Here is a 45574-nt window from a genome sequence, read left to right as displayed (position 1 = left end):
ACGGGGGTGCCGACGACGATGTCGGCGCTGCCGGAGAGTCGAGCGAGGAAGGCGACGAAGGCGGCGTGGACGAGCATGAAGAGCGTGACGCGCCGGTTGCCGGCGAACTGCAGGAGTTCGCGATGCAGTGGGGCTTCGAGGCGCTGGACGAGCTGGCCGCTGCGATGGTCGGCGACGGCGGGACGGGGATGATCGAGCGGCAGGTTGTGGACGGCCGGCAGATCGCGCAACGCCGCGGTCCAGTAGGCGAGGTCGCGCGCGTGCGTTTCCGAGCGCGCGTCGGCGGACGCCGTGGACGCCGATGTCGCGTGGCCGGCGTCCGAGCTGCCGCGCGCCGCGCTCCAGCCCGATTCCGGCTCCGACAGGCGTGCGCGATCGAGCGTTCCGTCGAGCGCGAGAGGCAGCGCGGGCAGCACGACGATCACGTCGGGCACGAGCTCGGCGGGCAACGCGGCGCTTGCGTCGCGAATCAAATCGGGTACCGACAGGACGGCGCTCGCGCGCGGCGTGACGTAGGCGACACGCTCGTGACCGGTGTCGTCGTCGGTGCGCCGGACGATCGCGATCGCGTCGCCGACGCCGTCGCGCGTCGACAGCCAGGCTTCGACGCGCCGCGCGCCGCTCCAGGAACCGTAGCCGCGCTTCGGCGCGCTGGCGCGTCCGAGATATTCGACGATGCCGTCGGCGCGCCAGCGCGCGAGGTCGCCGGTGTCGCGCGGACCACCGTCCTCCAGGATTTCGAGACGACCGGATTCGCCGTGCGGCGCGTTCGTATCCTGTCGCGTCGGCGCTTGCGTGCGCGTGATGCGCGTATTGCCGATGTGCACGCGTCCGGCGACGCCCGGCGGCACGGGCCGATTGCGCGCGTCGAGGATCCGCAGCGTGACGCCGTCCGCCGGCCGGCCGAGCATGCATGTGTCGTCGAGGGACGGCCGTGGTGCGGCGCCGAGCGTCCAGGTGGCGACGGGGCCGACGGATGCGGTCGCGTTATAGAGCGCGACGACGCGCAATTGCGGATATTTCTCGAGCAACGGCGCGACATCGCGCGCATCCACCGGCTCGCCTTCCAGGAACACGTGCCGCACCCCCGACAATTCCCGATGCCGCTCGGCGTCGACGAGCGCATTGAAGAAGCTTGGAGCGACGTTCAACACGGTGATGCCGCGCCCGGCGATCTCGCGCAACACGGCGTGGGGATCGAAGCGCGCGTCGCTGAAATGCACCTGCGCGCCGATCAAAAGCGGCGTCAGGATGTGCTTTTGCGTCGCCGCCGTATCGAAGCTCGTCGTCACGAGGAAGCGGTCCGTCTCGTCGAGCGAGAACGCACGAGCGTACCCGCGCGCCGCGTCACGCAGGTTTCGATGGGTGGCGACGACGGCGCGCGCGATATCGCCGTCTGTCCGGCAAGCGACGAAAGCCGGGGTGTCGGGATCGACTGCCGCCGCATCGGCGGCATCGCCCGCATCGGCGGCATCGGCGGCGCCGAGCGGCGGTGCGTCCGACCGGACGCCTGCGTCATTGGCCGCATTCGCATCGAGCGTCAGTACCCGTGCGCCCAAGCCTTCGAGATACGGGGCGAGCGCCGTCTGCGTGAGCACCGCGTCGGGCGCGCAGTCGCGCAACCGCGCGCTCAGCTCCGCGGGCGGCCTGGCCGGGTCGAGGATCAGGTAGGCCGCGCCGGTTTCCAGCGCGCCCAGGATACCGGCGACCAGATCGGCTCCCGGGCCGGCGTAGATCGCGACGCGATCGAGCGGCCCGATGCCGAGTGCTCGTAGCTCTCGCGTGATGCCGGCCGCGCGATGCGCGAGGGCGGCGTACGGCGTCGTCGTCTCGCCGGATTGGACGGCCGGCGCGCCGGGAGCGGCGGACGCGCGCGCGTCGAACGCTTCGTGCGCGAGCGGACCGGCCTCATCGATCGCGGCGCCCGGTTCCCATTGTTCGAGCAGGCGTGCACGTTGCGTGGGAAGGAGCGGATCGAGATCGTCGAGCGGGGCGTCGGCCGTGCTCGCGCCGAGCTGCGACACGATCAGCAGCCACTGTTCGACGAATTCGTCGAGCGCCTGCCGGGAAAAGAGCCCGGCCGCGGCGCGGGCGACGACGCATGCATCGTCGCCCGCAATCGTGAACGCGATTGCGAGCTGGGTTGCCGGAAGCTCGTCGGGATCGGGCGCCGCATCCGTCGCCGCGATCAAGACGTGCGGCGGCGCATCGACCGGGCTGCCGCGATGCGAGAGCCAACCGTCGCTGTCCGCGAGCAATTCGCCGACGGTTTGCCGGCCGGGCGGCGTCGTCGACAATACGGAGCAAGTTGCCGCATGAACGTCGCGCGCCAGCGCGAGCGCCGAACCGCTCGCGGCATGGTCGGCGATCCGGGCGACTAGCGCACGCGCCGCCGCGACGAAAAGCGCCCGCGGATCGACCGACAGTCGCGCCGCCTGCTCGGCGAGCCGCGCGAGCCAGTCGCCGTCGAGCCCGCGGCGGCAATGCGGTTGCACCGCACAGGGCGTGCTCGGCAGCGCGCGCTCCAGGTCGAGCCAGGCGGGCTGCGCGGCAGGCGTCTTTCCGAGTCTCGAGATCAGCGCGCTTTTGAGGTTCGGCGCACCCGTTCGATTGATCGTGCTCATGAGTATTCTCTTTCGCGGGTAGGTCGGACTAGCTGCTGGCGAGTTGCTGCACCGCGAGCCGTCGCATCTGTTCCGCTTCGCGCCAGATATCCTGTTTGCGGCGAAAAGCGGCCTCGTCGTCGGCGAGCGCGTGGCATGCCCGCGCAACGCCGTGATTCAAGTCCGCGGCGCCGGGGCCGCCGCCGAAACGATGGCTCTGCGCCCAATGGAGCGGTCGGCGCGACACGAAGTCCGAATCGAGCGCAGCGAGCGCTTCGTAGCTCGTTCGCCCCTGCGCGAGGCTATCGCGTACCGCCTGCGCGACTTGCGTGTGCGCCGTGCGGAAATCGAGCGACCGGTGTGCGACGAGCGATTCCGACACCGCCATCGCGGCGACCGCGGTTTCCTTCAGATGGGCGTCGATCCGCTCGCTCGCCGCTTCGAGCCCGTCTATCAGCAGCGCGGCGATCGTCGCCGCCTCCTCGATCGCGGTGCATGCCTGCGCGATCAAGCCGTTCATCGGCGAGCCCGCTTCGAACGAATTCGTATAGGGTGTTTTCCCGAGCGTCGCCGTGCAGCTCGCAAGCGCGCCGAGCGGAACGCCCGCGCGGCTCTTGACGAATTCCACGAGGAACGGGTTCTTCTTTTGCGGCAGCATCGACGAGCCGCCCGTCAGCCCGTCGGGGAGCGACACCAGCGCGAACTCGGCCGTGGTCCAGATCTGCAGGTCTTGCGCGAGGCGCGAGAGCATCACGCCGATCGCGTTGGCTGCCGAGAGGAAATGGAGGACGCCGCTGCGATTGGCCACCGCATCGAGGCTGTTCGAAGCCGGCTGCTCGAAGCCGAGCAGCTTGCAGACGAGTTCCGGATCGATCGGCAAGCTCGTGCCGCCGCCCGCGCCGGCGCCAAGCGGGCACACGTCGACGTGCCGATAGAGCGCGAGAAGCGCGCGGCATTCGTTCGCGAGCGCTTCGTCGTACGCGAGAAACTGATGGGCGAAGGTGCCCGGCAGCGCCGGCTGGTACTGGCTGTAGATCGGAAACGCCTGATCGACGTTCGCCGACGCCTTGAAGACGAGGCTGCGCCGCAGATACCACAGCGCCTCGAACACGCGCGACGTCGCGTCGCGCAGATGCAGCTTCGTGGTGGCCGCGTTGATGTCGTTTCGCGATCGGCCGGTTTGCAGCACGCCGCCGACGCCGTCGCCGAGCGTCTCGATCAGGTAGCCCTCGACGAGCATGTAGAGGCCGCGCGGCCGCGGTCGCGCGAGGAGCGGCGCATAGCGCTCCGTTCTCAAGTGCTGGTGCGCGAGCAGCAGCGGCTTGATCCTGTCGAGTCCGATGACGCGCGTCGCGCCCAGCATGACGAGATGTGCTTCGTTCAGATCGAACAGATAGTCGAGATCCGCGAGCGGCGCGTCGTCGGCCGTGCCGCCGTACACGATCGCCTGCACGTGCGCCGGCAGTCCGGGTTTCGCGGTGTTTGGCGCGGTTGCGTTCGCCGTCGCGACAGCGCCGACGTCGATGTCGATGTCGATGCCGACGCGCAGTTCGGCGACCGCGCGCTCGGCGAGCGCTTCGACCGATTCGCGGTGGTCGCCCGCACAGACGATCGCGGCGATGCGGTCGCGGAAGCTGCCTTCGAGCCGAAGCGCGTCGCCCGGCCGCGCGATCGGATGGAAATGCTTGAGCTCGGGCGCCGCGGCGAGGTCGGGCGGCAGCGCGAGCGGGCCGCGCAGTACGCCCTCGCGTGCCGGCAGCGCGAAGCGGATCGCGCCATAGCGCTTCGCGGTGAGATCGGGAAAGACGGTGACGCCCAGCCACATGTCGAGTATGTGGTCGAGCAGATCGGCGTCGAACACCTCGCCGAGGAGGACTGGAATGAGCCCGCCCGCGAGCCGCGGATTGATCTCGATGATCGTGACGGCGTTGTCGCGCACGCGCAGCTCGGTGTGTGCGGGACCGAACGCGTAGCCGACTGCGTCGAGCGCTCGCAGCACGGTGCTTTCGATCCGTTCTCGCTGTCGGCTCGATAGCGGCGCCGGGTAGTCGTGACCGATTTCGACGAAAAGCGGTTCGGGCCCGAGACGTTTTTTGACGATGCCGACGATCTGCGTCTTCCCGTCGATCGTCAGCGTCTCGACCGAATACTCGTCGCCGTCGACGTAGGTCTGCGCAAGCGCCGCGTGCGTGCCGGCGCGGCGCAGCCTGTCGCAGTGCTCGAACACCTCGTCCGCGTTCTCGCACCGGCGCACGCCGACGCTGCCCGATCCCGTCCGAGGCTTGACGACGGCCGGATAGGCGAGCCCGTCCAGCGCGGGCGGCGCACCGGTGTCGAGCGTCAGTGCGAGCGTGTGCGGCGCGTCGATTCCGCGTTCGGCGAGCACCTCCGCGAGTCGTTTCTTGTCGCGACAGATGCGCGTCGCATGGGTGTTCGCGCTCGGCAGCCCGAGTCGCCGCGCGACTTCGCTTGCGACCTCGATGTAATACTCGGAAGACGAGAACACGGCGACGACGCCGCCGAGCGACGATACGAAGCCGTGAACGTCGTCGGCATCGCTCGTATCGATCGAAACCGTCACGACTCGAGTCGTGTCGAGAAACGGATATTTGTCGCGATTCGCCGTGAGGAAGTAGGGCGTGAGGCCGCGATGCAGCGCCTTGCGGATGAAGCGCTCGCCCGTGCCGGTCGTGTTGCTCTCGATGAAGACAAAGATGCCCGTCATGTTTTGTACAGAACGTCGGTGGGAAAGGATTCGAGCGTACGGCCCGAGCGTCACGCGCCGAGTGTCTGCAGGCTTTGCCGTTCGGCGAGCGGCTTGCGGCGCCAGTCGATGCAGCTCCATTCAGTCGCGGCGTCCACCTGGTCGAGCCGGTCGACGACGACGGGCGCGCGGCGCGGCGTGTCGGCGATCTCGTTGTTCGCTTTCAGCCAGCGCTCGTCGAAGATCGTGTCCTGATAGCGGTAGCCCGTATCGGGCGCGATGAACAAGAACTTGCGCTCGGGGTGCCGGGCGGCCTCGTAGTGCGCGACCCGATAGGCGGCGCCGCTCGTCGGGCCACAGAAGAGACCATGGCGCGCGTGCAACTCGATCGCCGCGAGGTTCGCCTGCGGGCTCGTCAGCCAGTGGACCTCGTCGAATTGCGTGTGATCGAGAATCTTCGGCATGACGCTGTTGCCCAGGCCGCGGAGCGTGCGCTTGCCGTCCGGCAAACCGAACAGCACGCTGTTGAAGGTATCGACGCCCGTCACGCGGATTCGCTCGCTGCGGCGCCGCAGGTGCGTCGCGAGGCCGACCGACGAGCCGCCCGAACCGACGCATGCGACAAGTTCGAACTCCGGTCCCGCCTCCGCGAGCAGCGTTTCGGCCAGTGGGCGGTACGCGTCGGGATTCTGCGGATTGTCGTATTGGCGAACCCAGAACGCATTCGGATGCTCGTCGAGCAATTGCGCGATCCGTGCCAGCCGCAGGCGCTGGTAGGCGCCGAGCGCGTCGGGCTTTTCGATGATGTCGATTTCCGCGCCCAGATTGCGCAGCATGCCGCGCAACTTCGGATCGATCGCCGGATCGCCGACGATTCTCAGCCTGAGTCCCTGTTCACGGCATACCACGGCGAGACCGAGCGCGAAATTGCCGCTCGACGATTCGATGACGAGCGAGTCGCGGTTGATTCGGCCGTCGCGCAGCGCCTGCTCGATGATGTGCTTGGCCGGAATGACCTTCATGACTTCGAGCGCGACGGCGTAGAGATTGGGCGAGATCTGGACGATTCGCGGTTCCGCCATCGCGTCGGATACTTTCTCCTGCGTTTTTCTGCTCGATGCTGCGTCGTATGTCATGAGCTCACCTGGTGAAAAATCGCGAAATGGGTTGGCGAAGCGTTTCCCGAAGCGTGCGTTCCGCTTGGGCGATCGTGTCGAGCGCATCCGGGCGCGCCGCATCGAAACACAGGCCGATGAAGGTGCCGCTGTGACAGTTGACGATGCCGTGCGCGCCGACGTCGACCATCAGCGCCTCCAGTTGCTGCAAGGTCCGCTTCGGGTTGCGCTTCTGATGGAGCTGAGTGCTGAGCGTCGCGGCGCGGCCGATCTCGCGGACATCGCGGCTGGAAATCGCGGCGTCGACGTCGGCGAGCAGGGTGGCGTACTGGCTCGTCTCTTCGTCCGAGAAGTCGAAGCGATGGCGGTTGTAAGCGACCGTGTCGATCATCCCGCCTTCGTCGATCGCGAGAATGCAGATCTTCGGCAGCTTGCCCATCACCTTGCTCAGTTCGACCTTGCGATGAAAGAACGCGACCGATTCGTCGAACATCACGCCGTCGGTCGGTTCGATCTCGCGGATGATCGCGCACATGTCGGCGACCGCGAGCTCGATGTCGAAATGAGCGGCGAGCGCGCGCAGCGTCGAGACGATGTCGGCGGACGAACTCGCGAGTCCTTTGCCTTCCGACACGGCGCTGCAAATTTGCAGGATGCCGCCCGTTCGGATTCGGAACCGCTCGAGAAAGAGCTGCGCCGCCTTCAGCGACTTCTTCTTGCTTGCGGGAAAGACGTAAAGGCGATCGGAATGCCGGAATCGGCAGAACCTCGCGGTCGACGTCAGCGTGATCGGAAACGTGATCAGGAAATCGTTCCCCGATATTGGCTCGCGCCCCTGAACCAATTCGCCGAACGTGGCGGGCGCGTTGCCGGTCGAAAAAAAACGTTCGGCCGATGAACTCGTCTTTCCGGAATGCGGTTTGCCGGAATTTCCGGAAAACCGGTTGCCGTGTCTATTAATGAGTGCGTTGGCAATATTGACCGACCGGTCGCTGGTGATTTCCTCTCGGGCGTGCGGTACATGAGCAGGGCGCTTGACCGGTTCTATCGCGTACATTGGGTTCGTCAATCCGAAAAAAAACGTGCGTGATCTGCCACATCAATAAATGTGGATGGAAATCCAAACACTCGTTTTAAGTGACGCAAGCTATCCGGTCAATATCCGTGTGTAGCTACGCATGCTGATGCGAATGCATATCGATATGAATGATGTGCAAATAAGGATTGCGCGCGTGATATTCAATGCACCCGGTGCGCCGCCGTGATTTCGTTCGCGACGGCGCATGCTGATTGAGGAGACTTCAGCCAGTGAGTCACATTTTTCACGTTTGCCCGTGGTACACAAATTCCGATTCATCCGGCGACCGTCCTTCAAAGTATGCAGACATATTCAGGGAAATCCGGTGAAGCCTAGATACTTGTGCTCGACGATGCGGCGAGCGGGCGATGCAAACAGCGAATCGTCTTCGATGGCGGCGATGCGGGCGGGTGGTGCGGTGCGCATGGCGATTCCGGCTGCTTCGTCTTAAGGGCGATTGCAGTCGGCGTCGAGCGCGTCGGCCCGGTTTCCGGCAGTGCGTCGGGCGCGCATCGATGCCGTGCCGTCGGACTCGAAGGATCGAAAGCGGTTTCGATCGATGGTGCGATGCGATACAAAATTTACCGCGATGCTGCATGGCTGCGAGCATAAGCTCGAGCGATGGAAAAATACTCCATCAAACTTGATTGCTTCAGAGTGGATAAGCACTGCAATTCACTCTGGTAGCGAAACGTACCTGTAAAGCAATCGTTAGTCAAGCTGTTAAACGAAGTGCGCCGGAGTTCATCGATAGCAAGCAGTTCGTCGATCAATCGACGATTTTCGATGGTGATTGGCCTGGCGAATTTTGCAATCGTTTCCATATTATTTGGTCGCAAAAATAGAAGGCAATAAAAACAAAACTGTGCGGCGCATTGAATCGGAATTCCATCCAAAAGAGGCTGATTCACATTGGAGCCTGTCGTTGTCGATCGGTGCATCCAGCGTGAATCGTGTTTCCCGGATCGAAATATTACGCTATGCTTGCGCCCTGAGATTCTTGGTGCGATTAGAAAAATACTCGGTTCATTCGTTTAAATCTGTCATCAAAGAAAATTTCATGTTTCGGTAGGCGGTTGTGAACGGAAAAGAATGAATGTCGCCCGATCGAGAGTCATGGATCACGGCGATGCGCGGAGGTTGACGAAGACGCCATGCGTGATCCGTATCGGATCGTCATGCGCGTCGTTGCGTCGTCGCCGCGCGTTCGTGGCGGGGATCGTCCCCCGCGTTCTGCGGTGCCTGGCAGGACCGTCCCACCTTCACCACGGAGCTGAAGCCCGTCATGTGTGGAATCGTTTCAATCTTCGACCGGAAAGCGCCGGTCGATGCCTCGACGCTGCAACGCGCAGTCGATACGCTCGTGCATCGCGGTCCGGAAAAAACGGGCCTGTGGCTGTCGTCCGACGCCCGCGTCGGTCTTGCGCACGCGCGTCTCGGCCTCGTCGATCTCGTGACGGGCGATCAGCCGATCGTCAGCCAGCGAGGCAACGTGATCGTTGCGAACGGCGAAATCTACGGTCATCGCGAATGGCGTCGAGCGTTGCGGCGCGAAGGTTGGCAGTTCAAGACCGATAGCGATTCCGAAGTGGCGCTCGCCCTCTATGAGCGATACGGCATCGATTTCGTCGAGCGGTTGCGCGGCGAGTTCGCACTGGCCATCTGGGACCGCGATGCGAACCAGCTTCTGTGCGTGCGCGACCGGTTCGGCATCAAACCGCTCTATTTTCATGAGAGCGACGGGCGGATTCTGCTGGCTTCCGAGGTGAAAGCGTTGCTTGGAGCAGGCGTCGCGGGCCGGTTGAGTCGCGAGCAATACGTCCAGCATCTGCTTCTCATCAAGCCGCAAGACGCGACGCTGTTCGATGGCATCAAGCAGGTTGCGCCGGGATGTATGGTGATCTGCTCGGAAGGCAGGACGGTCGTCAAGCGTTATTGGGATCTCGATTACCCGCGTCATCCGCAATGGCGCGACGACGCGCGCTCGCGCTCGCGCGCTGCCGAAGTGCTCGCCGAGCACGTCGCCGACGCGATCGAGACGCGCTTGCACGCGGACGTGCCGATGGGCCACTACTTGAGCGGCGGGCTCGATTCGTCGTCGGTGCTCGGCGTCGCGGCGAAGCGGCTCGGTCACCGGCTCACTGCGTTCAACGTGCAGTTCGACCATGCGGATTACGACGAGAGCGCCGTGGCGAGGGACACCGCGGAGTCGTTCGGCGCGGAATTCCTGACGGTTGCCGTCGATTCCGCCGATTTCGCGGACCACCTCGAGCAGGTCGTCTGGCATGCGGAAAGCATCGGCATCAACTCGAACGCCGTCGCGCGCTATCTGCAAAGCCGCGCGGTGCGGGACGCGGGGTTCAAGGCGGTGCTGTCGGGCGACGGCGCCGACGAGCTGTTCTATGGCTACAACTTTCATCAGATCGACTATCTGCTGTCCGGCTATGCGGGCGACGAGCCGGCGCGGCTCGCGACGTTCCGCGCCGAGCAGGCGGCCGGCAAGCTGAGCGCGGCGATTCCGCCGTGGTTTCAGCCGACGGGCAATGGCTTTGCGAGCCGGTTGCTCGGCGCCACGCCGGCGTGGCTGTCGATCGTGCTGAACAGCCGCGCGGCGCTGAGGGACTCGCTGCTGCACGCCGATCTGAAGCGCGACGTCACGCCCGATCTTCTCGTGTCGAACTTGATCGATCGCCTGCCGATCCGCGATCAGCTTCACGACCGGCATCCGGTACAGCAGTCGATGTATCTGTGGTGCAAGTCCATTCTGTGCAATCAGATCCTGTTCGCCGACCGCCTCGACATGGCGCATTCGGTCGAAGTGCGCATGCCGCTGCTCGACCATCGGCTGTTCGAATTCGTGCGAACCCTTCCCGTGTCGTGGTTCTTTCGCGACGGCGAGGAAAAAAGCCTCTTTCGCGACGCGATGAAGCCCTACCTGACGGAGCGGGTGTATCGGCGCGTGAAGCAGCCGTTCCTCGCGCCGCCCTCAACGCTTCAGCGAAACGGCAAGCTGTTCGCGCTGATCCAGGACATCGTTCACTCGCGGCGCCTCGCGCAATTGGGATTGTTCGACCGCGCGCAGCTCGAGCGCCTGTCCGGGCTGCTGTCGGACGGCAACGAATCCGACCTGTCGAAGCTCGAGATTCCGCTGATGCTGATTGCGACTTCGTATTTCCTTTGCAAGCGCTTCGATCTTTCGATCGTCGACTAAACCCGGCTCGATTCGCGACGCGGCATGAATGCCGACGGCACGTGACGCACGGCCGCCGCGCGCCGCGGAGCGTATCCGTTCCGATCCACCGTTTTTCTTTCACGCCTGACCGACAGACATGACGACTACCGATCTCGACAAATCGCAGCAGGCCGGCACGATCGTTCACGTACTTCAGCGACATGCCGACGAGCGTCCCGATGCGCTCGCTTATCACTTCATCGAAGTTCCCGAAACGGGGGCGGGGCCGCAGTTCACCTATCAGCAGCTCGACGAGCGCGCGCGGCGAGTCGCCGCCTATTTGCGGCAACATGCGAGCGAGAACGAGCGCGTGCTGTTGTTCTTCCCGTCGGGACTCGAATACATCGCCGCCTTTCTCGGCTGCCTGTACGCGGGCGTGATCGCGGTGCCGCTCTATCCGCCCCGGCGCGGAGAAAAGCTCGACCGCATCGCGCACGTCGTGCGCGATTGCGGCGCGCGGTACGCGTTCGGCGACGGCGAGGCGGTGGCGAAGGCGAGCGAGTGGTTCTCGGGCGAGATGGGCGGCGCGCTGGCGGCAGCGATCAGCCTGCTGTCGATCGACGCCGCGGCGGCCGTCCAGCCGATGCCGGCAAGCGCATATCGGCGCGCGGCGGCCGACATTGCGTTTCTCCAATACACGTCCGGGTCGACGGGCGAGCCGAAGGGCGTCGCGGTGAGTCACGGCAATCTGATCGCGAATCAGATCGCGATCGCGGCGGGATTCGGGTCGTGCGACGGCGACGTCTGCCTGAACTGGCTGCCGCTCTATCACGACATGGGGCTGATCGGCACGACCTTGCACCCGCTTTATCACGGGTACCCGTCGCACATCATGTCGCCGGCCGCGTTCATCAAGGACCCGCTGTCCTGGCTCGAGAACGTCACGCGTTTTCGCGCGACGGTCGCGGGCGGGCCGGATTTCGGCTATCGGCTCTGCGCCGAGCATGCGGCCCGCAGTCCGGAGCGGGCCGGCGCGCTCGACTTGTCGAGCTGGCGCATCGCATTCAATGGCGCGGAACCGGTGCAGGCGGAGTCGATGAGGCGCTTCGCGCAGACGTTTTCGCGCGTGCGGTTCGATTCGCGCGCATTCTATCCTTGCTATGGCCTTGCCGAAGCGACGCTTTTCGTGACGGGCGGGGCGCCGGGCGGAGCATTTCATGCGCTGGCGTTCGACCGTCCCGCGCTGACGCTAGGCCGCCTCGAGCCGGCCGGCGATGCCGCGACCGCCGAGCTGGTGTCGTCCGGGCGCTGCGCGGCGGGTCACGAACTGCGCATCGTCAACGATTTTCGCGAAGCGGCCGAAGGCGAGATCGGCGAGATCTGGGTGAGCGGTCCCAGCATTCCGTCCGGCTACTGGAACAAGGATGCGACCAACGCCGACGTGTTTCGCGCGCGCCTCGCCGGGCCGGGGCCGGCGTCTTCGGGCTTCCTGCGTACGGGCGATCTCGGCTGCGTCATCGATGGCGAACTGTTCGTGACCGGACGCAGCAAGGATCTCGTCATCGTCAATGGCCGCAATTACTATCCGCAAGACCTCGAAATGGCCGCGGGCGCGAGTGATCCGGCATTGCGCGAAGGCTGCACGGCCGCATTCTCGATCGACGGCGACGGCGATGCGCGCGTCGTCGTCGTGCAGGAAGTCGACCGGCGCTTCGTGAAGACGATCGATGTCGATGCCGCCGCACGGGCGATCCGCACGGCGATCGCCCGCGCATGCGACGTCGCCGTCGACGAGATCGTGCTCATTCAGCCGGCGAGCATCCCGAAGACGTCGAGCGGCAAGATCCGCCGCCGCGAAACGCGTGCGCGCTACCTCGACGGCACGCTGCTTCAGGTCGGCCGCGACGTGCGTTCGGCGAGCGGCGCGCCGGCGGCATCCGGGCAAGATCTCGATGCGCTCTGGCCGCGGATTGCGGGGTCCGATGCGCCGAGCGTCGATGAGCGTGTGACGGACGTCGTGCTCGCGCTGCGGCGCGCGGTTGCGCTGCTGACCCGGCAAGCGACCGATGCGATCGGCGCCGATCTTCCGCTTGCTGGGGCGGGACTGAATTCGATCGGTGTCGTGCGGCTGCAGGGCTTGATCGAGAAACATCTGGGCGCGCATGTCGGGCTCGACGACCTGTTCGGCGCGGCGAGCATCGCTGAGCTGGGCGCACAGATCGTCCGGGCGGGCGCCGCGGCGCCCGCTGCGCCGCGCGCGGCAGCGGGCGCGAAAGAGCGCGAGTTCGCACTGTCGCCGAACCAGCAGCAGCTCTGGTTCCTGCATCAATTCGACCCGGATCGACACGACTACAATCTGGCGCTGCTGATCGAATGCCGGCCGGCGCTCGCGTCCGATGCGCTGCAGGCAAGCGTCGCGCGCGCGTGTGCGCGGCACCCGATCCTACGGACGCGTTACCGCGCGGAGGACAGCCGCAACGTGCAGACAGTCGAGCCGGCGCTGCCCGTCGATTTCGTCGAAATCGATCCGCAGGGGCTCGATGACGCTGCGCTGATCGAGCGCTTCGGCGACGAAGCGCTGCGACCGTTCGATCTCGAGCGCGGATCGGCGTTGCGGATACGCGTCGCGCAGCGTGACGGCGAGCGGACGTGGTTGCTCGTCAACCTGCATCACATCGCGTCCGATTTCTGGTCGATGTCGCAGCTTGTCGAGGAGATCGTCTCGGAGGCGGCGGGAGGTGAGCCGACCGCCGATCCGGAGCGCGACTACCAGGACTGGTGCCGCGAGCGCGACGCCTATGCGCGCAGCGCCGCCGCGCTCGAGGACCGCCGGTACTGGCGATCCGTGCTGGGCGAAAACCGTGCGGATTCGGCGCTCGGCTCGGTATTCGAGCCGAGCGCGGAACAGGCGCGCGGCGCTGCGGACGTCGCGCCAAGTCCCGTCAATTTCCAGATCGGCGAGACGCTCGCGAAACGGGTCGAAGCATTCGCGCGGCGCTCGGGCCGCACGCTCAACGCGGTCTATCTGGCCGCATTCCAGTTGCTGCTGCATCGCCGAAGCGGCGCCGAACACCTCGCGATCGGCACGCTCGCCGCCGGTCGCACGCATTGGGCATACGCGCGCACGCAGGGCTATTTCGTCAATCCGCTCGCGCTGCATACGGCCTATCGCGACGATGCGACATTCGCGGCGTTCCTTTCGCAGTCGGCGGATAACCTCACCGCCGCGATTGCGCACCAGGCGTATCCGTTTGCGCTCCTCGTCAACGAGCACGCGTCGAAGAGCCGCGCCGACCGGCATCCGTTCTTCCAGGCGCTGTTCGTGATGCAACAGTCGAACGGCCGGCACGGCGCCGAGGCGCTTGCGATCAAGGGGGTGAGCAGTGAAATCGAGATCGGCCCGGTTACGGCGCGTTCGCTGCCGTTGCGCTCGGCGCCTTCCCAGTTCGAGCTCGCATTGACGATGGCGCCCGCCGAGCGCGGGATCGAAGCGATGCTCGAATATGGCGCGGCGCTTGCGACGCGCGACCGCATCGTCGCGTTCGCGAACGAATACCTGCAGTTGCTCGACGCGCTGCTCGACGCGTCCGACGCGCCGCTGCGCACGTTCGAGCTCGGGGCTGCGCCGGCCGCGATCGACGCGCCGTCGGTCGCCCGGACTGTCGATCGCGCGGCGGCGCCCGTGCCGCTCGCGCAATGCCATTCGCTGATCGAAGGATTCGAGCAGCAGGTGCGAAGCGGTCCGGAGCGCGTTGCGCTCACTTACGGCGAATCGTCGCTCACCTATCGCGAGCTGGACGAGCGCGCGGCGCGGCTCGCGCGCTCGCTGGCCCCCCGGATGCGGCGCGACGGGCCGACGACGGTTGCGGTGCTGCTGCATCGCGGCGTGGATGTGGTCGTGAGCATCCTTGCCATTCTGAAGGCGGGCGGCACCTATGTGCCGCTCGATCCGCACTCGCCGGCGGAGCGGCTCGGCTTCATTCTCGAAGACGCGCAGCCGAGCGTGCTCGTCACGTCCACGGCGTTCGGCGATTTGCTGGACAAGCTGCCGTCCGTCGAGGATCGCGCCGTCCTGCTCGTCGACGCGCCAGCCGACCCGACGCACGATGCGGCGGACCGCGCGCCGACGGCGGCGCGTGCGCTGCGCCGCGACGATTGCGCCTACGTGATCTTCACGTCCGGCACGACCGGGCGGCCGAAGGGCGTGCAGGTCACGCACGACAACGTGCTGCGCCTTTTCACGTCGTCCGAGCCGGAATACCGCTTCGACGAACGCGACGTGTGGACCTTGTTCCATTCGATCGCATTCGACATTTCGGTCTGGGAAATGTGGGGGGCGCTGCTCTACGGCGGCAGGATCGTCGGCGTACCGTACGAAATCTCGCGCTCGCCCGATGAATTCCACGCGCTTTGCGCGCGCGAGCACGTGACGGTGCTCAACCAGACGCCGAGCGCGTTCAAGTATTTCATCGCGGCCGATCTGCGGCGCAGCGACCGTCTGAGCGCGCTGCGTCTCGTGATCTTCGGCGGCGAGACGCTCGTGTTCGGCAGCCTCAAGGATTGGTTCCGCAAGTACGGCGACGCGCAGCCGCGCCTCGTCAACATGTACGGGATCACCGAGATCACCGTGCACGGAACCTACCGGCCCGTGACGTGCGCGGATCTCGACGCACCGGGCAGCATGATCGGCCTGCCGCTGCGCGATCTGTCGATCGTCCTGCTCGACGAGGACCGCAGGCCGGTCGCGGACGGGGAGGTCGGGGAGATTTACGTCGGAGGGCGGGGCGTTGCGCTCGGCTATCTGCGAAACGAGGCGCTCACGCGCGAGCGCTTCATCGATCTCGACATCGAGCCGGGAGCCGGCGCCGGACGCTACTACAAGAGCGGCGACCTCGCGCGTAAGGTCGGCGAAGCCGATTACGAGTACCTGGGCCGCAAGGACCAGCAGGTGAAGATCAACGGTTTCCGGATCGAGCTCGGTGAAATCGAGGCGGCGCTCACGCGCTTCGACGGCATCCGCGACGCCGTCACGCTCGCGAGCCGGCCGCACAAGCCGCGCAACGTCATCGCGCCGGCGCCGGCTGGCGAAGGAGCGGGAGCGATCACGGAGATTCGGCAACTGATCCGCGCGGTATCGACGCCGCAACCGGACGACGAGCAGACCAAGCTCGTTTCGTACATCGTCTGCGATGCATTGCCGGACGTTCAGGCGCTGTATCGCCATCTGTCGGAGCGGATACCCGATTACATGATGCCGTCGGCCGTACTGCCGATCGACGCGATTCCGCTGAACCAGAACGGCAAGGTCGACGCGAAGGCGCTCACGCAGCGGGCGGACGGCGCGATCCCGCTGCGCGCGGCCTACGTCGCGCCGCGCACGGACGAGGAGAAGCTCCTTTGCAAGCTGTATGCCGAGGTGCTGGAAAAGCCGCGCGTCGGCGTCAACGACGGCTTCTTCGAACTCGGCGGCGATTCCATCCGCATCATCCAACTGCGCAGCCGCGCGCTGAAATCGGGCTTGCAGATCAGCGTCCAGGACGTGTTCCGGCTGCAGACGCCCGCCGCGCTCGCCGCCGTCACGAAGATATCGGCCCAACTGCCCGAGCGGCCGCGCGTTGCCGCATTCGCCCAATTGAGCGACGACGAGCGGCGCCAGTTGCCGGCGGACGCGGTCGACGCCTATCCGCTCGCGCGCCTCCAGGAAGGCCTGCTGTTCCATTCACAATTCGGCGACGACATCGCGATGTATTGCGATATCTTCGAATTCAGGCTGCGGGCGCGCTACGACCTGCATGCGTTCGAGCAAGCGGTCGCGGCATTGATCGAGCGTCATCCGATTTTCCGGACGTCGTTCCATCTCGGCGAGTTCGAGCGGCCGCTGCAGATCGTCCACGCGCACGCGGCGTCCGTCGTCGACGTGTTCGATTACCGCGACATCGACGACGCGCGCAAGAAGCCGCGCTACGAAGCCTGGCTCGACGGCGAAAAGCGCCGCCCGTACGACGTCGCGCGCGCGCCGCTGTTGCGTTTTTCGCTGCATCGCTGGACGGACGACGAGTTCGTGTTCACGATGTCGTTTCACGACGCGCTGCTCGACGGCTGGAGCGAATCGTCGGCGGTGTCGGAAATCCTGCGCAACTACGTGAGTCTCGTCGGCGAAGGCGCGCTGCCGCAGCAGCCGGAGCTGCACACGCGCTTCTCCGATTACGTTTTGCTGGAACAGGAAACCATTGCCGACCCGGCGGTGCGCGCGTTCTGGGAAAGCGAGCTCGAGGATTTCCGGCCGACGCGGCTTCCGTGCTTGCAGGAAGCACGCGCGGATGCCGAGCGCAATCCGATGCGCTTTCACGCGGTCGATTTGCCGGCGGCGCTGTCGAACGGCCTGAAGGCGCTGGCCGCGCGTCTCGGCGTATCGGTCAAGCACGTGCTGCTGGCCGCGCATGCGTCGGTCATGAGCTTCGTGAGCGGCGAGTCGGACGTTGTCCTCGCGGTCGAGTCGAACGGTCGTCTCGAAGACGGCGATGGCGAGCGCGTGCTCGGCACCCATCTGAACGTCGTGCCGTGGCGTGTGCAACTGGGCGACGAAACCTGGTCCGATCTCGTCAAGCGCATCCGCGACAAGGAATCCGCGCTGCAGGCATATCGCCGCTATCCGTATCAGGAAATCCAGCATTTGAAGGGCAATGAACCGCTCTTCGACGTGAGCTTCAATTACACGCATTTCCACGTCTACGAAGAACTGGAGCAACTCGCGGGAGTGAGCGTCGTCGATGCGAAAGCGTATATCCAGACGCACTTCGCGCTGCGCGTCGAGTTCAACCAAGATCCGTTCACGAAACATCTGACGCTCGATCTCGAAGCGAACCTCGACGCACTGCCGCTCGAGCGCCTCATCGCGATCGGCGGCTATTTCCGCCGGGCACTCGAGGCGATCGTCGCGGTGCCCGACGAGCATTTCGCGGCGCGTGCGCTGCTCGGCGACGACGAGGCGGCTGCGGAGCGTCGTGCGGCGGCGGGCGTCGCGACCGAACGGCGCTCGGGCGCGGAAGGGCTGTATGTCGCGGCGTTCGAGCGCCGCGCAAGCGAATGGCCGGATCGCGTCGCAGCCGTCGACGCGTCGCGCTCGATCAGCTACCGCGCGTTGTCGGACGCGAGCAGGACGGCGGCCGCGCAGCTGCGCGCGCGCGGCGTGCATCCGGGCGATATCGTGGCGCTGCTTGCCGACCGCTCGATCGACTACCTGACGGCGATGCTCGCGGTCTGGCGGGTCGGCGCGGCGTTCGTGCCGCTGCCGGACGGGCCGGCCGAGCGGATCGACGCACTGCTCGAGCGCGCACGGGCGGCACATCTCGTCGTCGCACGCGAGCACGCGGGCGTCGCCGAGCGTCTTCGCGGCGGTGTGGCCAGGATCGCGCTCGATGCGCTTGCCGAGCCGGCCGACGCGGATTCGATGCGAGCGTGTGCGTTCGAGACGCCCGCCGACGCGCTTGCCTACGTGATTTTTACGTCCGGATCGACGGGCGAGCCAAAGGGCGTGATGATCGACCACGGCGGGATGATCAATCACATGGAGGCGAAGATCGAGGATCTCGACATCGGCGCGGGAGACGTCGTGTCGCAGGATGCCGCGGCCACCTTCGACATCTGCCTGTGGCAATTCTGCGCGCCGCTTATCGCGGGCGCGCAGGTCAGGATCTACGAGGACGCCGTCGCGAAAGATCCGGCAAGGCTGCTGGAGCGCATCGTCTCCGACGGGGTGTCGATTCTCGAAGTATCGCCGTCCGTGCTCAGCACGATGCTGCTCGTGCGAGCCGCGCAGTCCGACGAACCGGCGACCGCGCTCGGCACGTCGGCGCTGCGCTGGGTCGTGTCGAGCGGCGAGACGCTGCAACCGTCGCTCGTGCATCAGTTGCGCGCGGTGCATCCTCGCGTCGGCGTCCTGAACATGTGGGGCGCGACGGAAACCTCCGACGACTGCACGCATTACAAGGTGCCGTTCGACTTCGACGAGCACGCGCCGAAGATCTCGATCGGGCGGCCCATCAAGAACACAGCCGTCTACGTGCTCGATCCGTGGCGGCGCGCGGTGCCGGCCGGCACGCCCGGTGAGCTGTACGTGGGCGGCGTATGCGTCGGGCTCGGGTACCTGAACGATCCGGAACGCACGGCAGCCGCGTACTCGTCCCAGGAAATCGCATTTGCCGGCTCGCGTCGCCTCTATCACAGCGGCGATCGCGGATTTCGCGCCGCGAACGGCGAGCTGTTCTTCATCGGCCGCCGCGACAATCAGGTGAAGATCCGCGGCCATCGCATCGAGATCGGTGAAGTGGAGGCCGCGCTCAATCGCGAACCGTCGGTGCAGGAAGCGGTCGTCCTCGCGCTGCCGGACGCGACAGGGCAACTGTCGCTCGCCGCGTGGGCCGTACCCGCGGATTCCGGCGTGCTCGCGGGCGGCGGCGCGAAGCGCGCCTGGGTGTCGGCGCTGCGCAAGCAGGCGAAGCTCAGGCTGCCGGCCTACATGATCCCGGACGTGATCGTTCCGCTCGACCGGCTGCCGAAGAACGTCAACGGCAAGGTGGACCGCAAGGCGCTCGAGTTGCCGGACGACGCGGAAACCTTCGAGCAGCTCGAGATCGTCGCGCCGGGCAACGACGCCGAGGCTTTCGTCGTCGATCTGTTCCGGCAGATTCTGAAACGTCCCGCGATCAGCGCCGACTGGCGCTTTTTCGATATCGGCGGCAATTCGCTGCTCGCGACGCAGGTCGTCTCGCGGGTGCGCAGGCACTTCAGGATTGATTTGCCGATCCGCGCGCTGTTCGAGCACGACACGGCGATCTCGTTCGGTGCGGCGATCGCCACCGCGCAGGCCGCGGCGCTGCGGGAAGACTCGGTCTCGCCGCAGGTGCGCCCCGCGCACATTCCGCTGTCGTTCAACCAGGAGCGGCTCTGGTTCCTCGACAAGATCGACGCTTCGCAGCGCGCGTATGGCTCGCACTTCGCGCTGCGGATCGACGGGCCGCTGGATATCGAGACGCTCGCGTGGGTGTTCCAGCGGGTGACGGATCGTCACGACATCCTGCGAACCTGCTTTGCGACGTTCGACAATCAGCCCTGTCAGGTCGTGGCCGCCGAGATGGCGTTCCCGTTGGCCGTGAAGGATCTGTCCCGCGACAGCGCCGCCGCCCGGCGCGATTCGCTCGACAAGGCGATCGAAGCCGAACTGAGCCGGCCGTTCAGGCTCGACGCGCTGCCGCTGTGCTCGGCGACGGTCTACCGGCTGTCGGAAAACGAGCACGTGCTGCTTTGGCGCAACCATCACATCATTGGCGACGGTTGGTCGGCGGGCGTGATCCTGCGCGAGATCGAGCAGCTTTATCCGGCGCGGCGCGACGGGCGAGCAGCGGAGCTGACGCCGCTGCCGATTCAATTCGCCGACTACGCGATCTGGCAGCGGCGCTTCGCGCAGTCCGAGCCGTTCAAGCGCCAGCTCGATTTCTGGCGCGACTATCTCGACGGTTATGCGGGCGCGCTGCAATTGCCGACCGATTTCGAGCGCCCGGATCAACCGACCTTCGACGGACGGCGGATCGCGGTCGAGCTGCCCGCCGGGCTCGTCGAACGCGTTCACGCGTTCTGCAAGGCGTCGAAATCGACGATGTTCGTGTTCCTGCAGTCCGCGCTGGGTCTGCTGCTGTCGCGCTATGCAAAGCAGAGCGACCTCGTGCTCGGCACGGCCGTCGCGAACCGGTCGCGCATCGAGACCGAGCCGCTCATCGGCTTCCTGACCAACACGCTGCCGGTGCGGTTGCGCTTCGATGCATCCGATAGCTTCGCCGCACATCTTGCCCGCGTGCGCGACGATGTCTTGAACGTGTTCGACAATCAGGACGTGACCTTCGCGCATCTCGTGCAGATGACGGTCAAGGAGCGCGACCCCCGCGTGAATCCGCTCGTGCAGGTGATGTTCGTGCTGCAAAACGAAGATCTGTCGATGCCGGACATCGGCGGGCTGCGTGTCGCGCCGATCGAGATCGACCGCGCCGCGTCGATTCTCGACGTGCTGTTCGATCTGCGGGAGGAGGGCGACGCGGTCGTCGGCCACGTCGAATACAACGTCAACCTGTTCCGGGAGTCGACGATCCGCTTGCTGTGGGCGCATCTGTCGAACCTGATCCGGGCGATCGTCGGTGGGGGCGACGTGCCGGTCTCGCAACTGAGCTCCCTCGGCGACGAGGAGCTGCAAGTGTTGACGCAAGCGTGGCGCGGCCTGCAGCACGGCCGCAGCGAGATCCAGTTCTGGCATCGCGAGGCCGCGCAAACGCCGCATTGGGACGCCTACCTGGAAGCGGCCGAGCGCGGCGAGATGCTGATGAGCGCGTACATGGCGATCTCGGAGTATTGAGTTCGCCGGCCGCATCCGGCCCCGCCGGGGCCGGATGCGCGCACTCGCGAGTCACAGCGCGAGTGCGTCGCGTGCCGTCCGTCAGTGCGGCTGCGTTAGATGCCGCATCGCTTCGCGGACGACGCCGAGCAGCGTTTCGTCGGCCCACGTGCCCGTCATCCGCTCGGGCTCGTTCATCAGCGCGTGCCGGAATTCCGACTGCGTTGCCGGATCGTCGCCCGCGTAGCTGCGGAACGGCGCGAGCCAGCGCGCTGCGCGAGCGCGCGGCATTCCGGCGACGCGGGCGGCGCGCCCGCGTCGATCGCATCGCGCACGTCCGCCATCAACTGCGGCCATTCCGTCGCGCGCTTACCGTAGTTCGCCAGAATGAAGCGGGTTTCGTCCAGCGACAGGCAGCGTTCGTAGATCCGCATTTTCGTCTCCGAAAATGCTCGGCGTATTCAACGCGCGGGCCTAGTTCGGCGAGTTCGCTGGGTCCTGCGTGCCTGCCGTGCCGCGCGCATGCGTCGAACTTGCCGCGCTCGTTGCGTTCGTCTGGCCATTTGCGGCAATCGCATGTGGTGCGTCCGCATCGTCTGCAACGTTCGCTTCGTTCGCTTCGTTCGTCACGGCAGTGGTTCCGACACCGGTGCCCGCGGCGCGAGCCGCATCCGCGGCAGCATCGACTGTGCCGGCAACGCCGGACATGCCCGTGCCGCCAGCGTCGCGCATGCGCTTCGCGTCGCCGACATCCTGCGCACCGTCCGCGTCGCTCGCGCGCTTCGCATCCTTTCCGCCGTCCTTCGGCGTGCCCATTGCCTGATAGAGCCGCGCGGTATCGACGAGCCGCGTGCCCGTCGCGCGAATCTCGTCGAGCCGCGCGTTGCGGTACTGCTGCTCGCTCGCACGCGCGGCCGACGGCGGCAGCGCGCCGAGCCGCACGCGCGCCGCGGTGTCGTCGAACGCGCCGCGCGCGGCGACCGCCGAGCGGTTGGACGCATCGAGCGCGCTCGCATCGTTGTCGAGCGCGGCGAGCCTGTCGGCGACGTCCTGGAACGCGGCGAGCACGGTCTGCTTGTACTGGTCGACGGCCGCGTCGTAGGTCGCGCGCGCCGCGCGGCGCTGCGCGAGCAGCGCGCCGCCGTGGAAGAGCGGCTGCGTGAGCGACGCGCCGACGCTCCAGATCGCGCCCGCGCCCGACAGCATCGCGGGCCAGTTGAAGCCCGCATGGCCCATCGACGCCGACAGCGACAGTTGCGGGAACAACTGCGCGGTCGCGACGCCGACCTCGGCCGCGGCCGCCTGCAATCCGGCTTCGGCGGCGCGGATGTCGGGCCGTGCTTCGAGCAGTGTCGACGGCACGACGACGGGCACGTCCTCGGGCAGATGCAGGTCGGCGAGCGCGAGATCGGCGCTTGCCTGATCGGGCGTGCGGCCGAGCAGCACGGCGAGCGCGTGGCGCGTCGACTGCCATTGCTGGCGTAGCGCGGGCAGGCTCGCTTCGAGCGCCGCCGCGCTTTGCTGCGCGTTCAGCATGTCCGCGCGCGACGCGGCGCCGAGCCGGTAGCGCGCGGCCGTGTCGTTCGCCTGCTCGCGCGCGAGCGCGACGAGCCGTTCGGTCGTCGAGACCTGCTCGGCGAGCGCGGCCGACGTGACGGCGGCCGTCACGATGTTCGCGGCGAGCGCGCGCCGCGCGGATTCGAGCTGGTACGCGGTCACGTCGACGCGACTGGACAGCGCGCGGTTCGCGAAGTGCGCGGCGCCGAACAGATCGAGCGTGTAGCTCGCCTGCAACTGGCCCGCGAACACGTTGTAGAGCACGGTCTGCGGGCCGAACGTCGGCACGCCGAGCGCACGCTCGCGCGTCGCCTGGCCGCCCGCGTCGATCGACGGCAGCAGCGAGCTGCCGATCTGCGCGCGCAACTGCTCTCGCGCGGCGGTCAGGCTTTTCTCGGCGGCGGCGAGCGTCGGGCTGTTGCGCAAGCCTTCGTCGACGAGCGAATCGAGCGCGGGCGACCGGTACTGCTTCCACCAGTCGGGCACCGGCTGCGCGCCGACGTCGAAGCGCTGCGCGACGCCGTGCGCCGCGGCGGTGCGCTCGGGAAGCGGCGTCGCGCCGTAATGCGCGGGCGAGGGCATCGCGGGCGGCGCGTCGCTCGGCGCGAACAACGCACAGCCGGCGAGCGAGCCGGCCAGTGCGGCGACGGCGGCCGCGGCCGTCGCGCGCCGGGCGGCGCGGGCCGGGAACGGTTGGATCGAAACGCGCATGGTCAGGCTCCCGTGGGCGTGGCGGGCGGCTCCGGGTCGCGCTCGTCCGACTTCACGCGGAACCACGCGGCATAGAGCGCCGGCAGGAAGAAGAGCGTCAGCACGGTCGCGCTCGTGATGCCGCCCATCAGCGCGGTCGCCATCGGGCCGAAGAAGTTCGAGCGCAACAGCGGAATCAGCGCGAGCACGGCGGCCGCGGCCGTCAGCGTGATCGGCCGGAACCGCCGCACCGTCGCGCCGACGATCGCGTCGAAGCGCCCGTGGCCGGCGGCGATGTCCTGCTCGATCTGGTCGACGAGGATCACCGAGTTGCGCATGATGATCCCGAACATCGCGATCACGCCGAGCATCGCGACGAAGCCGAACGGCTTGCCGAACAGGAGCAGCGTGCCGACGACGCCGATCATCCCGAGCGGCGCGGTCAGCACGACCATCAGCACGCGCGAGAAGCTCTGCAGCTGGATCATCAGCAGCGTCAGCACGGCGATCACCATCAGCGGCATCTGCGCGTTGATCGACGTCTGCCCCTTCGCGCTTTCCTCGACGGAGCCGCCGATCTCGATCCGGTAGCCGACGGGCAGTTGCCCGCGCAATTCGTTCAGCTTCGTGTCGATCGCGTGCGTGACGTCGATCCCTTGCGCGCCCGCCGCCACGTCGGACTGCACGGTGATCGTCGGCTGGCGGTCGCGCTCCCAGACGACGCCGTATTCGAGCGTGTTGTGGAAGCGCCCGAGCGAGCCGAGCGGCACCGGACCGTTCGGCGTCGGCATCGCGAGGTTCGCGAGATTCGCCGGATCGGCGCGCTGCGTGCGCGGCGCGCGCAGGTCGACCGCGATCAGCTTGTCGCGCTCGCGGTACTGCGTGACCGTCGTGCCGGACAGCGTCATCGCGAGGAAGCCCGCGACGTCCTGCGACGTGACGTTCAGCTCGCGCGCCTTGTGCTGGTCGAGCTCGAAGCGCACCGAGCGCTCGGCGGGCTCGTCCCAGTCGAACTGGACGTTGACCGCGCGCGAATCGGCGCGCATCGTCGCCGCGACCTTTTCCGCGATCGAGCGCACGGTCGCGATGCTGTCGCCGCTCACGCGGAACTGCACCGGATAGCCGACGGGCGGACCGTTCTCGAGCCGCGAGATCCGCGTGCGCACCGCCGGGAACTGGTCGCGCAGCATCGGTGCGAGCCACGCGGAGAGCTTTTCGCGATCCTCGACCGACTTCGCGGTGATCACGAACTGCGCGAAGTTCGGCAACTGCAACTGCTGGTCGAGCGGCAGATAGAAGCGCGGCGCGCCGGAGCCGACGAAGTTCACCGAATGGTCGATCTCGGGCCGTTTTTCGATCAGTTTCTCGAAGCGCTGCGCCTGCTTGAGTGTCGCGTCGAACGATGCGCCTTCGGGCAGCCGCAGGTCGACGAGCAGCTCGGGGCGGTCGGAGCTCGGGAAGAACTGCTGCGGCACGAGCGAGAAGCCCGCGAGCGCGACGACGAACAGCACGCCCGTGATCGCGAGCACGAAGAAGCGCCGCTTGATGCACCAGTTGATCCACACGCGCAGCCGTGTGTAGAAGCGCGTGTCGTAGATGTCGTGCTCATGTTCGTGGCCGTGCGCGTGCGCGGCGCCGCCCGCCGCCGCGTCCTTCGGCGGATGCTTGCGCTCGGGCAGCATGTGATAGCCGAGGAGGGGAATCAGCACGACGGCCGCGAACCACGACGCGATCAGCGCGATCGCGGACACCTCGAAGATCGACCGCGTGTATTCGCCGGTGCTCGATTTCGCGAGCGCGATCGGCAGGAAGCCGGACACGGTGACGAGCGTGCCCGTCAACATCGGGAACGCGGTGCTCGTATAGGCGAACGCGGCGGCGCGCGCGCGGCTGAAGCCCTGCTCGAGCTTCACGGCCATCATCTCGACCGCGATGATCGCATCGTCGACGAGCAGGCCGAGCGCGAGCACGAGCGTGCCGAGCGACACCTTGTGCAGCCCGATGTCGAACAGGTACATGAAGAGCGCGGTGACGGCGAGCACGACCGGGATCGAGATCACGACGATCATCCCGGTGCGCAGGCCGAGCGACACGAGGCTCACGATCAGCACGATCGCGACCGCCTCGGCGACCGCCTCGAGGAAATCGTCGACCGAATGCGACACCGCGTGCGGCATGCTCGACACTTCGTTCAGCTTGAGACCCGCGGGCAACTGCGCCTGCAATTCCTTCGACTTCGCATCGAGCGCCTTGCCGAGCCGGATCACGTCGCTGCCCGGCTGCATCGTGACGCCGATGCCGAGCACGGCGCGGCCGTTCGCGCGCATCTGCGTGACGGGCGGATCGTCGTAGCCGCGCTTGATCGTCGCGAGGTCGCCCAGGCGGAACGTGCGGCCGTTGATGCGGATCAGCGTGTCGGCGATCGCGTCGACGCTCTCGTACTGGCCGCTCGGGCGAATGAACACGCGGTCGTGCGCGGCCGTCAGCACGCCCGGCGACGACACGTCGTTCTGCGCGTTGATCGCCTGCGCGATCTGCTGCGGCGAGATCCCGAGCCGCGCGAGGCGCGTGTTGTCGATCTCGACGAAGATCCGCTGGTCGGGATCGCCGAAGTAGTCGACTTTCGCGATGCCCGGCACGCGCAGCAGCACGACGCGCAACTGGTCCGCGTAGTCGTGCAGCTGCGCGGGCGAGAAGCCGTCGCCCTCGAGCGTGTAGATGTTGGTGTAGACGTCGCCGAATTCGTCGTTGAAGAACGGCCCCTGGACGCCGGGCGGCAGCGTCATCGAGATGTCGCCGACCTTCTTGCGCACCTGATACCACGTTTCCGACACGTCCTTGACGGGCGCCGAATCCTTCATCGCGAAGAAGATCAGCGATTCGCCGGGGCGCGAGTAGCTGCGCAGATAGTCGATCGCGGGCGTCTCCTGCAGCTTGCGGCCGATCCGGTCGGTGACCTGCTCCTGCACCTGGCGCGCGGTCGCGCCGGGCCAGAACGTGCGGATCACCATCACGCGGAACGTGAACGGCGGATCTTCCGACTGGGCGAGGCGCGTGTACGCGAGGATGCCCGCGATCGTCGCGAGCGCGATCAGGTAGACGACGAGCGCCTGATGGCGCAGCGCCCATGCGGACAGGTTGAAGCGTCCGCCTTCTTGTCGGCCCGCCGTCATGACGCGACGTCCTCCGGATGAAGCGGCGGCACCGCGCGCACCTTCTCGCCCGCGCTGACCGTGTGCACGCCTTGCAGCACGACGCGCTCGCCCGGCTGCAGCCCGTTCGACACGGTCACCGTGCGCTCGCTGTAGCGTGCGACGTCGACGCGGCGCAGCTCGAGCGTGTCGTCCTGCTTGCGCACGACCCACAGCGCGGGCGCGTTGCCCGCGTGGAAGAGGGCCGTCGACGGCAGCGTGAAGCGCGTCTGCGCGGGCGCGTTGCCGGATGCATCGGACGAGAACGACACGTTCGCGGTCATCCCGAGCCGCACCGCGGGATCGGGCTGCGCGAGCGTGAGCTTCACGCGGTACGTGCGGCTCTGCGGATCGGCGGCGGGCGCGATCTCGCGCACGCGCGCGTCGAACGTGCGGCCGGGCAGCGCCGGCAGCGTGACGCGCGCTGCATGGCCGGGGGTGAGGAGCGGCAGCTCGCTTTCCGGCGCGTCGGTGACGACGTCGACGTCGCCCGACCACGCGAGCTGATAGACGGCCTGGCCGGCGGACACGTTCTGTCCGGTGTCGGCCTGCTCGGCGGTGATGTAGCCCGCGTGATCGGCCACGAGCGTCGCATATTGCAGCTGGTTTTTCGCGAGCGCGAGCTGCTGGGCGGCCTGGTCGCGCTGCGCACGCGCCGACGCGTACGCGTTCTCGGTCTGCTCGAGCTGCGCGGGCGCGATCAGGTTCTCGCGCGCCTGCGCGCGGTCGCGGAGGACCTGCTGCTGCGCGAAGGTCAGCGCATGCGTCGCGGCGTCGAGCTGCGCTTGCGCGCTCGCCGCGTTCTTCGCGACGTCGGACGTGTCGAGCAGCGCAACGATCTGCCCCTTCTTCACGGCGTCGCCCAGGCGCACCTTGCGCTCGACGATCTTGCCGGCGATCCGGAACGACAGCGGCGTCGCGTAGCGCGACTGGATCTCGCCGGGCAGCGACACGGCGGCGGCGACGCCGTCCGCCTGGACCGGCACGGCGACCACGGGGCGCGGCGCGGGCGGCGCGGCTTCCTTGCGGTGGCAGGCGGCAACGATGAGCGCAACGCCGATCATCAGCGCGACGCGAGAACCGGAACGATTCACGGTGACCCCTCAAACAGGAGAAAACGGAAAAAAACCGGCAAGCCGGATGCGCTTGCCCGGCGTCGCACGCGGCAAAACAAAACAATCGGCGCGCACGTTGCTGACTTGCTTACAAAAACTTGGCTGAATTCTAATACAGGGTTGTATCTGAATGCAAAGATGTTTCGATTCGCGAGAAGGTGCTAGACTTCCAGGCCATGAAACCGACCCGCCTGACCCGAGAACAGAGCAAGGACTTGACGCGCGAGCGTCTGCTCAACGCTGCGCATATGACCTTCACGAAGAAGGGCTACGTGGCGACGAGCGTCGAGGACATCGCGTCGGCGGCGGGCTTCACGCGCGGCGCGTTCTATTCGAACTTCCGCGGCAAGGCCGAACTGCTGCTCGAACTGCTCAGGCGCGATCACGAAGAGGCGGAGTCCGATCTGCAGAAGATCTTCGAGAGCGGCGGCACGCGCGACCAGATGGAGGCGCATGCGCTCGAGTACTACAGCCAGTTCTTCCGCAACAGCCAGGCGTTTCTGTTGTGGGGCGAGGCGAAGCTGCAGGCGACGCGCGACGCGAAGTTCCGCGCGCGCTTCAACGAATTCGTGAAGGAAAAGCGCGATCGCTTCGCGCATTACATCCTGACGTTCGCCGAGCGCGTGGGCACGCCGCTCCTGTTGCCCGCCGACGTGCTCGCGCTTGGGCTGATGAGTTTGTGCGACGGCGTGCAGTCGTACCATGCGGCCGACCCGCGGCACGTGACGGGCGATACCGCGCAGGAGGTGCTCGCCGGCTTCTTCGCACGCGTCGTGCTCGGGCGCGCGCCGGACTGACGAAGGCGGCGCCGCGCCGCTTCCGGCGCCGCGTTCCGTCGTCGTTCCTCGCGCGGGCGTTTCGCGCCGGCGTCTCCGCCGGCGTCTCGATTCGCCGCCGCGCTTCTTCACCTGTTTCAGCCGTTTTTTCAGTCGAATCCCGCGCGATCTCGGGGCGCGCCAGGCCGCGCGCCCGCAGCCGGCTCGGCGGCGTTCGAACGCCGCCGCCCGCGAGCATTCAGCGCTCGAAATCCGTGTTCATCCGACGATATGCGTCGAGGAGCGACGTCTTGTAGACGACGCCGGCGAGCGTTGGATCGTCCGCGCGCTCGACGACGGGCAGCCGCTCGCCCTGGAACTGCATGAAGTGCTCGAGCGCGGCGCCGATCGGCATGTCCGGCGTGAGCAGCGGAAACGGCGTGTGCAGGTAGTTCGCCGCGCTCTTGTGCGTCGTGTCGCGCTTCTCGAGCAGATCGGACGTGATGTCCTTCAGCGCGACCGCGCCGCGGAAGCGCCCGGCGTCGTCGGTCACGTACAGATACTTGACCGGATATTCGAGGAACACGCGCGTCATGTCCGCGACGCTCGCCGTGAGCGGCACGACGGTCGCGGCGGGCTGGATCAGGTCGCGCATCTGCGCGGTGCGCAGGCGCATCCGCGCCTCGTCGTCGCGATGCCGGCGCAGCGTGATCTCGTACATCGACGTCTTGCCGATCGCGCGCGCCGCGAAGTACGCGACGACGCACGACATCATCAGCGGCAGCACGACCTGGTAGCTCAACGTCATCTCGAAGATCATCAGGATCGCCATCAGCGGCGCCTGTGTCGCGCCCGCGAGGAACGCGCCCATGCCGACCACCGCGTACGCGTACCATGCGGACACGTGCCCGGGCATCAGCGCATGCAGCGCGATGCCGAACAGCGAGCCGACCACCGCGCCGACGAAGAGCGTCGGCGTGAAGATCCCGCCGACCGCGCCGGAGCCTGCCGTCGCCGCGGTCGCGATCAGCTTGAAGACGAGTACCGCGACGAGCGCCTGCCAGGTCCACGGCGAATGCAGGATCGCGTTGACGACGCTGTAGCCGTTGCCCCAGACGTCGGGCACCCACACCGAGATCACGCCGACGACGAGGCCGCCCAGCGCGAGCCGCACCGGCAGCGGCACGGGCAGGCGCTTGAACTGCGTCTTCGACAGATCGAGGAGGCGCAGGAACTGCGGCGCGGCCGCGCCGCAAAGCAGGCCCAGCGCGACGAAGAGCAGCACTTCCCAGCCGGCGACGGCCGGAAACACCGGCATCTCGTAAGGCGGCTTGTAGCCGGCGAACTCGCGCATCACGATGTTCGCGACGACCGACGCGACGACGACGGGCCCGAAGCTCTCCATCGCGATCGAGCCGAGCACGATCTCGCAGACGAAGAACGCGCCCGCGATCGGCGCGTTGTACGCGGACGTGATCCCCGCCGCCGCGCCGCACGCGACGAGCAGGCGCAGCCGCGGCGGATCGAAGTGCGCGAAGCGGCCGACGAGCGACGCGGCGAGCGCGGCCAGCTGCACCATCGGGCCTTCGCGGCCGATCGAGCCGCCGCTGCCGATCGTGAGCAGCGACGACGCGCTGCGCCACAGGCTCTGTCGCACCGGCACGATGCCGTCGCCAAGCGCGACGGCTTCCATGTAGTCGGTCTTGCTTTCCTTGCGCGCGCCGCGCTGCGCGACGAGCAGCACGCAGCCGGCGAGGAAGCCGCCCGCGGCCGGCAGCCAGAAGCGGACCTGCCACGGCAGGCGCTTCGCCATTTCCGTGAAGCTGCCGCTCGTGCCGGAAACCGCGCGCTGGATCAGCTCGATCCCTTCGCGGAACGCGACCGTCGCGAGCGCGCCGCCGATGCCGACGATCACCGACCAGACGAGCATCGTATGCGCGTCGGACAGTCGAAACAGGGTTTGCGCGCGCGTGCGCAGCTTGAGCAGGAACGAGAGCACGACGGAAGTGGTTCTGCGGATGAAATCGAGCGGAAGAATAGCATCGCGCCGCGTGCACGGGGCGGACCCGGCGGACGCGGCGCGGCGGTGCGAAGAGGCGGGCGGCCGTTCAGCCAAGCCAGCGCTCCGTCGCCCAGACGATCGCATAGCCGCCGAAAGTCAGCCATGCGTACAGGATGAGGCCCGTCGCGAGCGCACGGGGGCCGGCCGCGCGGATCTGCGACATCCGCGTCTCGATGCCGAGCGCCGTCATCGCCATCGTCAGCGCGAACGTGTCGAGCGCGTTGAGCGTGCCGATCGCGGCGGCGGGGAGCATTTGCAGCGAATTCACGATGACGAAGCCGAGGAAGCCGAGCGCGAACCACGGCACCGCGAGCTTGCGCGGCGCGCCGTGACCGGCCGCGGACCGGCGCGCCGAGCGGGCGAGCCACGCGCCCAGCACGAGCAGCACCGGGACGAGCAGCATCACGCGGGTCATCTTGACGATCGTCGCGACGCGCGTGACTTCCGGGCCGACGTCGCTCGCCGCGCCGACTACCTGCGCGACCTCGTGGATCGTGCCGCCGAAGAAGAGGCCGAGGCCCGTCGCGTCGAGGTGCAGCCAGCCGGCGCGGTAGGCGAGCGGGTACGCGAACATCGACAGCGTGCCGAACAGCACGACGCTGCCGACCGCCATCGCGCTCTGGTGCGGCTTCGAGCGCAGCGTCGATTCGAACGCGAGCACGGCGGCCGCGCCGCAGATCGCGCTGCCCGCGGCGGTCAGGAGCGCGGCGTCGCGATCGAGCTTCATCAGCCTGATGCCGGCCCAGGTGCCGACGGCGAGCGTGCTCACGACGACGAGCGCCGATACGGTGAGCCCCGGCAGGCCGACTTGCGCGATTTCCTGCAGGCTCACGCGCAATCCGAAGAACGCAACCGCGATCCGCAGCAGCTTGCGCGCGGAGAAGTCGATGCCGGCCGCCCAGCTCGCGGGCATCCCGTCGCGCAGCAGGTTGCCGTACAGCGCGCCCGTGACGATTCCGACGATGAGCGGGCTCAAGCCGAAATGCGCGACCGCGGGCATCTGCGCGACGCTCGTGACGGCGAGCGCGAAGAGGCCGACGAACAGGATGCCGTTGAGCCGTCCGCGCATCGACGGCGCGGCGGCGCTGAGTTGGGGGGAGGTGAGCGTGGACATGGCGTCGTTCGATTCGTTTTCCGTGACAACGGGCCTAATCCTAATTTGGATATATCGATATGAAAAATCGTCATTTGTAACGTAAAATATCCGGAAATCCGATATTTCCGAGCGATGACCCCCGATCAACTGATAACGTTCGCCGCGGTCGCCGAGCACCGGAACATCAGCCGCGCGGCGCTCGCGCTCCATCTGTCGCAGCCGGCGGTGTCCGGCCAGCTGCGCCAGCTACAGGACGCGTTCGGCGAGCCGCTGTACCAGCGCGACGGGCGCGGCGTGCGCCTCACGCCTGTCGGCGAGGTGCTCGCGCGGCATGCGACGCAACTGCGCGACACATTCGCGCAGGCGCGCGCGTATCGCGACGCGGTGCGCGGGCTCGAGCGCGGCACGCTGAGGATCGGCGCGAGCACGACGCCGGCGAGCTACCTGCTGCCGTACCTGCTCGCCGCGTTTCACTCGCTCGCGCCGGACGTTGCGATCCAGACGATGAGCGGCAACACGTCGGACGTCGTCGCGTCGCTCGCGTCGCTCGACGTCGCGCTCGTCGAAGGCCCGCCCGGCGACGCGCTGCCGACCGGCACGACCGTTCACGAGTGGCGCGAGGACGAGATCGTCGCGATCGTGCCGGCGTCGCATCCGCTCGCCGCGCGTCGGGCGCAGGGCCGCCCGCGTGCGACGCTCGACGAGCTCGCCGCGTATCCGCTCGTGCTGCGCGAGGCGGGCTCGGGCGTGCGGCAGCTCGTCGAGCGCGCGTTCGCGCGCGCGGCGACGCCGCTCGCGGTCGCGTTCGAGATCGCGGGCGTCGAGGCGGTGAAGGAGGCGGTGCGTGCGGGAATGGGCATCGGCTTCGTGTCCGCGATGTCGCTCCGGCACGACGACGCGGCGCTCGCGATGGTGTCGATCGCGCCCGAGCCGCTCACGCGCCATTTCTCGATCCTCATGCCGCACGGCGCGACGCCGTCGCGCGTCGCCGCGCGCTTTCTCGAGCTGTGCGTCGCGCAGGCCGATCCGGCTTGATGCGGGCGGCGGCCGGTTATCGACGGCCATGGTCGGGGCGGCCGCCCGGCGGCCCCGGCGCAATGAAGCAGACGCCGGCCGGTATGGCGATTTCGGCGACGAACGCAGCCAGCAGGACGGCGTTCGGCACGCGCGCGCCGCGCAGGCGGCAATACCCGATGACGATGATGAAGACGGCGCTCGTGAGCATCAGCGCGAGGCCGAAGATCCGGTTGCGGCGATACCAGAGCGCGGCGTCCCGCAGCGTCGCGCGCGTCCTGACGCCGTAGAAGCGGTTGGGGCCGATCCGCTTCGCCGCGAGCGGGACGGCGAGGAGAAAGAAGAATGCGCTCGCAAGCAGGTACGGGACGAGCATGCCGTTTGCTCCTGTGGGACGGGCGGGACGAAACGCCGGGACGCCGGCTGGCGCATGACGATCGGTCTTTGTCCGTATTCCGGCGACATTCCGGCGGTATGCCGCGGCTATTGTGCACCGGCGGCGCGCCGTCAACGCCGCGGCATCACCGGAGGCTATGCCTAGGGATTTCCTCTATGGTTCGCTTCGAACGCTCGGCGCACTATTCGTCCATTGGCGATTGGAACCGGTTCCAATCGGTTCCAGACGGTTCCGACAAAATCCGATCGCAGAGGAGGCGAGCAAAGCATGGTCGACATCGTGATCGTCGCGAGCGCCTTCGGCGCGGACGCGGTGCGCCGCGCGGGCCATCGCGCATTCGTCGCCGCGGCGGCGGATTCAGGCGCGGCGGGTTTCGAGGTGCGGCGCGAGCTGTTCGCGTCGGACGACGACGCGGCGATGCCCGCGCTCGCGCAGCTTGGCGACGCGCTCGCCGCGGCCGGGCTGTGGTCGGTGTACTCGACGCCCGCAACGCTCTACGCGGACGATGGCGACCTGAACCGCGACGCGCTCGCCGCGACGCTCGCGGAAGCCGACGCGCTCGGCGCGCGCTTCGTCAAATTCCAGCTGGGCGGCTTCGCCGCGCACGCGCACGCGGCCGAGATCGCCGCCGCGACGCTTGGCGCGCGTGCCCGCGTGCTCGTCGAGAACGGCCAGATGCGGCAGGGCGGCGCGCTCGCGCAGTTCACGTCGCTGTTCGCCGCGCTGCGCGACGAAGCGTTCCCGGCGCTCGTCGGCATGACGTTCGACATCGGCAACTGGCTATGGGCGGGCGAAGCGCCGCTCGCCGCCGCGCGCGCACTGGCGGAACACGTCGCATACATCCATTGCAAGGCAGTCGACGGCGACGGCGCGCGCCGCTTCGCGATCGCGCCGCCGCCGCACGACCGCTTCTGCGACGACGCGCTCGCGCTGCTGCCGCGCACGGTGCCGCGCGGAATCGAATTTCCGCTCGACGCGGCGCGCGTGGCCGACGATGCGACGACGCGCGTCGCATGGCTGAAGGCCGCATGAAACCCACCCACTCGCGCCCGACTCGGCCAAGCTATGCGCTTGCGCCGGCTTCGGGCCGCTGACCGAAGGAGTAAGCCAGCCCATGCAAGCCCCGCTCGACGTCGTCACCTATGGCGAAGCGATGGCGATGTTCGTCGCCGCCGAGCCCGGTCCGCTCGACAGCGCGACGCAATTCACGAAGCGTATCGCGGGCGCCGATCTGAACGTCGCGATCGGCCTCGCGCGCCTGGGCTTTCGCGTCGGCTGGATCAGCCGCGTCGGCGCCGATTCGTTCGGCCGCTACGTGCTCGACACGCTCGCGCGCGAGCGCGTCGACGCGTCGTGCGTGACGGTCGACGCGCGCTATCCGACGGGCTTCCAGTTGAAGTCGCGCGCGACCGACGGTGCGGATCCCGCAGTCGAATATTTCCGCAAGGGCTCGGCCGCGAGCCGCCTGTCGCTCGACGACTACGCGTCCGATTACGTGCTCGGCGCGCGGCACCTGCACCTGACGGGCGTCGCACCCGCGCTGTCCGAATCGTCGCGCGAGCTCGCGTTCCACCTCGCGCGCGCGATGCGCGCGGCGGGCAAGACGGTGTCGTTCGATCCGAACCTGCGGCCGACGCTGTGGCCGTCGCCGGAAGCGATGGCGCGCACGCTGAACGCGCTCGCCGAGCATGCGGACTGGGTGCTGCCGGGGCTCGCCGAAGGGCGTCAGCTGACGGGGCTCGACACGCCCGCCGAGATCGCGCGCTTCTACCTCGAGCGGGGCGCGCGCGGCGTGGTGATCAAGCTCGGCGCGGCGGGCGCGTACTTCCGCACGGGCGACGGGCGCGAAGGGACGGTCGCGGGCGAGCGCGTCGAACACGTCGTCGACACGGTCGGCGCGGGCGACGGCTTCGCGGTCGGCGTCGTGAGCGCGCTGCTCGACGGCCGCGCGATCGAAGACGCGCTCGCGCGCGGCAACCGGATCGGCGCGCTCGCGATCCAGGTGATCGGCGACTCGGAGGGATTGCCGACGCGCGAGCAGCTCGATCGAATCGAAAACCGGAGCAATGCGCCGGATCGGCTAGAGGCGCCGCTCGCGCGATAAGCCGCCCGTCCCGACGCAGGACGGGCACAATCGCGGCGAACTGCGCGTTTCATACGGCGCCGCTCGAAACAGGAGACTCACATCATGCCCGCAACGCTCGCGCTTCGCCGCTGGTGGACGATCATGCCGATCGTCTTCATCACGTACAGCCTCGCGTATCTCGACCGCGCGAACTACGGCTTCGCCGCCGCGGCCGGGATCAACCAGGATCTCGGCATCAGCAAGGGGCTGTCGTCGCTGATCGGCGCGCTGTTCTTTCTCGGCTATTTCTTCTTCCAGATCCCGGGCGCGATCTATGCGGAGCGGCGCAGCGTGAAGACGCTCGTGTTCTGGAGCCTCGTGCTGTGGGGCGGCTGCGCGGCGCTCACGGGCGTCGTCAGCAACATCCCGTCGCTGATGGCGATCCGCTTCCTGCTCGGCGTCGTCGAGGCCGCGGTGATGCCCGCGATGCTGGTCTTCATCAGCAACTGGTTCACGAAGCGCGAGCGCTCACGCGCGAACACGTTCCTGATCCTCGGCAATCCGGTCACGGTGCTGTGGATGTCGGTCGTGTCGGGCTACCTCGTCCACGAATTCGGCTGGCGCCACATGTTCATCGCCGAAGGGCTGCCCGCCGTCGTGTGGGCCGTCTGCTGGTGGTTCCTCGTGCAGGACAAGCCCGCGCAGGCGAAGTGGCTCACCGATCGGGAAAAGCGCGATCTCGACGCCGCGCTCGCCGCCGAGCAGGCGGCGCTCAAGCCGGTGCGCAACCATCGCGAGGCGTTCCGCTCGCCCGCCGTCGTCAAACTGTGCGCGCAGTACTTCTGCTGGAGCATCGGCGTGTACGGCTTCGTGCTGTGGCTGCCGTCGATCGTGAAGAACGGCTCGGCGCTCGGCATGGTCGAAACGGGGTGGCTCTCCGCGCTGCCGTATCTCGCGGCGACGATCGCGATGCTCGCCGCATCGTGGGCGTCCGACAAGCTCGGCTCGCGCAAGGGCTTCGTGTGGCCGTTCCTGCTGATCGGCGCGGCCGCGTTCGCCGCGTCGTACGCACTCGGCTCGACGCACTTCTGGATCTCGTACGCACTCCTCGTCGTCGCGGGCGCGGCGATGTATGCGCCGTACGGGCCGTTCTTCGCGATCGTGCCGGAGCTGTTGCCGAAGAACGTCGCGGGCGGCGCGATGGCGCTCATCAACAGCATGGGCGCGCTCGGCTCGTTTGTCGGCTCGTACGTCGTGGGCTATCTGAACGGCGCGACGGGCTCGCCCGTCGCGTCCTACGCTTTCATGAGCGCCGCGCTCGTCGCGGCCGTCGTGCTCACGCTGTCCGTGAAGCAGGCGGGCGAGACGCCGCCGCTCGCTCATCCGTTGCAAGGAAAATGAATCGATGAAGCATCGCATCGTCGTCTACAAGCCGCTCCCTGACGACGTGCTCGCGACCCTGCGCGAGCGCGCCGACGTGACCGTCGTCGACGGCGCCGACGCGCTCGCGCGCGCGCTCGACGCCGCCGACGGCGCGCTCGGCGCGAGTCTCAGAATCACGCCCGAGCTGCTCGATCGCGCGCCGCGCCTGCGCGCGTGGTCGACGATCTCGGTCGGCTTCGACAACTTCGACGTCGCCGATCTGACGCGTCGCGGGATCGTGCTCGCGCACACGCCCGACGTGCTGACCGAAGCGACGGCCGACACCGTGTTCGCGCTGATCCTCGCGAGCGCGCGGCGCGTCGTCGAGCTCGCCGAATACGTGAAGGCGGGGCAGTGGCGGCAGAGCATCGGCGAGTCGTTGTACGGCACCGACGTGAACGGCAAGACGCTCGGCATCGTCGGGCTCGGGCGCATCGGCGCGGCGCTCGCGCGCCGCGCGGCGCTCGGCTTCCGGATGCCGGTGCTGTACACGAACCGCAGCGCGAATCCGGAGGCGCAAGCGCAGTTCGGCGCGCGCCGCGTCGAATTGGACGAACTGCTCGCGACCGCCGATTTCGTATGCCTGCAAGTGCCGCTTTCTCCGGATACGCGGCATCTGATCGGCGCGCGCGAATTCGCGAAGATGAAGAAGAGCGCGATCCTCGTGAACGCATCGCGCGGGCCCGTCGTCGACGAAGCCGCGCTGGTCGACGCGCTGCGTGCGGGCACGATCCGCGCGGCGGGGCTCGACGTGTTCGAGCGCGAGCCGCTCGCCGCCGATTCGCCGCTGTTGTCGATGAAAAACGTCGTCGCGCTGCCGCACATCGGTTCGGCGACGCGTGAGACGCGGCACGCGATGGCGCGCTGCGCGGCGGAAAACCTGGTCGCGGCGCTCGACGGCACGCTTGCGTGCAATGTCGTCAACCGCGACGTGCTGAAGCGCGCGCAATCGGCGCAGTGAACGTCGCGCGGATCGCGCGCGGCGCATTCGCCGGGCGCGAAGGAAGCGGGGGGCGTGGGGGAAGTGGGGAGTGGAAGTTTCGCGATGCGGCCTTGCGTGCGCGCTTCGACGCGTCGTGCCGCGCGGCATGCCGCATCGCACGCTCTCGGCACGGGGCGCGGGCTCGATGTCCGATGCAATTCGCTTAGCGGCGATATTCGGCCGCCGAATCGTCAGCAGTCCGACAGCTTGCGGGCTTGCCCGCGAACGCAGGCTTCGATGCGGAGAACGCGATGATGCGCGACGCAGCGACCTTTCATTCGATTCACGTCTTGCAACGGCGGCGGCAACGCGCTGCCGTTGCGCGACGCGCATCCGGCATGCGTGCCGCTTCGCCTGCCGCGCGCCCCTCCACGCTAGAGGGGGGCGTCTTGGTACGGCCCGATCGCCTGCGTTATGATCGCCCGCTAATCGTCGCGGAGCCGTCGCGGCAAGATGGGCGCTCGTGCGCCGTCCGTAGCTTTGCCGGGCCGGAATCGGCCGACAGGAGACATCGCCAGTTGGCCTTTCCATCCAACAACAATGACCCGCCCGTTCGCGAGGCGGCGCGGGCCGCTCGTCACGAGGCGCCACTGTGAGCGAATCCCGAACTCAACCGTCGCGTCCCGCGACGATCAGCGACGTCGCCCGCGAGGCGGGCACTGGCAAGACCAGCGTGTCGCGCTATCTGAACGGCGAGACGAACGTGCTGTCCGCCGACCTGCGCAAGCGCATCGAGGATGCGATCGCGCGCCTGAACTACCGTCCGAACCAGATGGCGCGCGGCCTGAAGCGCGGCCGCAACCGGCTCCTCGGCCTGCTCGCCGCGGACCTGACGAACCCCTATACGGTCGAAGTGCTGCGCGGCGTCGAAGCCGCGTGCCACGCGCTCGGCTACATGCCGCTCATCTGCCATGCGGCGAACGAGCTCGAGATGGAGCGGCGCTATCTGCAGTTGCTCACCACTTACCGTGTCGAAGGCATGATCGTCAACGCGCTCGGCGCCGACGAGAACGCGCTGAAGTTGCTGCGGGGCGGCGGCATCCCGACGGTGCTCGTCGACCGCAACGTCGAGGGCTTCGAGGCCGACATGATCGGCCTCGACAACACGGCCGCGGTCGAGATGGGCTTGCAGCACCTGTTCGCGCAGGGCTTCCGGACGATTCATTTCGTCGTGCAGCCTTTCGAGCACGTCAGCTCGCGGCGGCTGCGCGAGGCGGCGTTTCGCGCGAAGATCGCCGCGTCGGGGCGCATCGTGCATCCGACGATCGTGCTCGAACCGAAGAACGCCGATTCGACGCAGCGCGCGCTCGCGGCGCTCGACGCGCGCATCGACGCGGCCGCGGGCGAGCCGGTGCGGCCGGCGATTTTCGCGGCGAACGCGCCCGTGGCGCTCGCGATCGCGCGGCATCTGCACGCGCGGCTCGGGGACGCGTGGCAGAAGCACGTCGCGCTGATCGCGATCGACGATCCCGACTGGGCGGAGCTGATCGGCGTGACGACGATCCGCCAGCCGACCTACGACATCGGCTATCGCGCGGTCGAATTCGCCCACGAGCGGATCGACGGCGGCACGGGCGATTTCCACGAAGCGCTGCTGCCCGGCGAGCTTCGCGTGCGCGCATCGACCGCAAGCTGAGTATCATTCGGGGCACGCACCGCTCCGGTGCGGGTTCCGAACAAGGATTGTCATGACCGTTGCTTCCGTCACGCTGGCGGCGCTCGTCATCGCCACGCTCGTCGTGGCGTTGCTGCCGATCGGCCTCTATCGATTCCTCCGCAAGCCGATGGCGCTCGACCGGCGCGACGCGATCGTCGGCATCGCCGTCTACATGCTGTTCGCGACGCTGCTCGAACGCGGCCTCTACGCGGTGCTGCTCAGCCAGCCGTCGGCCGTGCTGTGGCTGTCGAAGCCCGTCACGTTCGCGGTGTTCGGCACCGTCGTCGCCGCGCTCTTCGAGGAAATCGGCCGCTATCTCGGGCTGCGCTTTCTCGCGAGGCGCTACGGCGCGTCGGACGGCGACGCCCGGGGCTTCGCCAACGGGATCGGCCACGGCGGCGCGCAGGCGTGGTTCGTCGGCGTCGTCGTGCTCGCGCAGTGGGTCTATCTCGCGTGGCTCGCGAACCGCGGTGAGCTGAACGCGCAGCTCTCGACGATGCCCGCCGACCTCGCGCTGCGCATCCAGGTGACGCTCGCGACGATGTCGCCGGCGTCGGTCGCGGTGTCGGCGCTCGAGCGCGTCGCCGCGTTCGTCGTCCAGGTCGCGCTTTCCGTGCTGATGTGGCGCGGTATCCGCGCGGGCAAGCGCTGGATTCTGCCGGCGATGATCGTGTTGCATCCGATCACCGATCTGCCGTCGATCCTGTATAACGGTGGCGGCGTGCCGTTCGAATGGATGGTCGCGCTGTATCTGCTGCTGACGGCGGGCTTCGCCGGCGCGCTGATGAAACTGTGCCGGCCCGCGCGCGCCGCACGCTGACCCGAAACGCGACGATGGACGATTATCAATACGACTGCGCGAGCGCCGAATTCGACGCGCTCGCGCGCGTGATCTGCGATCTCTTTCCCGAGCAGACGCACTTTGCCGAACGCACCGACGAAGCGGGACGCTTCCTTGCCGTGCACTGGCTCGCGATGCGCTTCGGCGCGACGCCGCGCAAGATGACGCTCGACGTGCGCTTCGCGCCCGCCGCGCTGCGGCGCTATCTCGCGTTCAAGCCGATGCAGCGCGCACGCAGCCATGCGGTGTTGCGCGCGTACGTGGAGGCGATGCTCGGCACGCTCGAGGAGCGGCACGCGGCGGGCGAGGCGGTGCCGCGCGAGACGACGCTCGAATTGGGCGACGAGTTCGCGTGACGGGCGGCGCGCGTTCGCGATCGCCACGCTGACGATCGGCCGCGACGCGCCCGCAGTCCGGCGATCGGCCGGCGCCGTGACGCGCCGTCAGGGGCATGGCCCCGGTCCCGCCTGCCGGATGTGCGGGCGCGCTTCCACGAGCCGTTCGTTTGACTTCGTGGCGAATGGTCCCGCCCACAGGCCGGATCGGCGTCCGGCTCGACGGCGATCCGGCGACGGCCCGCCTTCGTCGTGCGGAACGCCTTCGTCCTGCTTGCGGCGTGCACGCGTTTTCGCGCGAGCGTGTCGTGACACGCATCGGTTCCGCGGTGCGATGCATCCGCGCACGACGTTTTTCTCGGATTGCCTTGCCCTTTGATGGTTGGCTTCGCATCGGGATCGTTGCGAAGGTCGACGCCTTTCAGCGCGATCGCATCGGTTTGCACCCAAAAAAAACCGTCGCGTCGATTTGAAACCGGGTCCGCACGGGCGCCGCGCTTGTCGACGACGCGGCGGCGCGGTCAAGATGCCGGCATCGCCTCTCGATGTGCCGAGCGGTTTCGCCAACCGGCCGATCGACCCCGATCGCATTCGACGGTCGGTCGGCATGACAAAGGGGAAGTCCATGCAGATACGTCACGTTGCGTCGCGTGCGATGCTCGCCGCCGCGCTCCCGATCATGCTCGCGGTCGTTGCATCCTCGAACGTGCGAGCTTCGCCGACGTTGCCCGCGCTGCACGCGGACGCGCATCAGGTGTCGGTGTCCGGGCTGTCGTCGGGCGCGTACATGGCGGTCCAGTACCAGGTCGCGTATTCGGCGTCGGTGATCGGCGCGGGCGTGGTCGCGGGCGGTCCGTATTACTGCGCGAAGGGCGAACCGGTCAATGCGAAGTCCTGCATGCAAGGCATGCCGGATTCGAAGCAATTGCTGACCAAGGCGCGGGATTTCGCCGCGAACGGTCTGATCGATCCGCTCGCGAATCTGCAGCACGCGAAGGTCTATCTCTTCAGCGGCACGAAGGACGCGGTCGTGGGGCAGCCCGTCGTCGACGCGACGTGGTCGTTCTTCTGGCAAGCCGGCGTACCCGCGACGAATCTCGCCTACGTCGTCGATGTGCCGGCCGGGCATGCGTTCGTCACGCCGTCGTCGGGCGACGTATGCAGCGCGAATGCCGCGCCGTACATCAATCATTGCACCGTCGCGCAGGCGGGCTACGATCAGGCTGGGGCGCTCCTTAAGACGATCTACGGGCCGCTTTCGCCGCCCGTCGAGCAGTTGACGGGACGCGCGATCACGTTCGATCAGCGCGAGTTCGCGCCGGTGTCGAGCGGGCTCGCGCGGGACGGCTACGCATACGTGCCGCGCGCGTGCGACGCGAGCGCGGGCTGCAAGGTCCACGTGGTGTTTCACGGCTGCCAGCAATCGGCGGACGTCGTGCGCGACATGACCACGTACCGGAACTGGGCCGATGCGAACAAAATCGTCATGCTATATCCGCAGGTGGCGGCCGACTTGCCCGTCAATCCCCAGGGATGCTGGGACTGGTTTGCGTATACGGGACAGAACTACGCGCTGAAATCGGGCGCGCAGATGCGCGCAGTGCGGAAGATGATCGAGCGGGTGACGTCGGCGCCCTGACGCCGGAACGTGGTCGCGCAAGAGCGCGGCAAGAGCGCGGGCGGGCGGCGGACGGCGGTGGACCCAGCGCGTGCAACGGGGCGCGCGGGCTTCGTTCGCCGTTCACCGCCCGCCGCGCGGATGTACGATCGGCGCGCGGATGCAAGACCGGTACACGGGTGAGCGGCGCGCCGCGCGCGCAGGCGTCAGTCCGCCTCGCGGTACACCTGCGCGAAGCGCTTCGCCTGCACGACGCCGTAGTCGCCCGGCGCGTACTGCATCAGCCAGTCGCCCGCGTCGCCGCGCAGCGTGTCGCCGCCTGCCGAACGCGCGATCGAGAACGGCGTGTCCATCCGCTTCGCGAGCACGACGGCCGGGCGGTTGCGGTACCCGCCCGGCTCGCCGTGGGCGAGTCCTTCGGCGGCGGGCACGTACTTCGCGTCGAAGCGCTCGCGCGACACCACCCAGCGGTCGCCCGTCGAACCGGTGACGAGCGCGTCGCCCGCCGCATAGCGGTTCGGGCCTTCGAGGCTCATCAATTCGCCCGGCTGCGCGGCGAATTCGACCTGGACCGTCTCGCCCTTGACGACGCGCAACGCGTCGGGATCATTGCGGAGGTCGACGTTTTTCAGTTCGATCATGTCGATTTTCGTCAATAAAAGCGCATCACTTTAGCGCGAATCCGGACGCGCGTGAACGCCAACCTTGCGGGTGGCGGGCGTTGAGACGAATATGAAGTGATCGCGTCTCGATTTACCGTCCGACTGTCTCGACCAGTCCGATCGATGCCGGCCGCCGCGGCCGTCGCTCGGCGCAGACCAAGGGGAAATCCATGCAGATGCGCCATGCCGCCGCGCGCGCGACGCTCGCCGCCGCGCTCACGATCACGCTCGCCGCCGTCGCGTCCGCGAGCGCGCAAGCTTCGCCGCCGCTGCCCATGCTGCGCGCGGACGCCAATCAGGTGTCGGTGTCCGGGCTGTCGTCGGGCGCGTACATGGCGATCCAGTACCAGGTTGCGTATTCGGCGTCGGTGATCGGCGCGGGCGCGATTGCGGGCGGTCCGTACTACTGCGCGGCGGGCAGCCTCGCGAACACGGGTGTCTGCATGGGCCTCGTGCCGAACATGGTGCCGGATTCGGGGTTGCTGCTGACCGCCGCGCAAGGCTTCGCGGCGAGCGGCCAGATCGATCCGCTCGCGAACCTGCAACGCACGAAGATCTATCTGTTCAGCGGCACGAAAGACACGATCGTCCGCCAGTCCGTCGTCGACACGACGTGGTCGTTCTTCTGGCTCGCCGGCGTGCCCGTGTCGAACATCGTCTATGTCGCCGACATCCCGGCCGGGCATGCGTTCATCACGCCGTCCGCGGGCAACGTGTGCGATGCGAATGCCGCGCCATACATCAGCCACTGCAAGGTCGGCCAGTCGGGCTACGACCAGGCGGGCGCGCTGCTCGAGACGATCTACGGCGCGCTCGCGCCGCCCGTTGCCCAGCCGACCGGACGGGCGATCACGTTCGACCAGCGCGAGTTCGCGCCGGTGTCGAGCGGGCTCGCGGCGGACGGCTATGCGTACGTGCCGCGCGCGTGCGACACGAATGCCGGCTGCAAGGTTCACGTCGTGTTTCATGGCTGCCTGCAGTCGGCGGCCGTCGTGCGCGACATGACGACGTACGACAACTGGGCCGATGCGAACGGGATCGTCGTGCTGTATCCGCAGGTCGCGAAGACCGGCGTGCCGAGCAATCCTCAGGGGTGCTGGGATTGGTACGCGTATACCGGGCAGAACTATGCGCTGAAGTCGGGAGCGCAGATGCGCGCGGTGCGGGCGATGATCGAGCGGGTCACGTCCGCGCGGTGACGGATCGGCGAGGCGTGCTCGCCGATGCGGGAGCCGGGCAAGCAAGCCCACCGGGGCCTGCGCGAGCGGACGAGAGGACGACGGGGCAAGAGGACGACCGGCGCCGGCGATCGTGGATCGGTGATGCGAGTGCGTGCTTGCAGGTGGCCGCCGGGCGGTTCGCCGTCCGTTCGTTCGTCCGTTCGTCCGTTCGTCGACGCGGTCGCACAGTTGCGCGGCGCGGCGCGAACGGACGTGAGCGCGCCGCGCGCAGGCTAGCGCGACACGCGTTACTGCGCGGCGCCCGAGCTCGCGGCGGCCTGGCCGTCCGCCTTGCCCGAATGCTTGCGTGCGCGGGCCTTGCCCGGCTCCGGGTGCAGCCACTTGCGGAACGTCGAGTCGGCGAGCGTCTTCTGCTCGGCGGGGAAATTCGCGTACAGCGGCGCGAACGCGTCGGCGAGCTTCTTCGCGCCGTCGGCATTCGTCTGCGTCAGTTCGGCGTACTGCTTCATGTCATCGAGTGCGGACGCGTTCTTGTTCTCGATCCGTTCGCGATAGAGACGCGCCATCGTCGCGCCGTTGTCGCGCATCGTATCGGCGAACGTCTTCCATTGCGGTTCCTGCTCCGGCGTGATCTTCAGCTGGTTGTGCAGGTACGTGATGCGCTCCTCGACGCGCGCTTCATGGCGCGCGGCCGCGGAGGGGGCGGAGGCGGCCGCCGCGGCCGGCATCGACGCGGGCGCCTGGGCGTGCGCGAGCGCGGCCGTCAGCGCGAGCGCGGCAGCGAAAGTCAGCGTGATCTTTTTCATTGGAACTCCTGTGTGGTCGTCGGACGGGATCCGGATGCGAGGCGCGGCGCGCCCGACAGCATGCGCAGCGCGCGTCCCGCGCTATTAGTAGCACGGTATCGGGCCGTTGGGCGGCGATGCGACATCTGCTTACAACCGAAACGAATCGAAATCGTAAGGTCGTGGTTCGGTGCGGCAGGGCGCGGCGCGCGCGGCCGGTTGTGGGCACGCCGGTGCGGCGTGCGCCGGGCGGCCATCGTTCGGCTGCGTGAACGTTGCACCGCGCGTCGCTTGCCCGGTCGACGTGCGTTTTTTCGTGGAGGCGTCACAGATGTACATGACGAAGACATCACTCGGAAAGACTGGCCGGCGCCGCTGCGCCGCGGTGGTGGCTGCGCTTGCGGGCGGCGTCGCCGACGCACGGCTCGCCGTCACGCCCGTGCCCGGCTAGGCCGTCGCGACGGCGGACAACGCGATCCTGCTCACGATCTTCCTGCGGCACGGCGAGTCGCGGCCGCTCGCCGAACTGAACGCGCAACTCGCACGACAAGGCTTCTACAAGGCATTTCCGCCGCCGGGCGTCGAAGTCGTGAGCTGGACCGTTGCGATGGGGATCGGCCAGGTCGTCGTGCTGCGCCTGCCGGCGTCACGGCTGCGCGAGGTCAATCGCGCGCTCGAGGACACCGCATGGGGCGCCTATCGTACGGCGTTCTATCCGACCTACGACTACAAGGCGATTGGCCTCGCGCAGCACGCGAAGGCGCAATGAGCGGACCGCATGCGGCCGGGTGCGGCCCATCCCGGGCGGGGCGGCCGATGATCGGTCGATGGCGCGGCGATTGCATCGGGTCCGCGGCCCAAGCGGGTCGAGGCGGCGCGCGTTGGCCGGCTGGCGAGAGACGGAGCGGCGAGTTTCGGGCGTGTGCATGTCGCGCGGAATGCGCGTTGCCGAGAAGGCGAGAAGGCGACAAAGCGAGAAAGCGAGAAAGCGAGAAAGCGAGAAAGCGAGAAAGCGAGAAAGCGAGAAAGCGAGAAAGCGAGAAAGCGAGAAAGCGAGAAAGCGAGAAAGCGAGAAAGCGAGAAAGCGAGAAAGCGA

The 45574-nt window shown here is 67.8% G+C and carries 26 protein-coding genes and 3 pseudogenes; 15 read left to right on the top strand and 14 right to left on the bottom strand.

All coding sequences use genetic code 11. The annotated features are described in order from the left end of the window. The 5 genes and pseudogenes from WS62_RS26905 to WS62_RS37005 form a co-directional block, all read right to left on the bottom strand. The coding region (locus WS62_RS26905; protein WP_156441157.1) for an AMP-binding protein at positions 1 to 2624 on the bottom strand (2624 nt) is incomplete at its 3' end. Between the two features lie 28 nt (positions 2625 to 2652). Beyond that, positions 2653 to 5328, bottom strand: coding sequence for a lyase family protein (locus WS62_RS26900; RefSeq protein ID WP_066577383.1), 2676 nt, complete (start codon positions 5326 to 5328; stop codon positions 2653 to 2655). 50 nt (positions 5329 to 5378) lie between these two features. Next, a complete protein-coding gene (locus WS62_RS26895) occupies positions 5379 to 6443 on the bottom strand; it encodes a cysteine synthase family protein (protein WP_066577381.1) in 1065 nt (354 codons plus the stop codon). 4 nt (positions 6444 to 6447) lie between these two features. After that, a pseudogene (locus WS62_RS26890) lies at positions 6448 to 7308 on the bottom strand (GHMP family kinase ATP-binding protein); the annotation flags it as partial. A 773-nt stretch (positions 7309 to 8081) separates the two neighbouring features. Next, positions 8082 to 8411, bottom strand: a complete 330-nt coding sequence (locus tag WS62_RS37005; protein WP_156441156.1) for a hypothetical protein — start codon at positions 8409 to 8411, stop codon at positions 8082 to 8084. Positions 8412 to 8785: 374 nt separating this feature from the next. On the opposite strand from WS62_RS37005, the gene asnB reads away from it, so the two are divergent. Together asnB and WS62_RS26880 are read left to right on the top strand one after the other, a co-directional pair. Then, positions 8786 to 10711: an asparagine synthase (glutamine-hydrolyzing) gene (asnB, locus tag WS62_RS26885; RefSeq protein ID WP_066577380.1), complete on the top strand. Its 1926-nt coding sequence runs from the start codon at positions 8786 to 8788 to the stop codon at positions 10709 to 10711. A 118-nt stretch (positions 10712 to 10829) separates the two neighbouring features. Next, positions 10830 to 21074 (top strand): non-ribosomal peptide synthetase, encoded by a 10245-nt coding sequence (locus tag WS62_RS26880; RefSeq protein ID WP_066577379.1) that lies wholly within the window; start codon positions 10830 to 10832, stop codon positions 21072 to 21074. Positions 21075 to 21155: 81 nt separating this feature from the next. On the opposite strand, the pseudogene WS62_RS35080 reads toward WS62_RS26880, so the two are convergent. The 4 genes and pseudogenes from WS62_RS35080 to WS62_RS26860 all read right to left on the bottom strand — a co-directional run. Further along, a pseudogene (locus WS62_RS35080) lies at positions 21156 to 21514 on the bottom strand (MerR family transcriptional regulator); the annotation flags it as partial. Positions 21515 to 21527: 13 nt separating this feature from the next. Then, entirely contained in the window at positions 21528 to 23321 is a 1794-nt protein-coding gene (locus WS62_RS26870) for an efflux transporter outer membrane subunit (RefSeq protein ID WP_082721317.1), read from the bottom strand. A 2-nt stretch (positions 23322 to 23323) separates the two neighbouring features. Continuing rightward, positions 23324 to 26473 carry an efflux RND transporter permease subunit gene (locus WS62_RS26865; protein ID WP_066577373.1) on the bottom strand — a complete coding sequence of 1050 codons (3150 nt, stop codon included), beginning with the start codon at positions 26471 to 26473 and terminating at the stop codon, positions 23324 to 23326. Next, positions 26470 to 27585 (bottom strand): efflux RND transporter periplasmic adaptor subunit, encoded by a 1116-nt coding sequence (locus WS62_RS26860; protein ID WP_066577370.1) that lies wholly within the window; start codon positions 27583 to 27585, stop codon positions 26470 to 26472. The genes WS62_RS26865 and WS62_RS26860 overlap by 4 nt, the downstream gene beginning before the upstream one ends. 197 nt (positions 27586 to 27782) lie before the next feature. Between WS62_RS26860 and WS62_RS26855 the strand changes: the two genes are divergently transcribed. After that, positions 27783 to 28403, top strand: a complete 621-nt coding sequence (locus WS62_RS26855) for a TetR/AcrR family transcriptional regulator (protein WP_066494734.1) — start codon at positions 27783 to 27785, stop codon at positions 28401 to 28403. A gap of 217 nt (positions 28404 to 28620) precedes the next feature. Here the strand turns inward: WS62_RS26855 and WS62_RS26850 are convergent, their stop codons facing one another. Further along, on the bottom strand, positions 28621 to 30360 hold the full coding sequence (locus WS62_RS26850) for a ClcB-like voltage-gated chloride channel protein (RefSeq protein WP_066577367.1): 1740 nt from the start codon (positions 30358 to 30360) through the stop codon (positions 28621 to 28623). A 109-nt stretch (positions 30361 to 30469) separates the two neighbouring features. Continuing rightward, the gene (locus WS62_RS26845; RefSeq protein WP_066577363.1) at positions 30470 to 31537 is read right to left on the bottom strand and encodes a YeiH family protein; all 1068 of its coding nucleotides are present in this window, start codon (positions 31535 to 31537) and stop codon (positions 30470 to 30472) included. 114 nt (positions 31538 to 31651) lie between these two features. Here WS62_RS26845 and WS62_RS26840 point away from each other — a divergent pair, with 114 nt between their 5' ends. Next, entirely contained in the window at positions 31652 to 32554 is a 903-nt protein-coding gene (locus WS62_RS26840) for a LysR family transcriptional regulator (protein ID WP_066494740.1), read from the top strand. A gap of 16 nt (positions 32555 to 32570) precedes the next feature. Here the strand turns inward: WS62_RS26840 and WS62_RS26835 are convergent, their stop codons facing one another. Beyond that, positions 32571 to 32909: an SdpI family protein gene (locus WS62_RS26835; protein WP_066577361.1), complete on the bottom strand. Its 339-nt coding sequence runs from the start codon at positions 32907 to 32909 to the stop codon at positions 32571 to 32573. A gap of 288 nt (positions 32910 to 33197) precedes the next feature. Between WS62_RS26835 and WS62_RS26830 the strand changes: the two genes are divergently transcribed. From WS62_RS26830 to WS62_RS26795, 9 genes are all read left to right on the top strand, one after another. Further along, positions 33198 to 33962, top strand: a complete 765-nt coding sequence (locus tag WS62_RS26830) for a TIM barrel protein (RefSeq protein ID WP_066577359.1) — start codon at positions 33198 to 33200, stop codon at positions 33960 to 33962. Positions 33963 to 34044: 82 nt separating this feature from the next. Further along, a complete protein-coding gene (locus tag WS62_RS26825) occupies positions 34045 to 35034 on the top strand; it encodes a sugar kinase (RefSeq protein WP_066577356.1) in 990 nt (329 codons plus the stop codon). Between the two features lie 84 nt (positions 35035 to 35118). Beyond that, positions 35119 to 36396 (top strand): MFS transporter, encoded by a 1278-nt coding sequence (locus tag WS62_RS26820; RefSeq protein WP_066577353.1) that lies wholly within the window; start codon positions 35119 to 35121, stop codon positions 36394 to 36396. Positions 36397 to 36400: 4 nt separating this feature from the next. Beyond that, complete coding sequence (locus WS62_RS26815; RefSeq protein ID WP_066577350.1) at positions 36401 to 37378, top strand: NAD(P)-dependent oxidoreductase; 978 nt, start codon at positions 36401 to 36403, stop codon at positions 37376 to 37378. A gap of 613 nt (positions 37379 to 37991) precedes the next feature. Next, on the top strand, positions 37992 to 39035 hold the full coding sequence (locus WS62_RS26810; protein ID WP_066577349.1) for a LacI family DNA-binding transcriptional regulator: 1044 nt from the start codon (positions 37992 to 37994) through the stop codon (positions 39033 to 39035). A 52-nt stretch (positions 39036 to 39087) separates the two neighbouring features. Continuing rightward, positions 39088 to 39876 carry a YhfC family intramembrane metalloprotease gene (locus tag WS62_RS26805; protein ID WP_066577347.1) on the top strand — a complete coding sequence of 263 codons (789 nt, stop codon included), beginning with the start codon at positions 39088 to 39090 and terminating at the stop codon, positions 39874 to 39876. A 14-nt stretch (positions 39877 to 39890) separates the two neighbouring features. Continuing rightward, the gene (locus tag WS62_RS26800; protein ID WP_066494783.1) at positions 39891 to 40253 is read left to right on the top strand and encodes a DUF3022 domain-containing protein; all 363 of its coding nucleotides are present in this window, start codon (positions 39891 to 39893) and stop codon (positions 40251 to 40253) included. Positions 40254 to 40417: 164 nt separating this feature from the next. Then, positions 40418 to 40705, top strand: a complete 288-nt coding sequence (locus WS62_RS37000; RefSeq protein ID WP_156441155.1) for a hypothetical protein — start codon at positions 40418 to 40420, stop codon at positions 40703 to 40705. A gap of 152 nt (positions 40706 to 40857) precedes the next feature. Beyond that, positions 40858 to 41871: an extracellular catalytic domain type 2 short-chain-length polyhydroxyalkanoate depolymerase gene (locus tag WS62_RS26795; RefSeq protein ID WP_066577346.1), complete on the top strand. Its 1014-nt coding sequence runs from the start codon at positions 40858 to 40860 to the stop codon at positions 41869 to 41871. A gap of 185 nt (positions 41872 to 42056) precedes the next feature. Here the strand turns inward: WS62_RS26795 and WS62_RS26790 are convergent, their stop codons facing one another. Beyond that, positions 42057 to 42491, bottom strand: a complete 435-nt coding sequence (locus WS62_RS26790) for a PGDYG domain-containing protein (RefSeq protein WP_066577387.1) — start codon at positions 42489 to 42491, stop codon at positions 42057 to 42059. A 191-nt stretch (positions 42492 to 42682) separates the two neighbouring features. Here WS62_RS26790 and WS62_RS26785 point away from each other — a divergent pair, with 191 nt between their 5' ends. Next, positions 42683 to 43711, top strand: a complete 1029-nt coding sequence (locus WS62_RS26785; RefSeq protein ID WP_066577339.1) for an extracellular catalytic domain type 2 short-chain-length polyhydroxyalkanoate depolymerase — start codon at positions 42683 to 42685, stop codon at positions 43709 to 43711. Positions 43712 to 43980: 269 nt separating this feature from the next. On the opposite strand, the gene WS62_RS26780 is transcribed toward WS62_RS26785, so the two are convergent. Further along, the gene (locus tag WS62_RS26780) at positions 43981 to 44499 is read right to left on the bottom strand and encodes a Spy/CpxP family protein refolding chaperone (protein ID WP_066577338.1); all 519 of its coding nucleotides are present in this window, start codon (positions 44497 to 44499) and stop codon (positions 43981 to 43983) included. 430 nt (positions 44500 to 44929) lie between these two features. Here WS62_RS26780 and WS62_RS26775 point away from each other — a divergent pair. Then, positions 44930 to 45247, top strand: a pseudogene (locus tag WS62_RS26775) (hypothetical protein); the annotation flags it as partial. Positions 45248 to 45574 lie beyond the last annotated feature (327 nt).

The organism is Burkholderia sp. ABCPW 14 (genome assembly GCF_001523835.1).
Taxonomy (GTDB): domain Bacteria; phylum Pseudomonadota; class Gammaproteobacteria; order Burkholderiales; family Burkholderiaceae; genus Burkholderia; species Burkholderia mayonis.
The sequence above is the reverse complement of the archived record's forward strand: the minus strand, read 5'-3'. Positions and strand labels throughout refer to the sequence as shown.

Coding starts and splice junctions, on each gene's coding strand:
- WS62_RS26895 (WP_066577381.1), bottom strand. CDS start 6,443: ATGACATACGACGCAGCATCGAGCAGAAAAACGCAGGAGAAAGTATCC.
- WS62_RS26820 (WP_066577353.1), top strand. CDS start 35,119: ATGCCCGCAACGCTCGCGCTTCGCCGCTGGTGGACGATCATGCCGATC.
- WS62_RS26880 (WP_066577379.1), top strand. CDS start 10,830: ATGACGACTACCGATCTCGACAAATCGCAGCAGGCCGGCACGATCGTT.
- WS62_RS26835 (WP_066577361.1), bottom strand. CDS start 32,909: ATGCTCGTCCCGTACCTGCTTGCGAGCGCATTCTTCTTTCTCCTCGCC.
- WS62_RS37000 (WP_156441155.1), top strand. CDS start 40,418: ATGGTCCCGCCCACAGGCCGGATCGGCGTCCGGCTCGACGGCGATCCG.
- WS62_RS26870 (WP_082721317.1), bottom strand. CDS start 23,321: ATGCGCGTTTCGATCCAACCGTTCCCGGCCCGCGCCGCCCGGCGCGCG.
- WS62_RS26815 (WP_066577350.1), top strand. CDS start 36,401: ATGAAGCATCGCATCGTCGTCTACAAGCCGCTCCCTGACGACGTGCTC.
- WS62_RS26830 (WP_066577359.1), top strand. CDS start 33,198: ATGGTCGACATCGTGATCGTCGCGAGCGCCTTCGGCGCGGACGCGGTG.
- WS62_RS26840 (WP_066494740.1), top strand. CDS start 31,652: ATGACCCCCGATCAACTGATAACGTTCGCCGCGGTCGCCGAGCACCGG.
- WS62_RS26795 (WP_066577346.1), top strand. CDS start 40,858: ATGCAGATACGTCACGTTGCGTCGCGTGCGATGCTCGCCGCCGCGCTC.
- asnB (WP_066577380.1), top strand. CDS start 8,786: ATGTGTGGAATCGTTTCAATCTTCGACCGGAAAGCGCCGGTCGATGCC.
- WS62_RS26805 (WP_066577347.1), top strand. CDS start 39,088: ATGACCGTTGCTTCCGTCACGCTGGCGGCGCTCGTCATCGCCACGCTC.
- WS62_RS26780 (WP_066577338.1), bottom strand. CDS start 44,499: ATGAAAAAGATCACGCTGACTTTCGCTGCCGCGCTCGCGCTGACGGCC.
- WS62_RS26790 (WP_066577387.1), bottom strand. CDS start 42,491: ATGATCGAACTGAAAAACGTCGACCTCCGCAATGATCCCGACGCGTTG.
- WS62_RS26825 (WP_066577356.1), top strand. CDS start 34,045: ATGCAAGCCCCGCTCGACGTCGTCACCTATGGCGAAGCGATGGCGATG.
- WS62_RS26855 (WP_066494734.1), top strand. CDS start 27,783: ATGAAACCGACCCGCCTGACCCGAGAACAGAGCAAGGACTTGACGCGC.
- WS62_RS26800 (WP_066494783.1), top strand. CDS start 39,891: ATGGACGATTATCAATACGACTGCGCGAGCGCCGAATTCGACGCGCTC.
- WS62_RS26785 (WP_066577339.1), top strand. CDS start 42,683: ATGCAGATGCGCCATGCCGCCGCGCGCGCGACGCTCGCCGCCGCGCTC.
- WS62_RS26845 (WP_066577363.1), bottom strand. CDS start 31,537: ATGTCCACGCTCACCTCCCCCCAACTCAGCGCCGCCGCGCCGTCGATG.
- WS62_RS26900 (WP_066577383.1), bottom strand. CDS start 5,328: ATGACGGGCATCTTTGTCTTCATCGAGAGCAACACGACCGGCACGGGC.
- WS62_RS26865 (WP_066577373.1), bottom strand. CDS start 26,473: ATGACGGCGGGCCGACAAGAAGGCGGACGCTTCAACCTGTCCGCATGG.